The organism is Stenotrophomonas sp. YJH_SMC_25 (assembly GCF_059369595.1).
This window is the reverse complement of record NZ_JCAFSV010000001.1, coordinates 1-53,761: the sequence shown is the minus strand read 5'-3', so window position 1 is coordinate 53,761 and position 53,761 is coordinate 1. Positions and strand designations below refer to the sequence as shown.

Genomic DNA, 53,761 nt, shown 5'->3' with positions numbered 1-53,761 from the left:
GAGGCGTCGCCGATCACGCTCTCGCTGTCGGTGTTCCAGCGCACGCCCTGTTCACTGTCGGCATAGAGCCCGGCGCGATAGCGTACGCTGCCGGCGGCATTCAACGGCCCGGTACCCTCGATCGATCCGGCACGGAAGTCCTTGTCGCCGAGCTGGACCTCGATGCGGCGTTCGTCGCTGGCTTTCGGCTTGCGGGTCACGTAGTTGATGACACCGCCCGCATCACCCCCGCCATACAGTGCGCCTGCCGGCCCCTTCAGCACTTCCACGCGCTCGATGTTGAACAGCTGCGGCACCGAAAATCCTGCGTACGGGTCGCCGCGCAGGCCGTCATACAGCACGTTCTCCTGGCGGAAGCCGCGCAGGGTCACCCCGGCATAGCTGAAATAGCTGATGCCGCTGATGCTGCGATAGAGGTCGGTCACCTGGCGCGCGGCCTGGTCGTCGATCAGTTCACGCGGGATGACCTGGATCGACTGTGGGACCAGCTCCAGGGGGGTATCGGTGCGGGTGCCGACCGCAGCATCGTCTACCCGATACAGTGTCTGTGCGCGTCCGCGGACTTCGACCTTGTCCAGATCCTTGGGTGCGGCAGCGGAGGACTCAGCTGCATGCGCAAGGGTCGCCACGTGCAGGGTCAGCGCCAGGCACAGGGTGCGTTGCAGGGGCATGGGCAGGGGCATTGGGGAGGGTCACGTGTCTGCAAATGAGAAAGATTAGCATTTGCGATACTTCGACGCCTATTCCCCGGATGCGCTATGGACGCGCGCCGGGGTCCGTATACGGGGTGCCCGCCAAGGCCACCAGTACCCCGGCGGCACCGCGCACGATCAGCTGCCGCATGGCCTCACGCGGGTCCTCGCCCTGCAGCTGGCTTGCCAGTCCTTTCTCATAGGCCGCCACCATCGACGCCAGCAGCATGGCCGCGCCCAGTCGCGCTTCGGCGTCATGTTCGGGCCGGCCGACAGCGTGGGCCATCAATCGCGCCAGATCGTCAGTCAACTGCGCCTGCAGCCGTCGCGCGTGCGCGACCAGTACCGGGCTCTCCGCCACGGTGCCCCAGAACGCGACAGCGCCGGCATTGATGCGCAGCAGCGGATGGCCAGCCTCCAGCAGCTCACGAACGAGCGACTGGAAGGCCGCGAGCGGGGTCAGGCCGCTGCGCGCCATCATGCCCTCGCGCAGCAGCGTGCGCGCCTCCTCATCCCGGTCGAACACCAGGTCTTCCTTGCTGGCGAAGTAGTTGAAGACCGTCTTGCGTGAGACGCCCGCGGCTTCGGCGATCTCGGACATGGAGACGGCCTCGAAGCCGCGCCGGATGATCAGCTCGGTGGCGACGTCCGAAATCGTTTGTCGGGTCACGGCCTTGCGTTGTTCGCGGCGGCCAGGAGGCGGGGTCATGGGCGGTTCACTTGTGGAAACGTACACCGAGTGTAACATTTGACCCGCCAGAGCGCCGACCTGGCGCTCACAAGGAATCTCGATGCTGTACGACGTCGTCATTGCCGGTGCTGGCCCGGTTGGCCTGTTCCTGTCCTGCGAACTGGCCCTGGCCGGGTGTTCGGTGCTGGTGCTGGAGCAGGCCGGGTCCGCCGGTTCGCCGTTGAAGCGCCTGCCATTCGGGCTGCGCGGCCTCAACGCCCCCACGCTGGAGGCACTGGATCGGCGCGGCCTGTTGGACGCGGTCGCCGCGACGCAGGTGCTCAAGCCCGACAAGGGTGCGCCGCCGCCCGGCACCGCCCATTGGCTGGCGCAGCCGCGTGCGCTGGGTGGGCACTTCGCGGGTATTCCATTTGCACTGGACGATGTGGACCAGGCGCGCTGGAGCTGGCGCCTGCCGACACCGGTGGGCACCCAGATGGCGGTGGAGTTGCAGGCCCTGGAAGCGGTGTTTGCCGAACGTGCGGCTGCGCTGGGCGTGCGCATCGAACGCGGGCGTGCGGTACAGGCGGTGGATGCGCACGAGGCGCAGGTTGCCGTGCACACCGGCTCCGGCAGGGTCCACGGCCGCTGGCTGGTCGGTTGTGATGGGGCCCGCAGCACGGTACGCAAACAATCGGGCTTCCTCTTCGCTGGAACCGGGCCAGAGTTCACCGGTTACACGCTGCTGGTCGAACTGGCAGATGGGTGTGTACTCACACCAGGCCGACAGTTCACCGATCACGGGATGTGCAATTTCAACCCGCCAGGCATGCTGGCGCTGGCCGATTTCGATGGTGGCGCCGGCCATCGCACGCCACTGGACCGGCTCACCGCGCAAGCGTTGCTGCGGCGGGTGTCTGGCCGCGAGGCAACGATCACTGCATTGCACCTGGCCACGACATGGACCGATGCTGCGCGCCAGGCGACGGCCTATCGCAGCGGACGTGTGCTGTTGGCAGGTGATGCCGCGCACATGCATTCGCCGTTGGGCGGCCAGGGACTGAACCTCGGCATCGGCGATGCGATGAACCTCGGTTGGAAGCTGGCCGCCGTGGCGCTGGGCAAGGCCGATGAGGCGCTGCTGGACAGCTATCAGGCTGAGCGCCATCCGGTGGGTGCCAAGGTGCTGGACTGGTCGCGCGCGCAGGTTGCGCTGATGCGACCCGGGCCCGGTTCGCGCGCACTGGCAGCGATCATGGCCGACCTGGCCGGCACCCGCGATGGGGCCACGTATCTGGCCGAGCGGATCTGGGGTGTTTCGCAGCAGCTGGATCTTGACGGAGACCACCCGCTGGTCGGCAGGGACGCGCCGGATTTCCGGTTGGTCGATGGCCGCCGCCTGGGCGAACTGCTGAGAGCGGGGCAGGGGGCGCTGCTTGTTTTCGACCCGGCGTCTTCGCCGCCGCAGCATGGCCAACGCTGGCAGCCTTCCATCGCCTGCGCCGCAGATACTGGGGATGCGACATCGGGCCTGGGGGCGGTGCTGGTGCGCCCGGATGGCATCGTTGCCTGGGTCTGTGGCACACGGGGGGATATGTCCGGCCTTGATTCAGCGCTTGCTTCCTGGACCGGTCCGATCCGGTGATCTGCCCGCTAATGCGCAGTCACCATCGTCTGCGAGCGACAGCTGGCCTCGGTCATCACCAAGGCCAGCTGCTTCAGTGAGTAGGGCTTGCGCAGCAGCGTGAAACCGTGGCCTGGATCGCGGGCCAGCAGTTCGCTGTAGCCACTGGTGAGAATGATCGGAAGATCGGGCAGGCGGCTGCGGATGGTGCGGGCCAGATCCAGCCCATTGGTCCCGGGCATGACCACGTCGCTGAACACCACGTGGAAACGCGCAGCGTCGCGCTCGAGCTCCGCCAGTGCTTCGTCGGCATTGCGCGCGAGTACGACGTTGTACTCAAGCTCGCGCAGCGCACCGACTGCAAATTCGGCCACATCCACATTGTCTTCCACCACCAGCACGCACAATCCGTGACCATGCAGCAATCCCGGTTGCGCGGTCGGCAGCTCGATGGAGGCGTTAGCCTGCGCCAGCGGCAGATACAGCGTGAAGCGCGTACCGACACCGGCCTGGCTCTGTACGTCCACTTCGCCCTCGGACTGCTTGACGAAGCCGAACACCTGGCTGAGGCCAAGCCCGGTGCCCGCGCCCACTCCCTTGGTGGTGAAGAATGGCTCGAAGATCCGGTCCACCACGGACGGATCGATACCGGCACCGGTGTCGCTGACGCTGATCGCAGCGAAGTTGCCTTTCATCGGCGCCGCGAACCGCACGGAAGGCACCGATGTCAGCTGTTCCACATCGATCGTCACCTTGCCGTGGCCGTCGATGGCGTCGCGCGCGTTCACCGCGATGTTGATCAGTGCGGTGTCGAGCTGGGTCCGGTCCAGCAGCACCGGCAACGGGGCGTCGGGCAGGTTCACCGACACGGAGATGCGTGCACCCAGCACTGTGGTGATGATGTCTGAAAGCGCGCGTACGCTCTCGCAGAGGTCGAATACCTGCGGCGACAGGCTCTGCCTGCGCGAGAACGCCAGAAGCTGGGCGGTCAGGCGAGTGGCGCGGTCAGCGGCGGTTTCGATCGCCTGTACATAGCGCAGGCGCGCATCTTCGGCCGGCCAGGTATGCAGCAGCATGTCTACGGAGCCGGTGATGACCTGAAGCAGATTGTTGAAGTCGTGGGCAACGCCGCCGGTCAGCTGGCCGATGGCCTCCAGCTTCTGCGACTGCCGCAGCTGTTCGCGGGCGCGTACCAGTTCAAGATGGGCCTCGCGTGCCTGCTCGGTGATGGCCGCTACCTGGCGGGTGTGCCGGTCGCGTTCGATCACCCGTTCGGTCTGCTCGCTGACCATGCAGATGATGCCGGCCACGCCTCCGCAACCGGCACGCAGCGGCGAGTAGGAGAACGTCCAGAATGTCTCGCGCAACGTGCCATCACGGTCCATCATCAACGGCATGTTCTTGAAACTGCGGCTTGTACCGCCGAAGGCGTCGTTGACAGCATCGACGACGTCGGCCCAGACGTCCGCCCAGACGTCTTCCAATCGGCTGCCCATGGCGCCGTGCAGCTTGCCGCCCAGCAGCGGCAGGTAGGCATCGTTGAAGAAGAACGCCTTGTTGTCGCGGCCCCATGCGATCCACAGCGGCTCCGGAGAATCGAGGATCATCGCCAGCAGAGCGCGAAGTTCGGGAGGAGCGTTGGTCGCGTCGGCGGAACGGGCCCAGTCGCTGTCCTGCAGCAGTCGGTAGGCGAGTTGATCGGGTGCCGAGACAGGAAGGGGGAAGGGATGCATGGCCGTGCGCGAAGAAAGGTGCCGCAGCTTAGCCGAGGTGATGTCATTGCGCCCTGCACAGCTCCTTTGCCCTGGCTGTCATCGGCCCTGCGCGGCGCACGAGGTGGCTCACGGGGCGGCCTCTGACTGCACCATCATCCCTGCGCCAACGGCCTGCGTCGTGGCACCGTCGTATTGCAGCCTCAGACACCCAGAAGCGAATTCACCTGCCAATCGGCAACCCGCGCATGGCTCACCGCCTGATGACTGCCGCATCCGTCGCAGCGGAACAAGGCGCCGCCCGGCAGCTGGACCAGATTGTCTTCGCTGGCCGAGCGGGTTTCAGAGCAATGCCGGCAGATGACAGTGAGCGCCGTAATGCGCTCCACCCCGCCAGACAGGTCGAACACAGCTTCAAAGGCATGGATGACAGGGTGACCAGTGGCCGGCATCGGGAAAGTCGTCGTGATGGGGAGGCCTTATCCTGCCCCCCCGATCGTGACGGGCTGGTCATCCGCATGCATTGGAACGATCAAGATGCCCGGCGGCTCAGAGATCCTTCTTCTTGCCGCTCAGGTCGATCGGCCTGTCACTGCCCTTGCGCTCGCTCGACCACACTTCCATGCTCTTGTTGCAGCGGCTCTCGCGGGCAGCCACTTCGGGCGGCAGGTCCTTCAGATGCGGCGACTCCTGGCAGGCCTGGTGCATGTTGCTGTCGTCATACGTGGCACAGGCGCTGAGCGTGGCCAGGGCAATGGCGGTGAGGGAAGCGCGAAGCAGGGGCTGCAGGATCATGGGGAGGTCTCGGGTGGTGCCGGGCTGGCCATGGAATTCAAATCCGTGACCCCGGGCACGAGCAATCCGTCCAACCGCACTTGTTATTCTGTAACAGATGCGCGATAGTCCGGCGCCTGCTGCTGTCAGGCGACGCAGATCATCAGGATCATGCTCAGCGCCAGCATCAGCACGAATACGCGCCGGCTCAGCGCAAGGCAGGCCAGGCAGGCGGCCAGTGCCCAGGCAGCCAGCAGCGCGCAGGCCAGCAGCCACAGCCCGATCACGATCAAGGATCCGGTCGCCAGCGCCGACAACGCGATGGCCTTGTACAGAGCCACGCCCAACACGCTGCCGAGCACGCCCGCCTGCAGGGCGATGGCATCGTGATGTGCGGGGGCAGGCGCGTGGAGCATGGTGGCTGGATGGTTCCAAGCGTGAGCGGCGCGCGTACTGTGCCCGAATACACATCCACGCCATGTGTACTTCGCCGACGGCGCGATCAGTGACGGCGGCGCGACAGCAATAGCCCAATGCCCACCGCGGGCGCGATCCCAAGCATCGGTGCTTTGTACAACGGCCAGCCATGCAGTACGCCCGTGATCACCAGTGCCGCCGTCGCCAGCAACAGGCCCGCACCCCAAACGCGTGCGGGCCAGGCACCGAAGAAATGGCGACGTTGCGGAGCCGCGGCAGCGTTGGCGGGCCGATCTGCGAGCGCCTCTGCCAGTGCGTCCCGGAAGGTTGGGAAATCATGCATCGATGCCCGTGTGCGCTGCAGCAGCACGCTCGGTCCATCGATCAGGATCAGATCGACATGATCGTCCAGGTTGTAGGACCGGATCTGCTTGAACGGGAGAGGAGGACGGTGCTGGAATACCAGACGATCCTGTTCCAGTACCACCCGGTCCCGTTGTGGGGAATAGACAACGAAGCCGAGGATCAGCGGCGACAGCGTGAAAATCGCTGCCGCGCCCAGTGCCGGAAGCGGCCCAAGTTCGGGCGCGACGGCGACCAGGAGTATTGCCAGTGGTCCGGCTCCGGCGGCAACGATGGCGTACTGGTGATAGCGCCTGAAGATGCGTACTTCGCTGCCGATTTTCCGCGGGCGGGCGGGGAGACGGGAGCGGGCGGTGGGTGACTTCATGGACTGCGTTCGATCACGGCTTTCCGGCAAGAAAGCGTGGCGTCGCGTTGCAATGAAGTCCATACAACTATTCCGAATCCGCCCTCGCTGGACTTCCATGTGCGTCTTCGCGCGCCTTCGCCCATGCATCTGCTCAGTCGAACTCGCCCTCGGCCGATTCCAACCGCTGCCGGTACGCCGCCCGATGCTGGTACAGGCGCTGGCACTCGGCGGACCGGTGGATCCGGCTGGCCGGTTCGTTGGCCACGGCGTCGCACATCCTTGCGATGTGGTTGTTGGACGCCAGTTCGGTCACGAAGAACACGGCGGTGATGCCGGTACCCAGCAGCACGACATAGAGCAGGCGGCTGAGCCAGCGCGTGCGCTTGCGCTCGAAGTGCTGCTGGAGGGTCAGGTCGAAGCGGATGATGCTGAGCACGATCCAGATGATCGCGACCAGGAAGCAGATGGTAGGCAGCAGGCCTCGCCAGAGTCCTGCTTCGTACACCGACTCGCTGTAGTGAACTGCTGCCCCGGCACCTGCGATGGCGATCGCCAGCGCCCAGTTACGGCCCAGCGAGAGCAGGTCATCGAGCAGCTTCTCCCGGTTCCTGGTCGATCCAGCTGCCACGTGGGTTCCGTCTCCATGCTGCGACCGGCGGCGGAACTGCCGCCGATCCTGCAGATGGTGGAGCATCGCTGCGGCGATGAGAAGACCGCGCGGCTCAGTGTGCGAGGGCGCGGGCGCCGATCCAGCGCCGGTAGCGGCGGGTCCGACACTTTGCGGCCGCCTGTGCCAGCAGCAGGGCCCATACCGGTGAAACGGTGGGTGCGGTGGGGCGGCGCCGGCTCAACCGGCCCAGCTGATACTTCACTGCGGCCATGTGCGCACTGGCCGCCAGCGGCTTGCTGCGCCAGTTGATGTTGCGCAGTGTCGGCACCGGATCGCGGCCCTGCTGCCAGTGCTGCGGCAGATCCGGCTCGATCGCCAGCGCGGTGGCGATGCCGACCATGGCCACGCCGCTGGCCAGCACCTGCTCTGCCACTTCGCGGCGGCGGATGCCGCCGGTGACCATCAGCGGCATCGTTGCCACCTTGGCGATCTCGCGCGCTAATTCGAGGAAGTACGCTTCGCGGGCCACGCTGCGTTCGTCGCGTGCGGCGCCGGTCATGGCCGGTGCTTCATAGCTGCCGCCGGACAGTTCGACCAGATCCACGCCGAGGGGCGCCAGCATCTCGACCACTTCGCGCGCGTCCTCGGGCGAGAAGCCGCCGCGCTGGAAATCGGCGGAGTTGAGCTTCACCGCCACCACGAACGTGGGCGCCACCGTCGCGCGCACACCCTGCACGATCTCCAGCAGCAGGCGCGCACGGTTCTGCAGGCTGCCACCCCAGCGGTCATCGCGGCGGTTCGACAGCGGCGACAGGAACTGGCTGAGCAGGTAGCCGTGCGCGGCATGGATCTCCACGCCGCTGAAACCGGCGCGCTCGGCCAGCTCGGCACTGCGGATGAAGCGAGCGATCACGTCTTCAATATCCGCCTCGGTCATCGCCCGCGGCGGCGCGAACTGTTTGGACAGTGCGCCCATGTCCAAGGGGACCGCCGAAGGCGCCAATGCCGGCTGGCCGAGCGCGGCCGGCATCTGCCGCCCGGGGTGGTTGATCTGCATCCACATCTGCACCCCGCGCGAGCGCGCGGCGTCGGCCCAGGCGATGAAACGCTCCAGGTGGCGATCGTCCTCCAGCACCACGCCGCCGGGGCCGGTCATGGCGCGGCCATCGACCATCACGTTGCCGGTGATGATCAGTCCGGCGCCGCCGTCGGCCCAGCGCTGGTACAACTGCAGCAGCGCTTCGGAGGGGGCGTGGTCGGCGTCGGCCATGTTCTCCTCCATCGCCGCCTTGGCGATGCGGTTGCGGATGAGGGCGCCGGAAGGCAGCGCCAGGGGCGAGAACAGCGACATGGGACAGCTCCAGGACAGGGGAATGGCGCTACGCTAACCTTCAAGTTTTATTGAAGGTCAATGGGTTCCGATGTCGAGGATTCAGGCAGATGAAGATCGGTGAGCTGGCCCGCCGCACGGGCCTGGCGGCGTCACGCATCCGCTTCTATGAGGAGGCAGGGTTGCTGGTCGTCCAGCGGCAGGCCAACGGCTACCGCGACTACCCGGAGCAGGCGGTGCTGCTGCTGGAGCTGATTACCGGTGCGCAGCGCGCCGGCTTCAGCCTGGAGGAGATACGCGCCTTGCTGCCACCGGACATGGGCCAGTGGCAGCACGACGCGTTGATCTCGATGCTGCAGCAGAAGGTGGCCGACATCGAGGCGCTGCAGTTGCGGCTGGCAGAGAGCCGGGCGCACCTGCTGGCCCTGATCGAGGACATCCAGGCGCGGCCGGAGGGCATCGACTGCGCGGCCAACTCGCGGCGGGTGCTGGAGCGCGTCAAGCGCGGTGAGCTGGCGCGCCCGACACTTGCGGCCGGCGATACGGCGTTGCTGCGGCCGGATCGCCGCCGCCGCGCGGGCAGCAGCTGACGATCCGGCGCGAAGGTCAGTGACTGCCCACGCCGGCTGTCTTGCGCTTCCTGTCCAGCATCACCGCCACGCACCACAGCAGCAGGCCGCCGATGGCGGTGGCGGCACCGACATAGCCGGTGCTGGCCGGGCTGAAGCCGGCACTGATCGCCATGCCGCCCAGCCACGGCCCCAGCGCATTGGCGGTATTGAAGGCGGCATGGTTGGAGGCGGCGGCCAGGGTCTGTGCTTCGCCGGCCACGTCCATCAGGCGCGTCTGCAGCACCGCCGCCAGCGCGCCCATGGTGCCGACGGTGATGATCATCGGACCGATCGTCCACACCGACTGCGCGGCCAGCGGATACAGCAGCAGCATCACGATCGACCACAGCAGCACCACGGCGGCGGCCTTGAAGTGGAACTTGTCCACCAGCCAGCCACCGGCGATGTTGCCGATGATCGCGCCGATGCCGAACACGCCCACCGCCAGCGGCATCCACGATTCGGCCACGCCGGTGACCTGCACCAGGGTCGGTGCCAGGTAGGTGAACACGCAGAACATACCAGCGAAGCCAACGGCGCCGATCGCCAGCGCCAGCCACACCTGGGTGGTGTTGAAGGCGCGCAGTTCGCGCATCGGCGAGGTACGGACCTCGTCCGGGTCCGGCAACAGGAAGCGCGCGATCATCGCCACGGTGGCGATGGCCAGCACGCTGACCAGGGCAAAGGCGGTGCGCCAGCTCAGCTGCTGGCCCAGCCAGGTGGTCAGCGGATTGCCGACCAGGATCGCGATCGACAGGCCCAGCAACACGCGCGACATCGCCTGGCCGCGCTGGCCGGCCGGGCTGATCGCGGCGGCAACCAGCATCGCCACGCCGAAGTAGGCGCCATGCGGCAGGCCGGCGACGAAACGCGCAATGAGCATCGTGCCGTAGTTCGGCGCCAGTGCGCTGGCCAGGTTGCCGACGGCATAGAAGCCCATCAGTGCCAGCAGCAGCTTGCGGCGAGGGAAGCTGGCGCCGACGAAGGCGAGGATCGGGGCGCCGACGACCACGCCGATGGCGTAGGCGCTGATCAGGTGGCCGACCTGGGTTTCGGAAATCGACAGGCCGCGGCTGATCTCCAGCATCAGGCCCATGCTGGCGAATTCACTGGTGCCGATGGCGAAGCCGCCCAGCGACAGGGCAAGGATGATCAGGGTGCGCTGACGGGGCGTCAGCCGCGCAGCCAGGGAAGAGTTGGGGCTCATGCGGGGCGCGATGGGGGCGGGGAGCCGGTCATTGTACTGCTGCACCGCAACAAGGGCAGCAGCACTCAGGGTAAATCAGCGTTTGATCGGTGACACGTTCGCCCACCGGCCACCGCGCGGCGCGATCAGATGCCCAGCGCTGCCCGGGCGTGCGCATACTTGCCGCGCAGGCGCCCGGCCGTCGCCGCGTCGAGCATCGCCAGGCGCTGCGGATCGGCGTTGTCATCCAGATCGGCCTGCTTCACCTTCAGTGCCAGCGGGTGGGCGGCAATGCGCGCGTAGTAGCTGTCCGCGTCGGGGGCCGCGTCGCGGTTGAGCAGGTGCACCGCCTCGCGCAGCGGGGCGGGAAAGACCTCGATCCGTGCGGCAAACGCCGGGCAGTCTTCGGCTACGTCATGCAGCCAGGCCACCACTTCGGCGTCATCGTCGCCGCGCACCGCGGCCGCCACCCGCGCCACATGGCAGATGTAAGGCTGGCCGGCCTTGTCCGTCTGGCCCGTGTGGGCCTCAGTGGCCAGCGTGCGTGCAAGTGCTACCCAGTCCATTGCAGTCTCCTTGGATATCCGCAGACAGTTTCGCGCAGAAACCGTAGCGCTTGTGCATACGCCGATGACACTGCGATGGGCATCATGGCGGGGCAGGGGACGCAGTGTTGCCCCGACAAGGAGGAATGCGATGCAGGAATTCAGGCATGTGCTGGAAACCCGTGGCCGCTATCAGCTGGTAGCAGTGTCCTACGAGCCGGTGTACGCTCCGGGCGATGTGGTCGGCCATGCGGTCGTCGCCGACGATGGGGATCGTCTGACCGACCTGGTGTCACTGGCCGAAGCGCGCCAACTGCTGTTGCAGCGGGTGCGTGAAGAGGGCGAAGAGCCCGGGCTGGAGAACGAAAACAACCTGCGGAAGAAGGCGTCGCGCTGGCGCCGCCGCTAGGCCGTCGCGCCCTCGTGCGCATCATGGAGGATTCGGGTGTTGCCCAGTAAGAAGTATCTGCTCATCGCCATCGTCACGCTGGCGACCCTGCTGCTTGGTTTCGTGTTTTCTGGCTACCTGACCCTGTTGTTCCTGGGGTTGGACACCAAGCTGTTCACCTGGAACACGTACTACCAGTACTACCACGCCATCGGCCAGCCGCAGGTTGCGCCGTTCGTGGGCAAGATCAAGTGGGCCGGCTACGTGGGCTTCGGCCTGCCGCTGCTGGTCCTGCTGGTGACCGGTCTGGTGCTGCTGCTGAAGAAGGACAAGCGCTCGCTGCATGGCGACGCGCGTTTCGCCACCGGCGCCGACCTGTCCAGGCATGGCATGTTCAAGAAGACCGGCCAGAGCATCGTGGTCGGCAGCCATGGCGGCAAACTGGTGCGGCTGGATGGCCAGCAGTTCGTGATTCTTGCGGCACCCACCCGTTCAGGCAAGGGCGTGGGCGTGGTCATCCCTAACCTGCTGGAATACGGCGAATCGCTGGTGGTGCTGGACATCAAGCAGGAGAACTTCGACCTGACCAGCGGCTGGCGCGCCAGCCAGGGCCAGGAGATCTACCTGTTCAATCCCTTCGCCGAGGATCGGCGCACGCACCGCTGGAACCCGCTCAGCTATGTCTCCGATGATCCGGCATTCCGGGTGTCGGACCTGATGAGCATCGCCGCGATGCTGTATCCGGACGGCGCCGAGGACCAGAAGTTCTGGGTCAGCCAGGCGCGCAACGCGTTCATGGCCTTCACCCTGTATCTGTTCGAAAACTGGGACGACGAGCGCAGCAGTGGCTTCCCGGGCGGCTCGGGCACGCCGACGCTGGGTTCTGTCTACCGGTTGTCATCCGGCGATGGCACCGATCTGAAGAAGTACCTCAAGGCCTTGTCGGAGCGTGCGTTCCTCAGTGGCAACGCGCGTTCGGCGTTCGCCAACATGCTGTCCCAGGCCGACGAGACCTTCGCCTCGATCCTGGGCACCTTCAAGGAACCGCTCAATCCCTGGATCAACCCGGTGCTGGACAAGGCCACCAGCAGCAACGACTTCCTGCTGACCGACGTGCGCAAGAAGAAGATGACCATCTACATCGGCATCCAGCCGAACAAGCTGGCCGAGAGCCGGCTGATCATCAACCTGTTCTTCAGCCAGCTGATCAACCTCAACACCAAGGAACTGCCCAAGTCCAACCCGGACCTGAAGTACCAGTGCCTGCTGCTGATGGACGAATTCACCTCGATCGGCAAGGTCGAGATCATCGCCTCGGCGGTGTCCTACATGGCCGGTTACAACATCCGCCTGCTGCCGATCATCCAGAGCATGTCCCAGCTCGATGCCACCTACGGCCGGGAAGTCTCGCGCACGATCATCACCAACCACGCGCTGCAGATCCTGTACGCGCCGCGCGAGCAGCAGGACGCCAACGACTATTCGGACATGCTGGGCTACACCACCATCCGCAAGAAGAACGTCACGCACGCCCGCGAGAAGACCCACAGCTTCACCGAGGAGCGGCGGGCACTGATGCTGCCGCAGGAGCTGAAGGCGATGGGACCGGACAAGGAAGTGTTCCTGTACGAGGGCATACCGCATCCGGTGAAATGCGACAAGATCCGCTACTACAAGGATCGCTACTTCACCTCGCGGCTGCTGCCGAAAGTCGACGTTCCCATGCTTAACGTCTAATTCACGTCGTTAAATTTGTGACGTAGATTCATATTCACTGACGTGAAAACGTGAGTTGAGTCAAGAATTCGGCATTTGTTCATAGATTTTCAGACTTGTCTGACATGGAATTGACGCGTGGTTGTGCGACCCTGTGCATGCCGTTCAGAAATGTGTGATGGATGGCAGATGTTGTAGAGCAGGGTGGCCAGGAGTTTGTGCCATGAAACATGGATGGTTTCGACGTTGGTGAGGTATGCGGGTGTGTCGCCGGGAGTGTCTGGCGGCCCCGCGACTTGGTTGGCAGCCGTTGGCTGCAGGGGAGCCGGAGTGGGTGTGCTGCCAGTCAGTGCGTCGCTCCGATTCCGGCGTGCGCGACGCAGCGCCGGACGACCAGGGGACCAATGCTCGGGACTGCTTTTTCGTACGTCAAAGTGAAGCCCGTATGAATCAGGCGTTTATCGCGAAAATGTCCATCGCCGCAGTGGCGGCGTTGATGGTGGCCGGTTGCGCCACCAAGTCCGCTCCCGATTTCGGAGGCCGCTGGAAGCCGGTGAACCGCTTTGCTGCGGCAACCACCGAGATCCCGCTGTACTCCAGCTACGTCTACCAGGCCTCGCCGATGGATGGCACGCTCAAAGCCATGCTCGAGCGCTGGGCCAAGGATTCCGGACGCACGCTGGATTACCGCCTGAGCTCGGACTTCACCCTGTACGGCGCGGTTTCCAACATCGACACCACCAACGCTCAGCAGGCCGTGATCGATCTGACGGCGGCCTATGCAGCGCAGGGCATCTCCGTCTCCATCGTTGGCAACCAGATCGTTGTGCAGAGCGCTGGTTCGACGCCGACCGCGTCGGCACAGGGCGCTGATTCCAACAGCGGCACCTGAGTCCACCTCGAAATCATCGAACGTGCCGCTCCCCGCGCCTGTCGCAGGGGTGCCACGCCCATTGATGTTTCAGCAGTACGGAAGAATCCATGTTCCGCAAGAAGGATCCCGGCAATAGTCCCAAGGTCGAGCAGTCGGTCGCCAAGGCGGTCAGCTACGAGATCACCGTGGCCGACATGGCGCGTCGCAGTGAGCGCCGCGCCTGGTGGGTCGCCACCGGCTCATTGCTGATGTCGCTGGCACTGGCTGGCGGCTACTACTACATGCTGCCGCTGAAGGAGAAGGTGCCGTTCCTGGTGATGGCTGATGCCTACACGGGTACCGCCACGGTGGCGCGCCTGAGGGGCACGTTCCAGGGCGAGACGATCACCTCCAGTGAAGCCATCAACCGCAGCAATGTGGCCCAGTACGTACTGGCGCGCGAATCCTATGACTCGGCGGTGATGGGCCTGCGCGATTGGGAACTGGTGTTTGTGATGTCCAGTAGCCCGGTAGCGCAATCGATGCGGCAGCGCTACGCCGGCAACAACCCGCAGAATCCGTTCGTGATGTATGGCCGCGAGCGCGCAATCCGGGTCAAGATCCTCAGCATCACCCCGCTGGGCGCCGAGTCGAATGGCAGTTTCCGCGGTGCATCGGTGCGTATCCAGCGCAGTTTGCTGGACAAGCGCTCGGGTGCGTCCAGTTATCTGGACAACCAACTGGTGACGATGCGCTTCGAGTACAAGCAGAACCTCGCGCTGTCCGAGCAGGATCGCATCCTTAATCCACTGGCCTTCCAGGTCACCGAGTACCGCGTCGACAACGACTACGCACGCGGCGTGCCGGTGCCAGATGATGGTGCGATGCAGGCGCAGCAAGCCGCGCAGCAGGCGCAGGGTGTCTACGATCCGAACAACCCCGCCGCAGCCACGATGATCGATCCGACCACGGGTCAGCCGACTGCGGCTCCGGCCAATGGCCAGATGCCGGGCCAACCAATGCCGGGTCAGCCGGTGCAGGGGCAGGTAGCACCGGGGCAAACCATGCCCGGACAGCCGGCAATGAGGCCGGCGCAGAACAATTCCACCGGAACTGCTGATGGAGCAAGCAACCGATGAGTAGTCGAAATATCAGGGGAAGCGCGCTGGCGCTGCTGTCGATGTTGTCGCTGTTGTTTTCAGCAGCAGCGATGGCGCAGGCGGTGGACCATTACGAGTACGAGAAGGACCGCATCTATCCGGTTCGCACCGGCCTGGGTCTGACCACCCAGATCGAGTTGAGCCCGAACGAGAAGATCCTCGACTACAGCACCGGTTTCAGCAGCGGCTGGGAACTGACCCGTCGCGAGAACGTGTTCTATCTCAAGCCGAAGAACGTCGACGTCGACACCAACATGATGGTGCGTACCGAGACCCATTCCTACATCTTTGAGCTGAAGGTAGTGGCCACTGACTGGCGCCAGCTGGAACAGGCGCGTCGTGCAGGCGTGCAGTACAAGATCGCCTTCACCTACCCGAACGACACCGTGTTCGGTGTCGCCCAGGAAGCGGTGGAAGAAGAGGCGCAGCCGCTGTTGAGCTCGGAGTTGGCCAAGGACCGCCAATACAACTTCAACTACTCCTATTCGACCAGCAAGGCGAAAAAGATGGGGTGGTTGATCCCGGTCAACGCCTACGACGATGGCCGCTTCACCTATCTGAAACTGCCGAACTCGCCGGAATACAAGACCGGCATCTTCCCGGCTGTGTTCGGCCGGGAAACGGAATACGGTGAAGACTTCGTGGTCAACACCACGGTTGAAGGCAATACGCTGATCGTGCACGGGACCTACCCGTACCTGGTCATCCGCCACGGCGACTTCGTCGTCGGCCTGCGAAGGAACGTGAAGAAATGAGCCAGCAGAACACTCCCGGAAACGACCCGAACAGCGGACGCGACGAGAGCCAGAGCCCGTACGGTGGACAGGGTGCCTCGGACGCGCAGTCGAATCCGTACTTCGGCACGTCCCAGGCCGAGCCTGCGCCGGACTTGGATGCGGCCGCGCCACAGCTGCGCTCGGCAGAAGAGCAGCGGTTGAACCGCAAGGCGCTTCTGTTCCTCGGCGGCATCGTGGTGCTGCTGGTGGCCATGGGTCTCCTGCTGTTCCGAAAGGGCCAGGATGACAAGGAGGCTGCTTCCACTGCGCCGGAAGTGGCGCGATCCAGCACTCCCGAGCTTCCGAACGTTTCCACGCCCGAGCCGGCACCGCCGGTTTCCCAACCTGCGCCGATTCCGATGCTGCCACCACCGGAGCCAATGCCCGCCCGGTCGTCGCTGTCGATGGACCATGACGCGGGTCCGCGCGGGCCAACGTTGGCCGAACGTCGCATGGGCGGCAACGCGGGGATGGTCGGCAATGGAGATGGCCAGTCCGGCACGCCTGGACAGCCGCCGCTGGATGACTACACCAAGGCCATGTTGGCCCAGATGGCCAGCGGTGAGAAAGCGCCTGAGCCGACGCGTACGCGCCGCGGCCCCGATGTCGATGATGTATCCAGTGCCAGTTTCATCCGCAGTCCAGATGCACTGCTGGTACGCGGCACGTATCTGCGCTGCGTGCTGGAAACGCGCATTATCACTGACATCGCGGGCTACACCTCGTGCCTGGTGACCGAGCCTGTGTACTCGATCAATGGCCGCAATCTGCTGTTGCCGAAGGGTTCCAAGATCTACGGTGCTTACGGTGGCGGTCCGACTGGAAAGCGCGTGGAAGTGATCTGGGACCGCATCACCACGCCGAATGGCATCGACGTTGCCATGTCCAGCCCAGGTACCGATGGTCTCGGTGGCGCGGGTCACCCGGGTCAGTACAGTGCGCACTGGGGCAGCCGTATCGCATCGGCACTGATGATCAGCCTGATTGCTGACGCGTTCAAGTACGCCGCCGCCGAACATGGTCCGGAATCGACCACCGTCTCCAGCAACGGTTTCGCCGTGCGCTCGCCCTATGAAAGCGCGACCGCCCGCACCATGGAGCGCCTGGCCAATGAGGCAATGAGCGAACGCAGGCCGCCGACCGTCACCATCAACCAAGGCACGATCGTGAACGTCTACGTCGCCAAGGACGTCGATTTCACCAACGTGCTGCCCTCCCGCCGGTAAACCACGAACGATCATGGACGCCGAAGTGTCACCCCTCGCCCTCGTCTCCAGCGATTTCCTGCGCTATCAGTACGAAGTGCTGGGTATTGCCGAGTACATGACCTCGCCGGAGGTGACGGAGATCTGCATCAACCGTCCTGGCGAGCTGTACCTGGAAACCCGGGCCGGGTGGCAGCGTGTGGATGTGCCGGGCTTGACCTTCGAGCGGGCCCGGCAGTTCTGCACCGCTGTGGTGAACGAGAGCAACACCGGCCAGCGCATCACCGATGCCGATCCGGTCGTGTCGCTCACGTTCCCCACCGGCCAGCGCGCGCAGTTCGTGATTCCGCCGGCATGTGACGCCGGCAAGGTTTCGATCACCATCCGTCTGCCGTCCAAGCACACCAAGTCGCTCAGCCAGTATCACGAAGATGGATTCTTCAATCAGATCCTGGAAAGCGATGGCAGCATCAGCGAGCAGGATCGCGAGCTGCTGGAGCTGCGCCATTCGCGCGAGTACGCCGAGTTCTTCCGGCGTGCGGTGATGTACCGCAAGAACATCGTGGTGTCCGGCGCGACCGGTAGCGGCAAGACCACCTTCATGAAGGCGCTGGTCAATCATATTCCGGACAACGAGCGTCTGGTCACGATTGAGGACGCGCGCGAGCTGTTTCTGACCCAACCCAATGTGGTGCACCTCCTGTACTCCAAGGGCGGCCAGAGCACCAGCAATGTCAGCGCAAAGAGTTGCATGGAAGCCTGCCTGCGCATGAAGCCCGAGCGCATCATCCTCGCGGAGCTGCGTGGTGATGAGGCGTTCTACTTCATCCGCAACTGCGCATCGGGCCATCCGGGCTCGATCACCAGTTGCCATGCCGGTAGCCCGGAGCAGACCTGGGACCAGCTGGCATTGATGGTGAAGGCCTCCGCCGAAGGTTCGGGCCTGGAGTTCAATGTGATCAAGCGACTGTTGATGATGACCATCGACATCGTTGTGCATATCAAGGCGCACGCCGGTTCGCGCTACATCACCGGTATCGATTTCAATCCCGGGCGAGCCCAGGGGCAGGAGGGCTGAGGGATGCTGCCAGGACTTGAAATGATGGCGTGCCCGGAGATGGCGGTGTCGATGGACGTGATGCAGCACGTCATCAATGTTGAATCGTCGCGCAACCCTTATGCCATCGGCGTGGTGGGTGGCGCGCTGGCGCGACAGCCCAAGGCGCTGGACGAGGCGCTGGCTACCGTGCGCATGCTGGAGGAGAAGGGCTACAACTTCTCCATCGGGTTGGCTCAAGTCAACCGCTACAACCTTGGTAAGTACGGGCTGGACTCGTATGAGAAGGCGTTCCAGCAGTGCCCGAACCTGCAGGCTGGCTCGCGCATCCTGGCCGAGTGCTACAGGCGCTCCGGTGGTGACTGGGGCAAGTCGTTCAGCTGCTACTACTCCGGCAACTTCGAGACCGGCTTCCGCCATGGCTATGTGCAGAAGGTCTACGACTCGATCCGTCGCGGCCAGCAGGTCGCCAGCAACGGCGTTGCGCCGATCGATGTGGTCAGCCGCGGCGAGCGCCGCAGCGTGAAGGTCGAGCACCATCCTCAGCTCGCCTCTCCGGCGCAGGCGCGGATCGTCGCCCAGGCCAGTAACCCGGTGTACGTACCGTCTGAAGATCCGGCGCGAGCCTACGTCGTATACCCCTCCACCGGCGCGATGGCGCGTAGCAGCTTGCTGAACATCGCTGACCAGGCACTTTCCAAGGTAGTGCTGGGTTCGGTGGACCGGATGATGCAGCCGCAGGCGCAGCCGGTCCAAGGCGGCACATATCCACAGCAGCAGAGCGCAGGCATTCCGCAGCAGCTGCCGCGGCAGGGAGCCCCGCAGGGGATGGCCATGCCGCAGCAGTTGCCGGGTGCTGCGGGCGCCAGCAGCGAGGGCCCTGTGATGCTTCGGCCCTGGAACGAACGCAACCAGCCGGTGGCCGGTAGCGGCAATGCCTACAACGTGCCGGTGCAGGCTCCACCGGTGCAGCAGATTCCCGCAGGGGATGCGGCCTTCGTGTTCTGACGAAGTCGTGGTTCGGCCCGGCAACCGCCAGGCCATTCAGTTGTGTTAGTCCATCAACAAGGAAATCAATCCATGAAGCGATCCAATCTCGACCTCGTCCAGGCCCAGCGCACGCTGAAGACCCTGCTGATGGCCACTCTCTTCGTTGGTGCAGTGTTTGCTCCGCAGGCATTCGCCACAGGCTCGACCGACTTTGGTGGCACCGACGACAAGGTCTGCGGCTTCTTCAACAACATCAAGGGCCTGTTGAATATCGCCTCGATTGCAGTTGTCACCATCGCGGTGATCTTCGCTGGCTACCAGATTGCGTTTGCGCACAAGCGCATCGCCGACGTCGCGCCGATTCTGATTGGTGGTGTGCTGATCGGCGCCGCCGGCCAGATCGCCCGTATGCTGCTCGGTGACGGCAGCGACGGCAAGTGCGGCGGCAGCGGCACCACCTACTACCTGATCAACAACGCCATCCAGTACTACAGTGCATAAGAACGTCCTGTTCCGCGGCTGCACCCGCCCGGCGATGTTTCTGGGCGTGCCCTACCTGCCATTCTTCCTGGTGGCGGGTGGGTTGTTGCTGCTGAGCATGTATACGAACTTCTGGTTCCTGCTCACCATTCCCGTGGCGGTTTTCATCATGCGGCAGATGGCCAAGCGTGACGAAATGATCTTCCGGCTGATGGGCCTGCGCCTGATGTTCAAGCTGCGGGTACGCAACGTGCGCGAGCATGATGGTATGTGGGTGTTCAACCCGAATCACTACCGTGACAAGCCGGCCCGAATGGATTGAGGTCCGGTGGCGGCCTGGCGGGCCTTTGCGCCCGCCGGGTCCTTTGAAACTTCTTGGCAATACCTCTTTGGAAGCAGTCGTATGTTCAGCCCTGACACCTCCATCAGTGAGTTCATCCCGTTGTCGTCACATGTTGCTCCGAACGTGGTCAAGACCACGGGCGGCGACTATCTGCTGACCTGGCATCTGGAAGGGCTGCCGTTCGTCGGCCGCGAGGAATGGGAGCTCGAGCATCGTCACAACACCTTCAATCGCCTGCTGCAGACGCTACGTGCGCCCGACTTCGTCAACGTTGCCTTCTGGGTGCACGACATCCGTCGTCGCCGCACGCTGAAAGGAAAGAGCCACTACAAGCAGCGCTTCAACCAGGATGTGTCCGACCAGTACATGGGCATGCTGTCCTCGCAGCGCATCATGCAGAATGAGCTGTACCTGACGATGATCTATCGTCCGGTGGTGGCGGGCAAACGCTTCGTGGAGAAGTCTGCGAACGTGGACAAGCTGCGCGCCGAGCAGGAGCAGGCTGTCGAGAAGCTGATGGAGCTGGCCGGCAACGTCGAGGCGGTTATCCGCGACTACGCGCCGTACCGGCTCGGCATGTACGAAGCCAAGAACGGCGTGGTGTTTTCCGAAACGCTGGAGCTGTTCGGCTACCTGATCAACCGCATCGATGAGCCGGTGCCGGTACTGTCGGCGCCAGTGAAAGACTATCTTCCGGTCAGCCGGCACATGTTCTCGGCCAAGACCGGCGATTTCGTGATCAATACGCCCAATGGCGTCAATCATTTCGGCGCGATCCTGAATATCAAGGAATATGCCGAGGGGACCTATCCGGGCATCCTCAATGGTCTGAAGTACCTGGACTACGAGTACGTCATCACCCATTCGTTCAGCCCGATGGGGCGCCAGGACGCCTTGAAGGTGCTGGATCGGACCAAGGGCATGATGATCTCCTCGGGCGACAAGGCGGTCAGCCAGATCGTTGAACTCGATCAGGCGATGGATCAGCTGTCATCCGGCAATTTCGTGCTGGGTGAGTACCACTTCATCATGGCGGTCTACGGCGATAGCCAGGCGAAGCTTTCGCAGAACGTGGCCTCGACCCGCGCCGAACTGTCCAATGCTGGATTCGTGTCGACAAAGGAAGACCTCGCGGTCACCTCGTCCTTCTACTCGCAGCTGCCGGGCAACTGGCGCTACCGTACGCGTTTGGCCAATGTCAGCTCGCTGAATTTCCTGGGCCTGTCACCGCTGCACAACTTCGCCACCGGCAAGCAGCACAACAACCCGTGGGGCGACTGCGTGACCACGCTGCAGACCACCAACGGCCAGCCGTACTATTTCAATTTCCACGCTACCCATCCATCCGAGAATTCACTGGGTGAGAAGGCGATCGCCAACACCATGGTGATCGGCAAGTCCGGTACCGGTAAGACCGCGCTGATCAACTTCCTGCTCAGTCAGGTGCAGAAGTACGAGCCGTCACCGACCATCTTCTTCTTCGACAAGGACCGTGGTGCGGAGATCTTCGTGCGTGCCTGCGGTGGCAATTATCTGGCCCTGGAGAACGGTGCGCCGACCGGCTTCAACCCGTTCCAGTGCGAGAACAACGAAGCGAACGTGCAGTTCCTGGCCGACCTGATCAAGGTGCTGGCCGGCAAGCGCGAGTACAGCGCCCGCGAGGAAGAGGACATCTACCGTGCGGTGGAGAGCATGCTCGATACGCCGATGCATCTGCGCAGCATGACCAACTTCCAGAAGAGCCTGCCCAACATGGGCGACGACGGCCTCTATGCGCGCATGCGCCGTTGGACTTCGGGCAATTCGCTGGGTTGGGTCTTCGACAATCCGATCGATACGGTGGATCTGAGTAAGGCCAACATCATCGGCTTCGACTACACCGACATCATCGACAATCCCGAAGTGCGCGTGCCGGTCATCAATTACCTGCTGCACCGCCTGGAATCGCTGATCGACGGTCGACCGCTGATCTATGTAATGGACGAATTCTGGAAGATCCTGGACGGCGAGGGTGGCCTGAAGGAGTTCGCGAAGAACAAGCAGAAGACCATCCGTAAGCAGAACGGCCTGGGCATCTTCGCCACGCAGAGCCCGGAAGACGCGCTGAAGAGTGATATCTCCGCTGCCCTGATCGAGCAGACCGCCACGCTCATCCTGCTGCCGAACCCGAACGCCAGCAAGAGCGACTACATGGACGGCCTGAAGTTGACCGAGGCGGAGTTCAAGGTGGTCACGGCACTGGACGAGCGCTCGCGCTGCTTCCTGGTCAAGCAGGGTCATGCTTCCAGTGTCTGCCAGCTCAACCTGCGTGGCATGGACGACATTCTTTCAGTGATTTCGGCCTCGACCGACAATATCGACATCATGCATCGGGTGTTGCAGACGGCCGCCGTTCGCGCGCGCGTAACAGTGGACGAGCTCAGCCCGGAGCAGTGGCTGGAAGAGTTCTATAGGAATCGGAAAGGCTCGGGGAAAACCGCAGTCAGCCGCGATGAGGTCGCCTGAACAAGGCGCCTTCGCGGAGTGAAGGAGAAGACAATGGAGATGATCATGAAGAACGCGTCGATGAATGCCATCACCGGAAAGCGTGGCCTCCTGCGATCGCGCCTTGCGGCGTTGACGCTGGGGGTGGCGTTGTCGCTGGGCGGTGTGTCCTCTGTAAATGCAATCCCTGTGTATGACGGTGCCAATTGGCTCCAGGCCATGCTGGATCGCATTTCCAATGGCATCGAATTCGGTGAGAACGCCAAGCGCTGGAGTGAAATGCTCAACCAGGTGCGCGAAGCAATCATCGATGTTCAGAGCATTTTCAAGTCGTTCGGTCTTCCGCCAGGCGCCATCCTGACGCGTGTGCCGGATGATTACATGGTGACCGAGGCCTGTGGCAATGGCGGAAGTGGCGATCCCGTGGACATGCTGTTCTCGTACTTTGTCTTCAACCCAAAGGGTGACGTCAAGCAGCAGCAGCGTCAGATCTGCGTCAATATCCGGATGATGCAGAATCGCAAGTACAACGATTCAGTTGACTTCATTCAGCAGACAATCCCGCAGATGGACGATCTGATCACGAAGATCAACGCGAACCGCAAGCGCGACAACCGCGCGGGTACTGTGACCGGCGTTGACAGTGATTCGTTGCGGACGGCCAACGAGCTGGCGGTGCAGTCGCAGTCCTGGCAGGCGCGGATGAAGGCTTACGACGCGTACATCGAGGTCATGGAAGCCAACCAGAAGATCGTTGCCCAGGCGGCATTGAAGGGTGATCCAACGGCGATTCGCCTGGCAAGTGATCTGGTAAAGACTGTTTCGCTCAAGGCCGCGTTGAGCATCAAATAACCGCGTCAACCGGGCACATTGACGCTGCATCGCATTGCGGCGACTAGAGCGGTAGCGGAACTACCAAGGGATTGTGGAAATGTCGATCAGCTCGATTTTCAATTTCAATTTTTCAGGCGGGTTGCAGGATCTTCTGGGTTACGCGGTGCGTATCCAGTCGATCGGCGATTTCGTGTTCTTCCGCCTGATCCTGGACTTCCTGCACGATCGTATCGGGAAGTTTGGCATCGAACTGATGGGCAACATGATGAAGTGGGTTGGCGCCATGGCCCTCATTCTCATGACCCTGTGGGTGCTGATTCAGGGCTATCGAATTGTCACCGGCCGAAGCCGTGACTCGATGATGGTGCTTGTTACCAACATGGCTCGCGCTGCGCTGATTGTCAGTGTCGCTACCAGCATGGCGATGTTCGGTACCAATCTGCAGAAGTTCCTGACCAGTGACGTCAAAGGTGTCATCACCCATGTCGTGACTGGCAAGGATGAAAAGCCTGAGGACCAGATCGACAAGAGCTTGGCCTGGATGCAGGTGGCATTGTCGAGCATTGATGCCATCAAGGTGTTGGACGATCCGGGGTTGCAGGCCGACAAGACCCGCGCACAGTGGTTCATCGGATTGGGCGCCGGCGGTCCTGCAGTCACGGCAGGCTCGATGCTGCTGCTGTACGAAGTCGCGATGGCGCTGTTCATCGGGCTAGGGCCCTTGTTCATACTGTGCCTGCTGTTTGAACAGACCAAGCAGCTGTTCCAGAAGTGGCTGTTCTACGGCATAGGCACCATGTTCTCGATGGCGGTGCTTGCGGCCATGGTGTCGATTGCATTGGACATGGTGATCCGGGTATCGGCATCGTTCTGGACGACTGCGCTGGTAAATCGTTACCTGCTTGATGGCGCCTCCAGCGACGGCATGACCAGCCAGGCGATGCAGCAGGGCGGCATGGGACTGATCCTGACGACGCTGATCCTGACTGCGCCCCCAATGGCCGCGATGTTCTTCCAGGGCACGCTGGGGGGCTTCATGGCATATTCGCAGATAGGTGGTAGCCCTGCGGCGGCGCCTGGTCCGAATGGACAGCCGCCGGGCAGCTATACACCTGCGCAGACAATAAATACGGCAACGCATCAGCACGCTCCCGTTGCTCAGGCGGCTGGTGGTCGGAAAATAGATGACGGCGGATCGAGCAGTGGAGTTGGCCCGGGGACATATGGAAAGTTCTCAGGCTAGCAACTTCCCTCCAAGGGCATTGCCCGGTAGTTTCTTGGGAGTTTTTTTGCATGAGTCGAGTTCTTCTTCTGGCGGTTGTATTCTTCTTGGCCCCGCTTACAGCTCTGGCGGAAGGGCGGTGCCCGCCAGGGCAATACCCTGTGGGTAGTGAGCAAGGAGTGCTGGGTTGTGCTCCAATCCCTGGAGGGGCTGCGGGGACGGGTGAAACATCTGCTCCTGTGCCAACTGGGAAGTGGGAAACTCGTTGGGGTGCGGTTGCTGAAGATCGGGAGGCTGAGCCGGGTAGTCCGATGTCTACTGGGGCTGTAATAGGCCAGAAGTCGAAGCGGGCCGCAGAGGCGATGGCGCTTGAGCGATGTGAACGAAGTGGTGGGAAAAAGTGCTACGTTCGAATGGCCTACTACAATCAGTGTGCTGCAATAGCGGACGTTGTTCTTAGTGGGAGTATGGTCGCCGGAAAGTCAACTGCAGTAAGTGCAGAGACTTTGGAGAAGGCCAAGAGCTTGGCTTTGACTCAGTGTTCCACCCTCAATACGGGGGCGACTTGCGAGATTGCCTATTCCGCCTGCAGCATGTCTGAGTTCAAGTCATTCCGCTGATGTGAGGTCTAGCGGCAATAGAGCTCTGCCGCTCGTTGCAATTTTCCGTGATTTCTCGCGGGCTCGATACCGCTCCGGTTCGAGCTGGCATTGATGTTCTCTGGTGGGTTTTGCCACCGTCTACTCCGTGCCTGCTGTTCGAGCAGACCAAGCAGTTGTTCCAACGTTGGCTGTTCTACGGCATTGGCACGATGTTCTCCATGGCCGTACTTGCAGCGATGGTTTCCATCGCACTGGACATGGTGGTACGTGTGGCGGCCACTTTCTGGACCACAGCGCTGGTGCAGGAATTCATCCTCAAGGAAAGCATGTCCGACGGCATGACCAGCCAGGCAATGCAGCAGTGAGGCATGGGCCTGATCCTCACCGCGTTGATCCTGACTACACCCCCAATGGCAGCGATGTTCTTCCAGGGTACCCTGGGCACCTTCATGGCATATTCGCAGATAGGCGATGGTGCAAGTGCCTCGCCGAGTGCCGATGGTCGTCCGCCGGGCATGTCGGCTCCGCCGCCGGCGGCTCCGGAGTCGTCTTCTGGCTCAAACTCCCATGGTCAGCAGTCGGCGATGGGGAAGATGTTTGATGGACCGGAGGCCCGGGTTCAGCGGTTCCCGGTCAGCGTGGTGCGGCAAATCCGAGTCATGGAAACTAGAGATTCAGTTGATGAACGTAAGCGCCTCTCTAAAGCATCTGTGCTTGTCCCTGATCCTACTGGGCTCTGTGCACGTCAGTTCGGCGTTCGCTGAAGGGCGCTGCCCTCCGGGTCAGTACCCGATTGGCGACCAAGGCGTTGGTGGCTGCGCACCCATACCCGGCGCGGCTCAGAGCGCCCCGCAGGAGAATCCCGGGTACTGGGTCAAGACATGGGGTGCTGTCGCCAGCTCGCCTGGAGGAGATGCAGGTTCGGCCACTGGGCATCAGGCCAAGGCTTCGGCAGAGCGCCAAGCGGTCGAGCGATGCCGGCAGGGCGGAGCTACCGACTGCACAGTCGTTTTTACCTACTACAACCAGTGCTATGCGGTTGTCCGGGCTGCACGACCGGACAATGGCATGAGATTCAACACCGGCGCGACGAAAGAACAGGCGCAGGAGCGGGCAATCAAGGACTGCAAGGATTTGGGAAGTCAGGCTTGCTCCGTTTTCCATTCTGACTGTACCAAGCCGTTCTTCCAGCAAGACTGATCGGTTGTGACATCACACGGAGATTCAAGGCAATGGCCGACTTCAAATCTCTGCGTGGTGATTCAGCTTTCGTGATTTCTGCTCTGCTGTTCGCTGCATTACTTGTTGCCAGCAACGCCAGTGCCGAGGGCCGATGCCCGTCCGGCCAGTACCCCATCGGCGATCAAGGGGTTGGTGGGTGCGCCCCGATTCCTGGGGCAGGGGTAACTGCCCGCGAACCCGGGCCCGCGGGTCAGTGGCATAAGACGTGGGGGGCAATTGCGTCGTCCGACGCGACCGCAGATGCCGGTGTTGCGACGGGCCGGCCGAGCAAGGAGAACGCGGAGCAGTTTGCTCTGGCAGACTACGGTAGGCGCGGTGCTTCCGATTGCCGAGTCATCTACACGTATAGAAACCAGTGCGTTGCATGGTAGGTTCCCAATAGCCAGGGCGGGGCTTCCCGCGCCGGTTTTGCCAGCGCCAAGGACTCCGCCGAAGCGCGGAAGTTTGCCCAGCAGTCGTGCGTCGACACCGATGGAAAGGCGTGTCAGGTTGCATACGAGGACTGTACGAAGCCGGTCTATGAGTCATTCTGACCCGTTGATCGGATTGTCGGACTGGTATTCAGCGCAACTCGCGATGGCGGCGGAAAGCTTCATGTGTTTGGGCGCAGCTCCGTTTGTTCTCTTGGCTCCAGCATCGACAGTGGGCAACGATCGTCCGCTCAGGTCATCCCACCCCTCACAATGGGCAGCAAAGGAATGGGTCTCCCCATGAAACGAAACCACCTCGCTTTTCTCCCGTGCCTGCTGATTGCAGGCCTGCTGCCGTTCACCGCGCTTGCCGAAGGCAATTGCCCGCAGGGCATGTATCCCATCGGTGGCCAGGGTGTACAGGGTTGTGCGCCCATTCCGGTGAGCAGCTCAGGCTCCCCGTACAACAATCGCCCCAACTGGGCGCAGACCGTGCGTGGCGTGGCGATGGATGCCCGCGGCGACACCTTCATCAGCAACTCGATGCGCTCGCGGGGCAAGGCCAAGCGTGCATCCATGAAGGAGTGCAAGGAGTTCGGGAAAGGCGAATGTACGTTGGCGACCCTGTTCCAGGCGCAATGCGTGGCGGTCGCCCACGCGGGCCTGGGCACTGAAACCACCAGCGTCGCCACCGCCATGTCCGAACAGGGAGCGGTCATTGTCGCGATGCAGCAATGCAACGCGAAGGCGGCATGGAAGCAGCTGCCGCAGGGACAATGCGGGATCGCCAGAACGGCCTGCACGGCGGATCTGTTCATTAGGTAAGGCGCCATTCACGCTAAGCCCCGTTTTCTGTGATCAATTCCGCTTTTCGATTTCCTCGCACTTCGACGCGGCAGAACGCCTCGCGGTAAGCTCCCCACGCGTCATGAAAATGACGCGCCAGTGCCGCCGAATGCAGGGGTTCTTCCGTCCAATGAGGACGCTGTCAGCCCCTGCGTCGGGTGACGCTCGCCATCATCGCGGTCTTGCCGTACGCAAGGCTATGATTCCTGTCCGCGCAGGCGCGGATAAGCCGGAACGCGTTCCGGCTGGGCAGGGAGGCGGGTATCGGCATGACCACATTGAAGGAGTGGGAGGGGATGGAAGACAGGGTTGGCGCACACATGGACGATGCCCTGGCATTTGTTCCGTCCGGTGCGAACCTGCTGGAAGCCGTAAGGGGCGAACTCAACGGCGATGGCATCGAGTATCAGCTGCTGGTCATCGACCAGCCGACGCCGGAAGGGCTGGTGCCCGGCCAGCACGGGCCAAACCGGGTGCTGCTGTTGCTGCGCGGTGATGGGCGCGGGCGCTGGCAGCTGGCCGCGCGCAACGACAAGCTGGTGCCGTGTTCCACCCGAGGTGGCCTGGCCGGCGACCCTTTTGCGTATGCAATGGTCGAGAAGGGCACCTTCAGCGTGATCACCAACGGCGGTAGCCGCGAGCGCTGGAGCAGCACCTACCGGTTCCGCTATGCGCCCGCGGACAAGGCCTGCTGGGTTGACGGGGTGAGACGCAAGGTCGTGGATATCGAGACCGAAGCGACCAACATCCGGGATTACTCGGCGGCGGAGCTGGGCAGGGTGAGGTTCGAGGACTTCGACCCATCCAGTGTTGCCGAGGTGTCGCTTCCATGAGCCAAGCTCCAACCGGCGGAAGGGAATCCGCGCTGATGAAGATTCAGGAGTTGCACTGTGTCGACCGATAGAGAGTCGCAGCTGTTGCGACAGGCGACCAAAGCCGGCATCGACTCCCCGCTTGAACTGGCCAATTTCATGGCCCAGGCAGGGCACGAGTCGCGCGGCTTGAGCCGGCTCAACGAGAGCTTCAACTTCACCCGGGGAATCTCGCAGATCCCGGTGGAGGCTGCGTGGCGCAATGGCAACGCCGCGTTGGAGAGCGCCCGCCAGGAAGCGCTGCGTGGTCGCCCGGAAAACCTGGCTGAGTTGATGTACGGCGGGCGCATGGGCAACGACGCGCCTGGTGACGCGCTGAAGTACCACGGCCGCGGCTATCTGCCATTGGTCGGCAAGGAGAATTACGAGCGTGCCGGCAAGGCGCTGGATCTGGACCTGGTGAATCAACCGGAGCTGGCAGCGCAGCCCGAGCACGCAGGCCGTATTGCCGTATGGCAGTGGCAGACACGGGTGCCGGAGGGGGCGCGCCATGATGTGCGAGAAGCAACTTATGCGCTCAACGGCGCGCTCAATGGCATCGAGGCGCGCCGGCAACGATTTGAGGTCTGGCAGCAGAAGTTGACGCCGGACGTGATGGCGCGACTGGATCGCGGCGAAGTCGGTGCGCCGGCGCAGACCGTTGCACGCGACATGTCGCATGCCGGTGAGCCCGGCAACGCATTGTTCGAGGATGCGCGCCAGCACCTGCGGCAGATGGGGCCGCAAAGTGGACTGCGCAGTGCACAGGAGCTCGACAATACCGCTGGCGCATTGGCGCTGGGGGCGCAGAAGGCCGGCCTGTCGCGCATCGATCATCTGCTGGCGGGCAACGACGGCCGTACGCTGTTTGCAGTGCAGGGCGCGCTGGGTGATCCGGCCATGCTGCGTGCGTCTGTTGACCGGGAGCAGGCCTCCCAGCAGTCACTGGCGCAGAGCAGCCAGCAGTTGGCGGCCAGCGTTGCGCAGCAGGATCCGACGGCCGCGCTCGCCCGCGAGCAGGAGCAGCGTTCTCGATCCCTGTAGCACTTGGTGCCGGCGGGCAGGGTGCCCGCCGTTGTTTTGCGTACGACGCGTGGCGCCCTGTGGCGCCGACATGGAAACCCACCCGTAAGGACACCACATGCGAATCGTTCCCTTGAATGCCCTGCAGGCCGCTGCCCGCTGCAATGCATCCGCGCGCCGCCTGCCGCCGCTCTGGCTGCTGTCACTTGGACTTGCCGCAGCCTCGGCACAGGCTCAGGAGACAGCGCCGCCGGTCGCGGAAACGCACGCCACGGCACAGGCGATCGCTGATGCGCCTGCAGGGACGGCACCGCCTGCCACCGTCGAGCGAACCGTTCCGGCGGTAGCACCCGCACCGCCCGCATTGGCCATCGTTCCATTGCCGCCAGAGCGGGCGACCGAGCGGGCGCTCGGTGCGCGCTGCCCGGTGGATCTGGCCGGGCGACTGGCGACCCAGGGCGACCTGCTGACCGGCGCCTGCCAGGGCACCATGCCGGCGCATCTGGCCGCTCTGCTGGTCGCGCTGCCCGAGCAGGACATCCACCTGCCGCGCAACTGGCGCGAGCGAGAGGTACAGCAGAAGGCCTGGTTCAAGGCGGTGCCTGGGTACGGCCAGCGACCGGACTTCATCGTGCGGATGGGCGACGTCTGGGTGCGCTCGCTGGAAGGGCGCGACGCCGACAGCACGTTCTACCTGGTGTCCGCGCCGTTCACCTGCAGTGACCAGGTCGCCAACCGCGATGAGTTCAGCGCGGAGCCGGTACGTGTGCCAGCGGGTAGCTGCCGCGAGGCCTATGTGGGCCAGCGTGTGTACCAGGTGCGTGGCGATGCGCCGCCGAGGGATGTTACCGCCGAGGCGATGCCGGTCATGCCACAGGTGACCGAGGCGGATCGCGCACGCCAGCTGGCGCGTGGGGGCAGGATCACGCTGGATCACAGCAAGCTGCAGTTCGGGCCGGCCATGCGTTGGTTCGTGCAGTATCCGGAGACGGTGCCGAAGGGTGGGGCGCGTGCGTTCAGTGACTGGAACCGCGAGCATCTTGCCTTCGTGGTCTGGACCGGCGATCGCTTCGAGTTGCGCGACAAGGTCCCGCGCAGCCAGTGGCCGTGTGATCCGGTCGCGCCGGGCGATCGCGCCTGCGGCGGCTTCCCGGATTCCGGGCCGGATCTGTTCGTGACCGCCAGTGCATCTGCGCCGGTCGCGGCCACCAGCCCCTGAGTCACGGTGCTGAGGCGGGAGCCGGAATGACCGGCTCCCGCGCTGTCCATCAGGCCTGCAGGCTGCGGGTCTGATGCTGCTGCTGTTCCAGCTGTTGGTCGCGCTCCAGCGCAAGGCGCTGGCCTGCAGCCTGCTGGTCGATGCGCTGGCTGCTCTGTTCCAGCGGCGTGTTCATCGCCACTGCCGTATCCACCGACACGCGAAGGTGGGCGGGGTCACCGCCCTGGCCCTGCACGGCGAAGCTGCGCGAGGCATCGGCGTTCATCACCACTTCGTCGATGCGCTTGCCGCCTGCAGCGTGCATCTCCGCCGCCAGGCTGCCCGCCAGCTGCGTACTCATCACGTCCGGCACGCGGCCAACGCGCACGTCATGTGCGTGCACGCCGCGGATCGCGTCGTTGAACAGCGGGTTACCCAGGTGGTTGGCATCGTCCATGCGCAGCATGCTGGTGTGATGGCCATTCTTCTCCGCTTCGCGGCGTGCCGGTTCACCGGGCTGCAGCGGGCCGCGGATGTGGTCGTACAGATCGATGGCGCCGCCCGGGATGCCGCGTGCAGCGCGGGTGACGCCGCGACGCAGTGACTCGACGTCGTCGCGATACTCCTCGATCATCTTGGCGTTGTCTTTCGCCAGCTTCTGCGTTTCCGGGTGCTTCAGCACCGAGCCTTCGTTGAGGAAGTTGCCCAGCTTGTGCGCACCGAACGAGCTGGTGGCCGCGATGATCGGGCGGTCCGGAATCAGATCACGCAGGGCGTGATTGCTGAAGCCGTTTGCCGCGAGCGTCTTGATCTCGTCGGGCTTGGCATAGATGCGTACCTGGCCGAAATGCGGTGACGCGGCGCTGACCGGATCGGAGGCCATGACGTGGTTGATCATGGTGTTGCCGCCTTCCGGAATGCGATAGCTTAGGCTGACCGCGCCGTAGGCATTGAAGGTTTCGCCCTTGACGTTGAAGTGGTGCGAGGTGATCTGGGCAAGAGCGCCGCCGAGGGAGTGACCGGTGACGGTGACCTGGGGCGCGGGCACACCGTTCAAGCGGGATTGAAGCGCGGCGCCTTCGAGCGTCCTCTGTGTCAAAGCAATCGCGTCAGGCGCCTGCACGTTGGTGCGCGCAACCACCATGCCGCCGTCGGTCAGAATCGCATCGCGAGCGATCTGCTCGGTGCCACGATGCGCAATGACGATCTCTTTGGTGTCTACGCGCTGATAGACGGTGCCCTGATAGCCGTTGAGACGATTGTTGACATGCTCAAGTATCTTGTACTCATGGCCGTTTAACGTGACTTTTTCTTCTTGGCCGGGTTCACGTCGGCCGACGGCCCGATCCTTGTAGGCGTCATTGGATAACGCGGCGTAGTCCTGAGAGGTGATGGTCACGGCGCGAACTCACTTGCGGAGAGGGTGATCGTAAACAGCTTGTCCTGCAGATCAGCGGCGTAGTTGCTGCGATCGGGCTCGCCACTGGCTGGGAAGTTGGGAACGCGATCTGCCTTCGGATAGACCAGATCCGGATAGTAGAGCGTATGGGCGCCACCTTCGGTCAGCGGCTTGGCGTCGACGAAGGTGAGGAAGCGGGTCTCTTCTTCGGCACCCGTCGCCTTCAGCATTGCCCCGGCACCGGTGAACTCCCACTTGCAGACGCCACGACCGTAGTAGTCCTCATCCAGCATGCGGTCCACATATAGCGTGCCGCGGTACTCGCCCTCAGCGACCTTGCGCAGCTCCACCGGTTCCTGGCTGGTGATGCGCGCGGCGGTACCGGTGGCCGGCTCGATGTGGCCGCACTGATCCTCGTTGGTGACGTCGTACTGCGCTACGCCCTTGACCAGTGCGAAGTCGCCGGGTGCATCCTTCAGGCGCAATACCAGTTCATAGGCCTTGCGCGGGGTGGGGTTGAGCTTGGCGAGGCCGCGCCCGCCCTGGGCGACATCGGCTTCAGCAGCGGCACGTTCCTGGTTCATGGCGGTCTCCGGGTTGCAGGCGGTCAATAGAAGCAGAGCAAGGCACGGAATCATCTTGTGGCGCAATGTCGGCCTCCTTGGGGGTAGGGGTTGTTGAACTGGCAGCTCATGGCACGAGCTTCTGCACAGTGGTGGTGGTTGAGAACAGCGCGTCGCGCAGATCTTCGCTGTACCCCGACGGATCTTCCTCGCCACTGGTGCCAAAGTTGGCGACAGTGTCGGCGCGCGGATAGATAAGGTTTGGGTAATAAAGCGTAAGAGGTGAGTCGCTCTCCATGCGCTCCTTGTCGACGAACGTAAGGAATCGCGTATCCGCCTCGCCGGTCGTAGCGCGCAACATCGCACCGACACCCGTCAACGTCCAATGGCAGACGCCACGCCCGTAGTAATCCTCGTCCTGCATGCGGTCGAGGTAGAACGTACCGCGGTATTCGTTCTCGTCGACCTTGTGTAGTTCCACCAACTCCTGGCTGGTGATACGGCTGGCGGTACCGGTCGCCCACAGGACCCGGCCGCAGTCCCTGTGGTTGCTGACGTCGTACTGGGCAACGCCCTCGACCACCGCGAAGGGACCGGGGGCATCCTTCAGGGTCAGTACCAGCTCGTAGCCCTGCTGCGGTGACGGGTTGAGCTTGGCCAGGCCGCGTCCACCTGCGGCAACGTCACGCTCTGCGTCCGCGTAAGGCGAGCAGGCCGTCAGCGCCATCAAGAGGCCCATCGGTACCAGGTGGCGTCCATCGCGTGTCGGCGTGGCTACATCCATGGCGGCATCCTGCATCGTGCGTCCGTGTCCATATATCCTTCCCTGGTGACAGGTTTATCGATTATGGAGTGTTCTGGAAACCTGGCGCCAGCTACGGCAAGGTGTCGGTGACGGAATTTTGACGCATTCAGCGTTCGGCAGCGTCGCCGAATCGATTGCGGCACAGGCGATTCGGGGTTGACCAGGCGATCGCGCTTCGCGTTCGACATTTCGCCGCCAATTTGTGACAACGGTCGCCTATTCACGCGACTCTCACGCAAGCGAGCATTACGCCATGAACTACACCATCCGTGCCGAAGCCATTGATGATCACGCCACCCTCCATGCGCTCACCGAGGCCGCATTCCGGAACGCTGCGCACAGCAGCCATACCGAGCAGTTCATCGTCGACGCCCTGCGCGCGCGCGGGGAGCTGAGCGTTTCGCTGGTGGCCGAGATGGACGGGAAGGTGATCGGCCATGTGGCGGTGTCGCCGGTGACGATCAGCGATGGCAGCACGGGCTGGTTTGGCCTGGGGCCGATTTCGGTATTGCCCGCCTGGCAGGGGCAGGGCATCGGTGCGGCCCTGATGCATGCCGCACTTGAAGCACTGCGTCAGCAGGGCGCACATGGCTGTGTATTGCTGGGCGAGCCCGCCTATTACGGTCGCTTCGGCTTCTGTGCCGAGCCGGGCCTGGTGCTGCCGGGTGTGCCGCCGGAGTACTTCCAGGCACTTTGCCTGCAGCCTCCGTTGGCACAGGGCGAAGTGCAGTACTCACCGGCCTTCGAGGCGACGGCTTGATCCGGGCCTGGCACGTTTCTGCTCAGGGCGCGCGCCAGACGGTCGGTTCGGGTTGCGGCTTCGGAATGCGGTAACCGCCGATGTGTTCAAGCAGTTCATTGGTACGGCGCTGCTCGACCAGTACTTCACGCAGCAGGTTGCGCACGGCGAAGATGGCGAACGGCACCAGGATCCAGACCAGGCTGATGCCCAGCGCAAACAGGGTCAACAGGGCTTTTGCACCATCCATGCGGCATTCCTTGGTCGAAAGCAGCCACGCTAGCACGTGGCTGCTGCCGACGGATGTCAGCCGTTGTGCCGAAGGTGGATCAGCGGATACGGACGGCCTTGCGAATCCAGCGGTGAACGTCCGGTTTCGACGAAGCCCATGCGCAGGTAGAAGCCGACGGCCTGTGCGTTCTGTTCGTTGACGTCAGTACTCAGCTGCGGATGCTGGGTCAGAGCATGCTTCAGCAGTTGCCGGCCGATGCCGGTGCCACGTACGTCCGGATCGATGAACAGCGCTTCCATGTGCGTGCCATCGATCAGCATGAAGCCCAGCGGCCGATCCTGCGCATCGACAGCAACGGTCATCGGCGCCTGCGGCAGGAAACCGGCGACTTCGGCATCGATGGCCTGGCGGTCTTCGGCACTGAGGAAGTCGTGGGTGGCGTCGACGGCGCGGCGCCAGAGGTCGACAAGAGCGGCGCCGTCGTCGGCGCGAGAGGGGCGGAGGGTGGTCATGGGTTCGCCAAGGTGCTTGCAAAGAGTGCGTAGTATGGCGCGTCCCGATCCAGCGCGCAGATGTGGATTCATCCGGCGTTGCGATGGCGGATGAAGGGGCTGTAGGTAGTGGCCTCCGCGCGCAGCACAACGCCGTCCTCGAAATCGCTGCTGTCGTTGAAGGGCACGGTGGTCCACTGCGGCCATTGCGCCAGGCGTTCGCGGTAGTGGTGGGTTGCTGCAGCCAGTGCCTCGTCGTGGGCCTGCACACGCTCCGGTGCCAGCCCGGAACGCACGCCGTGCACGACGTGCGGTTCCATCACGTCGAAGCCGACGTAGCGCAGGCTGTACATCAAGGGCCACAGCAGCAACCGGGTATCTCCCTCGCGGCCGTCCATTGCGCAGGCCCGTGCCGATGAGCCGGTGGTGACGCTCAGCAACGCACGCTTGCCGCGCATCGCTCCGTGCTCGTGACGCAGGCGGCTGTTGTACATCGGCCCGTACACCAGTACGCGGTCCAGCCAGCCCTTCAGGATGGCCGGCGCCGCGAACCACCACAGCGGGAACTGCAGGATCAGCAGGTCTGCGGCCCGCAGCAGTTGCAGGTGACGTTGCACATCGACGGGCAGCTGGCCCTGCTCGGCGCTGTGCCGCTGTTCGCGTTGGGCGTCGAAGTGGCCGGGATGCAGGCGATGCGGATGGTGGTCAGCCGCTTCCAGCGGATCGAAGCCCTCCGCATACAGGTCGACCACGTCCACCTGCAGCGCGTCATGCCGCAGCTGCTCGGCGGCCTGAGCGGCCAGATGTGCATTGAAGGAGCGGGGCTCGGGGTGGGCAAGCAGGATCAGGGCGCGCATGGGGCGAGGTGTTCGAGGAGTGTGCGACCATCCTCGCGGTGCCGGCATGCGCCGGCAATTACGCACCTTGAGGTAACCATGGCCTTTCCCGGGGATGTCTATGCCGCCGACTGTTCGGCACGCGATGCGCTTGCACTGATTTCAGGCAAGTGGGTGATGCTGCTGCTGCCGGCCTTGGCCCAGGGCCCGGTTCGCAACGTCGCGTTGCTGCGGAAGATCGAAGGCATCTCGCAGAAGGTGCTGACCCAGACCCTGCGCCAGCTGGAGCGCAATGGGCTGGTCGAGCGGTGTGACCGGGGCAGCAAGCCACTGCATGTGGAGTACCGCCTGACCGAGGTCGCGCGCGGCCTGGTCGAGACGCTGTCCGCCCTGGATCGCTGGGCCGAGCACAACTTCCCGGCGCTCGATGCGGCCCGCGAGCGCTTCGACGCGCGCTAGCGGCGCCTGCACGGTCCCGAGCGTACAATGCGCCCCCGGCGGCCATCCTGGCCCAGTTGAAAAGCGAGAACCGCCATGACCGATGTCCTGGGTGTACCGGTGCACGACGCCGATGAACACTGGATGCGCCATGCACTGGCCCTGGCCGAGCGCGCGCAGCGTGAGTTCGACGAGATTCCGGTCGGGGCGGTGCTGGTGGGCGCCGACGGCCAGCTGCTGGGCGAGGGCTGGAACCTCAACATCGCCTCGCACGACCCCAGTGCGCATGCCGAGATCGTGGCCATGCGGGCCGGTGGAAAGCTGCTCGCCAACCATCGCCTGCTTGGCAGCACGCTGTACGTGACCTTGGAGCCGTGCGCGATGTGCGCGATGGCGATCGTGCATGCGCGCGTTTCGCGCCTGGTCTACGGCGCCAGCGACCCCAAGACCGGTGCGTGCGGCAGCGTGTTCGACCTGCTCGGCGATGCCCGCCACAACCACCGGGTCGAGATCCACGGCGGGGTGCTGGCCAAGGAAGCCAGTACGCGCCTGACCAATTATTTCCGCGCCAAGCGTGGCAAGCCGCCGCTGCTGCTGGAAGACCACGTCGGCGAGGGCTGAGGGGCGAACGGGTATGATGGGCGCCTCTTTCCTTCACCGGTAGGCCGCGCGCCTGCCCAGCAACGAGGCGACACAATGGCGGACACCGGCGCGGCCAACGAACGACTGATCTGGATCGACCTGGAAATGACCGGGTTGGACACCGACAACGATTCGATCATCGAGATCGCCACCGTGGTCACCGACGCCCAGCTGAACGTACTGGCCGAAGGTCCGGAATTCGCCATCCATCATCCGCTGGAAACGCTGGAGGCGATGGACGAGTGGAACCGCAACCAGCATCGTCGTTCGGGCCTGTGGCAGCGCGTGGTGGACAGCACCACCACCCTCGGCCAGGCCGAGGCGCAGACGGTAAACTTCCTGGCGCAGTGGATCCCGGCCGGCCTTTCGCCGATGTGCGGCAACTCGATCTGCCAGGATCGCCGCTTCCTGCACCGCCAGATGCCGCGCCTGGAGAAGTACTTCCATTACCGCAACCTGGACGTGTCCACAGTGAAGGAACTGGCCAAGCGCTGGGCGCCGAGCGTGGCCGCCGGCGTCGGCAAGAACAGCAACCACACCGCGCTGAGCGACGTTCACGACTCGATCGCCGAGCTGCGCCATTACCGCCAGTTCATGGGCGCGCTGTCGGGTCTGCCCACGGCCTGAACAACAACGCCGGGCATGGCCCGGCGCGACCGGGTGACACGCGAACTGGTAGTGCCGGCCGCTGGCCGGCAAGGCGTCGGGGCCGAACCCCTTTCCCGCGGCAAGGGCTCTGACCCCTCTGTCGTGCCTCGCGACGAACCGTTCAACTCCCTGGCGCTAAGATCGGCGCCATGAACGAGCCCATCCTGCTCCCCCGCGACATTGCCCACGACGCCCGCGACTGGTCCGACCTGCAGCGGGCGGTGGCCCTGCTGGAAGCGCCGACCCTCACCGCGCGCATGGCCAATCTGGTCGGCACGCCGCTGGAGTTCGCGGTGAAGGCGCTGCCCAAGGCGGTCTCCGGTCGCATACACGGTGCGGTGCAGGCGGCACTGTCCAAGTCCGCACAGGCGGCGCTGTGGAGCATGGACAACTCGCCCGGCAAGGGAGCGTCGACCCGTTGGCACAAGCTGGCGGCAGCCACCTCGGGCGCGGTCGGCGGTGCCTTTGGTTTCGCGGCCTTGTTCATCGAACTTCCGGTGTCGACCACCATCATGATGCGCGCCGTGGCCGACGTGGCCCGCAGCGAGGGCTTCGACCTGTCCGAGTTCAGCACCCGGCAGGCGTGCCTGGAGGTGTTCGCGCTCGGTGGCAACTCGCCGCGCGACGACGCCAGCGAGACCGGCTACTACCTGGCCCGAGGCTTCACCACCGACGTGATGCGGCATCTTTCGGCCGAACTGGCTGGGCGTGTGGTGACCGGCCGCGACCTGACTCTGGGCGTGGCACCGAAAGAAGCTGGAAAGCTGCTGGCGAAGATGGTGGAAAAGGTGGCGGCGCGCTTCGGCGTGGTGGTCACTGAGAAATTCGCCGCACAGGCGGTGCCGATCGTCGGTGCTGCTGCGGGTGCAACACTGAATACCATGTTCACCGACTACTACCAGGACATGGCGCGCGGCCACTTCATCGTGCGCCGGCTGGAGCGCAAGTACGGTGAGGATGTGGTGCGCGCCTGCTATGACCGCGTGGCGCATGGTGCGGTAAGGATCGAGCCAAGGCTGGAGTAGAGCCACGCCATGCGTGGATGAGCCCTCGTGGCGGGTGATCCTTGCCTCGAGGGAACAATTGTTTTGCCAGTGCATACCTGTTGCCTGGCAGCCGGCATCCCCATCCTTTGCGGCACTCCCCCCGCAAGAGATTGCCGCCATGATGTTCACCCCCCACCGCCTGGGCGCGTTGACGCTGCCCAACCGCATCGTGATGCCGCCGATGACCCGCTCGCGCGCCGCCGATGGCAACGTCGCCACCGCGGAAATGGCCGCCTACTATGCGCAACGCGCCAGCGCGGGCCTGATCGTCAGCGAAGGTACCCAGATCAGCCAGCAGGGCCAGGGCTATGCCTGGACCCCGGGCATCCACAGCGTCGAGCAGGTGCAGGGCTGGCGGCAGGTGACCGATGCGGTGCACGCCGCCGGTGGCCGCATCTACGCCCAGCTGTGGCACGTCGGCCGTGTTTCGCATGTGGCCCTGCAGCCCGATGGCGCGGCGCCGGTGTCTTCCTCGGCATTGCTCGCCGAAGGCGTGAAAGTGTTCGTCGACCCGACTGGGGCGGGTCCCGAAGCCGGTGTGGGCGAGATGATCCAGCACTCGATGCCGCGCGCGCTGCGCGAGGACGAGATTCCGGGCATCGTCGCCGATTACGCGCAGGCTGCGCGCAATGCGCTGGCCGCGAGATTTGATGGTGTGGAACTGCACGGCGCCAACGGCTACCTGATCAACCAGTTCATCGATTCGCAGGCCAACCAGCGCACCGATGCCTACGGCGGCTCACTGCAGAATCGCCTGCGCTTCCTGCGCGAGGTGGTGCAGGCGGTGGTCGAGGTTGCCGGTGGCGAGCGTGTGGGCGTGCGCCTGGCGCCGCTGACTACGCTGCAGGGGGCGGTGGACGATACGCCGCAGGCGACCTATCTGGCTGCCGCACACCTGCTCGGTGAGATGGGGGTGGGCTACCTGCACATTGCCGAGGCCGACTGGGACGATGCACCGCCGATGCCGGTGGCGTTCAAGCAGGCGCTGCGCATGGTCTACCCGGGCACGCTGATCTACGCCGGCAAGTACACCGCCGAGCGCGCCGAGCAGGCACTGGCCGAAGGCTGGGCTGACCTGATCGGCTTCGGCCGGCCGTTCATCGCCAACCCGGATCTGCCCGAGCGCCTGCGTACCGGTGCGGCGCTGAATCCGCCGGATCGCGCCACGTTCTTTGGCGGTGGTGCGGAGGGTTTCACTGATTACCCGGCGCTGGAAGAGAGCGTCGCTGCCTGATTCTGGAGGCTGCCGGCCAGCGGCCGGCACTACCAGTGGGCGAGGGGTAGTGCCGGCCGCTGGCCGGCATTTCAGTCAGGCGGCGAGGGGGGTAGTGCCGGCCGCTGGCCGGCATTTCAGTCAGGCGGCGAGGGGGGTAGTGCCGGCCGCTGGCCGGCATTTCAGTCAGGCGGCGAGGGGTAGTGCCGGCCGCTGGCCGGCATTCCACTGCCGGATCACGGCTTGTCGCGCACCAGCGCATCGGCCTCGACCACACCGCCATCCTTTCCATGCAGGTACAGGTGCATGTCCTGCTGCGGGTACGGAATGTTGATGCCGGCCTTGTCATAGCCCAGCTTCAGCTGCTCCAGCAGCGTGACCTTGGTGCCGAACCAGTCGGCCGACTTCACGTAGCAGCGGATGCCGAGGTTGATGGCGTGTGCGCCCAGTTCGTAGACGACCACGTCCGGTGCGGGGGTCTGCAGCACGCGTGGGTCGGCCTTCATCAGTGCCAGCGCGGTGTCGCGTGCCAGCTGGATGTTGTCTTCGTAGCCGATGCCGATCACCAGTTCGACGCGGCGCGTCGGCTCGGCGGTGAGGTTGATGATCGGCGCGGCGGTGATCAGCGTGTTCGGAATGGTGGTGTGCTGGTTGTCGGCGCCGGTAAGCACGGTCTGGAAGATGCGCACTTCGCGCACCGTGCCGGTCTGGCCGGCCACGGTGACCACATCGCCCACGCGGAACGGACGCAGCGTCACCAGCATCACGCCCGAAGCGATGTTGGACAGCGAGTCCTTCAATGCCAGACCGACCGCCAGGCCAGCGGTGCCGAGCACGGCCAGCAGCGGAGTGATCTTCACGCCGAGTGTGTCGATGGCCAGCAGCGCCACGATCACCAGTGAGGTGGCATAGACCACGTTGCGCAGGAAGCTTCCCAGCATCGGGTCCACACCCATGCGCGCAGTGGCGCGCGGCATTGCATTGGACAAGCGACGTGCCACCCACAGGCCCACCAGCAGCACCACGATCGCGGCCAGCAACGGCACGCCGTAGGTTTCCAGCAGGCGTTCCCAGTCGAGCGAGTGGAACCAGGGCGTTGCGGCGGGGGCGGCGGGTGCTGCTGCGGCGATCATGCGGAAGTCCTTTGCTGAGAAACGGTGTCTGCGTGGGGCAGGTGCACGCCAGAAACACGAAGCCCCGCAGAGGCGGGGCTTGCATGCAGCAGCAGTATCGGCCGACGCCGATGAACACGACGTCAGCCTGTAGCCATCACGGCATCAGCCGTTGGCCTTCAGCTTGGCCAGGCGCAGCCAGGTATCGACCACGGTGTCCGGGTTCAGCGACACCGACTCGATGCCTTCCTGCATCAGCCATTCGGCCAGATCCGGGTGATCGGACGGGCCCTGGCCGCAGATGCCGACGTACTTGCCCTTGGCACGCGCTGCCTTGATCGCCATCGACAGCAGCTTCTTCACTGCCGGGTTCCGCTCGTCGAACAGGTGCGCAACGATCGAAGAGTCGCGGTCCAGGCCCAGGCTCAGCTGGGTCAGGTCGTTGGAGCCGATCGAGAAGCCGTCGAAGATCTCCAGGAACTCATCGGCGAGCAGTGCGTTGGACGGCACTTCGCACATCATGATGATCTTCAGGCCGTTCTCGCCCTGCTTCAGGCCGTTCTGTTCCAGCACCTCGACGACCTTGCGGCCTTCTTCCAGGGTGCGCACGAACGGAATCATGACCCACAGGTTGTCCAGGCCCATTTCGTTGCGCACGCGCAGCACGGCCTTGCACTCCAGCGCGAAGGCGGCCGAGAAGCTCGGGTCGACGTAACGGCTGGCGCCGCGGAAGCCGATCATCGGGTTCTCTTCGTGCGGCTCGTAGTTGCTGCCGCCGATCAGGTTGGCGTACTCGTTGGACTTGAAGTCCGACAGGCGCACGATCACCGGGTTCGGTGCAACCGAGGCGGTGAGGGTGGCGATGCCTTCGGCCAGGCGGTCGACGTAGAAGCTGACCGGATCACCGTAGCCGGCGATCTTCTCATCGATCTTCTTCTTGGTCGCCGCGTCCTGGCGGTCGTATTCCAGCAGTGCGTTCGGGTGGATGCCGATGTGGCTGGCGATGATCATTTCCAGGCGGGCCAGGCCGATGCCGGCGTTCGGCAGCTGGCCGAAGTCGAAGGCACGTTCCGGGTTGGCCACGTTCATCATGATCTTCAGCGGGGCCGGCGGCATGTTGCCCAGATCGGTGGTGGTGCGCTCGAAGCCGAGCTTGCCTTCGTAGATGAAGCCGGTATCGCCTTCAGCGCAGCTGACGGTGACCAGCTGGCCATCTTCAATGACCTTGGTGGCGTTGCCCGAACCGACCACGGCGGGCACGCCCAGCTCGCGCGCGATGATCGCGGCGTGGCAGGTGCGGCCACCACGGTTGGTGACGATGGCCGAAGCGCGCTTCATCACCGGTTCCCAGTCCGGGTCGGTCATGTCGGCGATCAGCACGTCGCCCGGCTGCACGCGGTTCATGTCGTCCAGCGTCTTGACCACGCGGGCCACGCCCGAACCGATCTTGGCGCCCACGGCGCGGCCTTCGGCCAGCACGTTGCCGCCCTTTTCGGTCAGCGCGAAGCGCTCGATCTGGGTGGCGTGGCTGCGCGACTTCACCGTCTCCGGGCGCGCCTGCACGATGAACAGCTTGCCGCTGACACCGTCCTTGGCCCACTCAATGTCCATCGGGCGGCCGTAGTGCTTTTCGATGACCAGCGCCTGCTTGGACAGTTCCTGCACGTCCTCGTCGCTGATCGAGAAGGTGTTGCGCAGTTCGACCGGAGTGTCCTCGATCCTGACGCGCTCACCCGGGACATCCGAATACACCATGCGGATCGCCTTGCTGCCGAGCGAGCGGCGCAGGATCGCCGGCTTGCCGGCCTGCAGGGTGGGCTTGTAGACGTAGTACTCGTCCGGATTGACCGCACCCTGCACGACCATTTCGCCCAGGCCGAACGAAGAGGTGACGAACACCACGTCGCGGAAGCCGGACTCGGTGTCCAGGGTGAACAGCACGCCGGAGGAACCGACGCCCGAACGCACCATCAGCTGCACGCCGGCGGACAGGAACACGTCCTCATGCTTGAAGCCGTGGTGGACGCGGTAGGCGATGGCACGGTCGTTGTACAGCGAGGCGAACACTTCCTTGACCTTGTGCACGACATCGTCGGCACCGGTGACGTTGAGGAAGGTTTCCTGCTGGCCGGCGAAGGAGGCATCCGGCAGATCCTCGGCGGTGGCCGAGGAACGCACGGCCACGGCCACGTCGCCGCCGCCGTTGTCGGCGCTCAGCTTGGCGTAGGCGGTGCGGATGTCCTGGTCCAGCTGCGGCTGCAGCGGCGCATCGATCACCCAGCTGCGGATTTCCTTGCCGGCGGCGGTCAGCGCGTTGACGTCCTCGACGTCCAGCGTGGCCAGCTTGTCGAAGATGCGCTTGGACAGGTCGTTGTGCGCGATGAAGTCCTTGAAGGCTTCAGCGGTGGTGGCATAACCGCCCGGCACCGAAACGCCCAGACCGGCCAGGTTGCCGATCATCTCGCCCAGGGACGAATTCTTGCCGCCTACGCGGGCCAGATCGGCCAGACGCAGTTCGTGCAACCACAGGATGTTCTCGTTCAAGCGCGATGCTCCGTTTGGCCATCGCCCGAGGCGGGCTGAGTGGCCGCGTCCGTAGGAAGAAGCCGATATGATGCCGGGCAGACCACTGTCGGCACAAGCTTGTGCTGGCGGCCTTTTTAAGCTTCGTAGGGGGTAAAAGCGCGCATGTCGACCATCCGCCCGGTGTTCTACGTTTCCGATGGAACCGGTATCACCGCTGAAACCATTGGACATAGCCTGCTCACCCAGTTCTCCGGGTTCAGCTTCATTACCGACCGCATGTCGTTTGTCGACGACCCCGAAAAAGCGCGTGAAGCCTGTGCCCGGATCCAGGCGGCAGGGGAGCGGTACCAGGTCCGGCCGATCGTGGTGAACTCCTGCGTGGACCAGAGCCTGAGCCTGATCCTGGCCGACAGCGGGGCGCTGATGCTGGATGTGTTCGCGCCGTTCATCGAGCCGCTGGAGCGTGAACTGGCCAGCCCGCGCCTGGCCCGGGTCGGCCAGGCCCACGGCATGGTCGACTTCGACACCTACCACCGCCGCATCAACGCGATGAACTTCGCCCTGACCCACGATGACGGTATCGCGGTGAACTACGACGATGCCGACGTGATCCTGGTGGCGGTGTCGCGCGCCGGCAAGACGCCCACCTGCATCTACCTGGCCCTGCATTACGGCGTGCGTGCGGCCAACTACCCGCTGACCGACGAGGACCTGGAAAGCGATCGCCTGCCGCCACGCCTGCGCAATTACCGGCGCAAGCTGTTCGGCCTGACCATCGACCCGGACCGCCTGCAGCAGATCCGCCAGGAGCGCCGCCCGAACTCGCGCTACGCCAACCTGGAGACCTGCAAGCGCGAGGTGGCCGCGGCCGAGGTGATGTTCCAGATGGAGCGGATCCCGACGCTGAGCACCACCCATACCTCGATCGAGGAGATTTCCAGCAAGGTGCTGGCCACGCTGGGGCTGCAGCGCGAGCTGTATTGATCCGTGCGCCACGACCAACGGTCGTGGCCTACCTCCCGGGGCAATACCCCTCCTGCGCGGGGGCATCGACCCTCCTGCACGGTGGGTATCGACCCTCCTGCACGGTGGGTATCGACCGTTGGTCGATACCGAGCCCTTTGGTCGGGGTGATCCCGCCCCCACGTTGAAGCACCAACGTGTAGGATCGACCCATGGCCCGAGCCTTGCCCCGTACCGAACGCATTCCCCGCCTGAGCCGGTTGAGCTGGCTCATGGGCCTGTACGCGGAGAACTATCGCCATCTGGTGCGCCTGTTCGAACCGGCCGGACTGGTGGCGGGCAGCTACATCTCCTCGATCGGCGACGGCCTGGATGTCCGCCTGGACGTGATCGAGTGCCACCGCTACACGGTGGAGCTGCGGCTGACCTACGACCTGGCCGACCCGGTCACCGGCGAGCCCGATCCGTCGGCCTACGTGCGCCTGTACCGTGACGCGCGCCAGGCCGAAACCACCCATTGCTATGTCGGCCGCCGCTGGCAGGACACCATGGGCCTGTACCCGCCGCCGGCGGAACTGATCAGCCACCGCATGCGGATGAACACCTTCCTCGGCAAGTGGCTGGAATACCTGGCCGAGCGCGGCCATGGCGTCGCCACGCTGCGCCGTGACCCCGATGGCGCCGGTGCGCCTGCCGAGCGCCGCCTGTCGCTGGTGCGCTGATCGGCCATAATCCACGGCTGACCTGCCGCTGGATGCTGCCCATGCCGTACACCCCGATCGTCGCCACCCTGGGCTACGTGCTGTCGCCCGATCGTCGCCAGGTGCTGATGATCCACCGCAACACCCGGCCCGGTGACCACCACCTGGGCAAGTACAACGGGCTGGGCGGCAAGATCGAAGCGGACGAGGACGTGGCCGCCAGCATGCGCCGCGAGATCCAGGAAGAGGCCGGCATCGACTGCACGGAAATGCGCCTGCGCGGCACCATCAGCTGGCCGGGTTTCGGCAAGCACGGCGAGGACTGGCTGGGCTTCGTGTTCGTCATCGACAGTTTCGAAGGCACCCCGCACGGCGGCAACCATGAAGGCACGCTGGAGTGGGTGGACCTGGACAAGCTTGATGCGCTGCCGATGTGGGAGGGCGACCGCAACTTCCTGCCACTGGTGTTCGACGCCGACCCGCGCCCCTTCCACGGCGTGATGCCGTACCAGGACGGCCGCATGGTCAGCTGGTCCTACAGCCGGCTGTAAGCCGGCGAATCGGGAGGGGGGCGATCTTTCGAGTGGGGATCAACCTTCCAGGTGGGTGCCAACCTTGGTTGGCACGCTCTTCCGGTTCATTAATGTCCGGGCAATATTGACGAACGCAAATTACCCGGGCAATATTCGCGCATCACCTCCGATGCCATTGCCATGCCTGCGTCCCGACTCCCTCCCTTCAGTTGCTTCGACGGCCACCGGCTGGTCGCCTCCGGTACCCCGGAAGTGGCTGCGCTGGCGCTGAAGCAGCTGCGTGCCGGCAACGCTGCCGGTCCGCTGCTTGTGTTCGACAACGCTACCGGCCGCACCCGTGATTTCGATACGCGCGGCAGTGACGCAGAACTGCTGGCGCGGGTCGTCGAAGCCTTTCCCGCCGCCGTCGAGGCGGATGCCGACGTTACTGCCGAAGAGGCGCCGGCAACTCCGCGTGGCCGCGGCCGCCCCAAGCTGGGCGTGGTCGCACGCGAAGTGACCCTGCTGCCGCGCCACTGGGCGTGGCTGGCTGAGCAGCCCGGCGGGGCCTCGGTAGTGCTGCGCAAGCTGGTGGAGGCGGCCAGCCGTGCTGGTGCCGACAAGGACCGGCAGCGCCGCCACAGCGAGCGTGCCTATCACTTCCTGCAGACCGTCGCCGGAGACCTGCCGGGTTTCGAGGAAGCGATCCGTGTCCTGTTCGCGCACGACCGGGCGGGCCTGGAAATGGCGTTACGCAGCTGGCCCGAGGATGTGCGCAATCACGCCCTGCGCCTGGCCTTCGATGATTCTTCGGACCACGCAGACGGCTGAGCCACCGCGCCGCTACTGAGCGGCGGCGCCACCTGATCGCGGGCCACGGCCCGCTCCCCTGTGCTTGCTTTGCTGGCGGAAACGCCGGGCAGGGCAGCGCCTTGCCCAGAGAACCCCATGGACACCCCCGCACATCCCATCCCCCCGGTCGCGCCGCCCCTCTGGCGCACCTATCTGACCCTGCTCCTGCCGATGCTGCTGACCAACGCATTGCAGCTGGCTGCAGGCACGCTGGACAACGTCTACCTCGGCCATTTGCTGGGTACGCAGGCGGTGGCCGCCGCCGCTGCGTTCTTCCCTGTCTTCTTCCTGCTGCTGGCCCTGGTAATGGGTCTGGCCACCGGTGCGATGGTGCTGATCGGCCAGGCCTGGGGCGCGGGCCGGCCGCAACAGGCTCGCGCGGTCGCCGGGAGTGCGGTGGCACTGATTCTGCTGTTGTCAGTGCTTGTGATGGCGGTGGGCGGCGGTTTCGCGCCACAGCTGCTGGCGGCACTGGGCACGCCAGCGCCGATCCTCGGCGAATCCATCGTCTATGCCCGTGTTCTGCTGCTGGCGGCACCGGCGTTCTTCCTGCTGTGGCTGGCCACTGCGGTGAGCCGTGCGGTGGGCGATGCCAAAACGCCGCTGCATGCGCTGCTGCTGGCCACGGTGGTCGGCCTGCTGTGCACGCCGCTGCTGATCCTGGGCTGGGCCGGCCTGCCGCAGCTGGGCGCGGCCAGTGCGGCAGTCTCGGCGGCGCTCGCCTCGCTGCTGGCCCTGGCCTGGCTGATGTGGCGGTGGCAGCGCATGGGGCACCCGTTGGCCCCGGGGCATGAGTTGCTGCAAGCCATCCGCTTTGATGGAGCGCTGATCCGTTCGATGCTGCACATCGGCATACCGTCTTCGTTGCAGATGCTCAGCCTGGCCATTGCCGAAATCGTGCTGCTGGGCTGGATCAACCGCTATGGCTACACGGCCACGGCCGCCTACGGTGCGGTCAACCAGTTGATGAGCTGGGTGCAGCTGCCGGCGATGTCGCTGGGCATCACTGCCACCATCCTCGCGGCGCATGCGATGGGCGCGGGGCGTACGGCACGGCTGCCGGCCATCGCCCGCACCGGGGTGATGCTGGGTCTTGCGATGCTGACAGTCGTGGTGCTGCTGGTGATGGCGCTGGCGCCGTGGCTGACTGGTTTGATCCTGGCGGCCGCAGAGCCGCGCGAACTGGCCACGCAGCAGTTGCGCACGGTGGTGTGGGGCGTGCTGGCGATGGGAGGCAGTGCGGTGCTGGTCGGAGTGATGCGCGGCAGCGGCACGGTGCTGTTGCCGGCATTGCTGGGCATGGCTGCCGTGTTGCTGCTGGAGCTGCCGTTGGCGATGTGGCTGCAGTCCCGGCACGGTCTGGCCGGGCTGTGGTGGGCATGGCCGCTGGGGTTGCTGGCCATGCTGGTGATGCAGGTGTTCTGTTTCGCGCATTGGCGCCGCCGCGTGCAGGCCGGGTAGTGCCGGCCGCTGGCCGGCAATCCGCAATGGCCGGAGCAGCCGGCCAGCGGCCGGCTCTACCACTCGGACGGATCGCATCCGGCGCGGATGCGGGTGTTCTGTTTTGTTCGCTGGCGGCCGGGCGCAGGCAGGGTAGTGCCGGCCGCTGGCCGGCAATCCGCAATGGACGGAGCAGCCGGCCAGCGGCCGGCTCTACCACTCGGTCGGATCGAATCCGCCGCGGATGCAGGTGTTCTGTTTTGCTCGCTGGGGCCGGGTGCAGGCTGGGTAGTGCCGGCCGCTGGCCGGCAATCCGCAATGGCCGGAGCAGCCGGCCAGCGGCCGGCTCTACCACTCGGTCGGATCGCATCCGCCGCGGATGCAGGTGTTCTGTTTTGCTCGCTGGCGGCCGGATGCAGGCAGGGTAGTGCCGGCCGCTGGCCGGCAATCCGCAATGGCCGGAGCAGCCGGCAAGCGGCCGGCGCTACCACTCGGTCGGATCGCATCCGGCGCGGATGCAGGTGTTCTGTTTTGCTCGTTGGCGGCCGGGTGCAGGCCGGCTCTACCACTTCAGTGCCGCTGTGCCAGCAGCAGGTGGAAGTGCTTTTCTCGGGTCTGGCCGTCATTGCCGGCCGCGGATTCGCGGTGGCTGCGCCAGGCCGAGACGCGGAAGCCGGACACGCGCAGGGCCAGCTCCACCGCGTCCAGCTCATGCAGCTGGAAGTCGGCGGCGAATGGCAGGCTGCGCATGAAGCTGGCATCGCCGAAGGCCAGGCACAGGCGGCCGCCCCGGCGCAGCACCCGCGCCAGTTCGTCCAGCACCGGGGCCAGGTTCGGCCAGAAGTACAGGGTGTTGACCGCCAGCGCGGCATCCATCGCGGCATCGGCGACCGGCAGTGCATGGGCGTCGCCGTGTCGCATCGCCGCACGTTCGGCCACCCCGGCGTCGGCCAGCCGCTGGTTGCCGGCCTCGACCATGGCCGTGGACAGCTCGATGCCCAGATAGTGGCTGCCGGTGGCCTGCAGCATCAGTGGCGCGAAGGCCGCATTGCCCGGGCCGACCTCCAGGACCCGTTCGCCGGCACCGACGGCCAGCAGCCCGATTGCGGCCAGGTTGAGTGCGCCGTTGCTGTGGTTCATCGAGCCGGCCACCGCCAGCGCGGCCTCGCCGTGGGGCTGCCGCAGCTGTGCGGCCAGGGTGGGAGCATCCAGCATCATCATCGTCCGTTGCAGAGTTTCGGACGTGGCGGCGGCGGGTCCGCCGGTGACCATAGCGCCGACCCTGTGGCTTGGGAAGTAGGGAAACCCCGCTTCCGGGTGATGAGGAAATGTCCAGCGTCGCAGTCGGTGAGATCTGGTTGTCCACAGGGGGTGTGGATTACGCGTGGGCAACTTTGTGGATAAGCCGCGACAGGCGCCACCCCCCTAGGCTGTCAAGATGGGTGGCGAAAAATTCACCGCCGGTGAGGGCAGGTGAGGGAGCGGTGAAGGCGGGTCCTGCCAGTGCTGTCGCCAGCGGCGGCGCTCGCGGTAACCTGTGGGCCTTGATGCCCCGTGAGACCCCATGAAACGTCACTTCTCGATGCTGCGCGAATTCCAGCTGGCCGACTGGTTCACCCTGGCCAATGCTTTCTGCGGCACCGGTGCGGTCTTTGCCGCGATGCGCTTCCTGCAGGACGGCGAGCGTGGCTACCTGCTGTTCGGCATGGCGCTGATCCCGCTGGCCTTCATCTTCGACGCGCTCGACGGGCGCATCGCGCGCTGGCGCAAGTCCAGTTCCACCCTGGGCCGCGAGCTGGACTCGCTGTCCGACGTGATCTCCTTCGGCGTGGCGCCGGCGGCGCTGGCCTATGCCTGCGGCATGCAGGGCGGCTGGGACTGGCTGGTGCTGAGCTACTTCGTCTGCTGCGGTGTCAGCCGCCTGGCACGCTACAACGTCACTGCCGAGGCGCTGGCCGGCGACGAGGGCAAGGTCACGTATTTCGAGGGCACCCCGATCCCGACCAGCCTGGTGCTGGTGATCGTACTGGCGATTGCCGCCGGTACCGATGCCATCGGCCAGGACCTCTGGTTCGGCCAGTGGCAGATCGGCCCGTGGCAGCTGCACCCGATGGTGCTGTTGTTCGCCCTGTCCGGGTCGCTGATGATCAGCAAGACCCTGCGTATCCCCAAGCCATGAGCCAGCCCTGCGGAGGCCTGCGATGACCAGCTCGGCCCACGACGCCGGCAGCAGCGATTTCGAAACGCTGGCGCGGCAGTACTTCGGTGCCTGGGGCGATGCGCTGCGCCACGCGAGCACGCCCGGTGCACCGGCCGGCGGCGACCCCGGCAGCTGGCAACGGCTGTTCGACTGGTGGAGCCAGCTGTTGCCCGAACAGGGGCAGGGCGCGCCGGAAGATGCCGTGCGCCGTTTCCGCGAACAGGCCGGCGGCTGGTACGGCACCATGCAGGAAGTGGCCGCGCGCTTCGCCGGCCGCGATGCCAGCAGCGCCGAGGTGGCCCATGCCTGGCGCGAGGCGGTGCAGGGGCAGGGCGATGGCATGCTGCAGTGGATGCTGCAGGGCGCCCGTGGCAGCACCCACGCCGGCGCCACCGTGCCCGACTTCGCCGCATGGCTGCAGCAGTTCCAGCTGCAGGCGGGCCCGTGGCTGCAGAGCCCGGCGTTCGGCCCCGGCCGCGAGCACCAGGCGCGCTGGCAGGCGCTGCTGCGGGCGCAGGAGGAGTACCAGCAGCATTCGCGCGCCTACGTTGATCAGATCAGGCAGGCGTTGGACGAGGCCTTCGCGTTGTTCGAGCAGCGTCTGGCCGAGCACGAACAGCCCGGCAGCCAGTTGACCAGCGCCCGCGCGATGTTCGACCTGTGGATCGAAGTGGCCGAGGAGGCCTACGCCAAGGTCGCCATGTCCGAACCGTTCCAGCAGGTGTACGCCTCGCTGGGCAACGCGCAGATGCGCCTGCGCGCCGGCCTGCAGCGCGAGGTGGAACAGATGAGTGAGCGTATCGGCCTGCCGACCCGCAGCGAGATGGACGCCGCGCATCGCCGTATTGCCGAACTGGAGCGCAGCCTTCGCCGCCTGCAGGCACAGGTGGCGGTGCTGGCGGGGACCGCCGCGGTCGATCCGGTGTCGCAGCCGGCACCGGCGAAGGTGAAGCCGGCCGCGCGCAAAGCCGCGAAGAAGGCGGCGCCTGCAAAGAAGTCGCCTGCAAAGAAGGTGTCTGCGAAGAAGGTGTCTGCGAAGAAGGTGTCTGCGAAGAAGGCTGCGTCTCGCGCCTCCACTCGGGCGCGTGACCGATGAAAGGACCACTGGGCTTCAACGCCGATGACCTGATGCAGGAGACCCTGGCCATGCAGCGCAAGCTGATGGAAGGGCTGAAGCTGCTGCCGCAGGTGGAAGACGTGGACTATGGCGTGACCGCGCGCGAGGAAGTCTGGCGTGACGGCAAGGTGGTGCTGTACCGCTTCGTCGGCGAACAGGCACCGACCCGGCGCACGCCGCTGCTGATCGTCTACGCGCTGGTCAACCGGCCGTACATGGTCGACCTGCAGGCCGACCGTTCGCTGGTGCAGAAGCTGCTGGCGCTGGGCCAGGACGTGTACGTGCTGGACTGGGGCTACCCGGACAGGTCCGAACGCTTCCAGACCCTGGAGGACTACCTGCTGCGCTATATCGATGGTGCGGTGGACGCGCTGCGCACCCGCAGTGGCGGCCCGGTCGACCTGCTCGGCATCTGCCAGGGCGGGGTGTTCGCGCTGTGCTACGCCGCGCTGCGCCGGCAGAAGCTGGGCAAGCTGATCACCATGGTCACCCCGGTCGACTTCCAGACGGCTGACAACATGCTCTCGCATTGGGCGCGGCAGGTGGACGTGGACCTGCTGGTCGACACGCTGGGCAACATCCCGGCCGACCTGATGAATGCCAGTTACCTGATGCTCAAGCCATTCCGCCTGAACGTGCAGAAGTACGTCGGCCTGCTCGACATCCTCGATGACAAGGCCGCGCTGGAGGATTTCCTGCGCATGGAGAAGTGGATCTTCGATTCACCGGACCTGGCGGGCGAGGCGTTTCGCGATTTCATCAAGCAGTTCTACCAGGGCAATGGGCTGGTAAACGGCACGGTGCGGATCGGCGAGGAAGCGGTGGATCTGTCGCAGGTGACGCTGCCGGTGCTGAACATCTATGCCGAGCAGGACCATCTGGTGCCACCGGATGCCTCGCGCGCGATGCGCGGGCGTTTGGGCACGGACGACTACACCGAGTCCAGTTTCCGTGGTGGGCATATTGGTATCTACGTTTCCGGCCGCGCGCAGCGCGAAGTGCCGGCCACGATCGATGGCTGGTTGAAGGCGCGCGATCTGTAGAGTCGAGCCATGCTCGACTGACTTGGGGATGATGATGTACCGGATTTTGTTGATTCTTGCGGCACTGCTGACAGCACCACTTGCCCACGCCGCACCCAGTACGGATGCACGCCGGGAGATCGCCCAGCTGATCGCCAGCCTGGACGGCTCCCAGTGCCGTTTCCAGCGCAATGGCAGCTGGTACGACGGCAGCGACGCGCGCGCGCACCTGCAGCGCAAGTACGATTACCTGCTGAAAAAGGGCATGGTGGACAGCGCCGAGCAGTTCATCGAGCGCGCTGCCAGCCAGAGCAGCATGAGTGGCAAACCCTACCGCATCCAGTGTCCGGGGCAGCCTGAACAGACCGCAGCCGCCTGGTTCGGCGCACGCCTGCAGGCCCTGCGCCACCGCACGCCGTAGACATGGGGGCGGTGTAGAGTCGAGCCATGTTCGACTGCCTTGTCCATTTCCCGGAGCTGCCGCCATGAACACCACGCCCAAAACGCTGTCGCGTTCATTGAACGACCGCATGATTGCCGGCGTGATGGGCGGCATTGCCCATCGCTTCGGCTGGAATGCGACCCTGCTGCGGGTGATCTACGTGCTGGTTTCGCTGGCCTCCGCCGCCTTCCCTGGCATCCTGGTCTACCTGATCCTGTGGCTCCTGATCCCCAACGAGGCCGATTGAAGACTGGAGCAACGCCCTGGCCGATCTGGCTGCGCGCGCTGCAGGTGCTGGGCGCGGTGTGGACGTCACCCAATTCCCTGCTCGGCGTGATCGGCGGCCTGGCTGGCATGCTTGGCGGCGCGACATTGCGCTGGAGCGGGCGTGACTGCGCGCTGGTGTTCGACCACTGGCCGTGGGGGCCAGGCGGGGCGATCACTCTGGGGAACGTGATCCTGCATACCGGCCATGACCTGGGCATTTCCTGCCGCACCTATGCGCATCAGGCAGGGTGGGGCGTGGAGCCGCTGATCCGGCTGGATGATCACGAACGGGCGCACGTGTACCAGTACATGGTGCTGGGCCCGCTGTACCTGCCGGTGTACCTGCTGTGCGGCGGGGTGAGTGCGCGCAATCCGTTCGAACGGGCGGCCGATCATTTCGCCCGGTTCGGGCGTGGCTGGTGGCCGTAGTTTCCAGCCAACGGCGCAGCCCCTCGTGGGTGGTCGCGGAATGCGTTTCATGCGATTGGGCCAGGCGGGGTGGGTTCGCGGGACACGCCGTAAACCCGTCCCTGGGGGCTCGATGGCGCCATCCATGGCGCCAACGGTCCCGCGAACCCACCCCACCCGGCCCCTGACAGTTTCCGTGCGCGTCCAGCCACGGAGAAGAAATAGAACAGCAGAAGCGGGTCGCGCGCTGCGCTTGCTCGCGAGCGGGGCATGGCTTGGCTTGGCTCTACAGGAAGCAACAAATCAGCCGGCCAAGCTGTTTTTGCTTTTGATCTTCTTTTTTCTTTTCCGTGGGGGAGGCAGGCATCAGGAACCTGTCAGCGGCCGGGAGGGTGGGTGGGGCGGGGTGTCCGCGGCATGGATGCCGCGGCCAAGCCCCCAGGGTGAAGTGACCCCCGGGAGTTGGACGTCAGATCCAACCCCGAGGGATACATGAACAGATACGACGCACGTTTCAAACTGCAGGTCGCCAAAGAGGCCTGCAAGACCTCCACATCGGTCAAAGCCATTGCCCGTCGCCACGG

Annotated in this window: 62 protein-coding genes (1 of these 62 cut by a window edge); 42 read left to right on the top strand and 20 right to left on the bottom strand. The window is 64.7% G+C overall.

The window, feature by feature from the left end:
* Both AC5P7E_RS00310 and AC5P7E_RS00305 read right to left on the bottom strand, forming a co-directional pair.
* A protein-coding gene (locus tag AC5P7E_RS00310; protein ID WP_114619107.1) for a TonB-dependent siderophore receptor crosses the window boundary here: on the bottom strand, window positions 1-683 show its 5' end (the start). The gene continues 1,459 nt to the left of window position 1, outside the view; the window shows 683 of its 2,142 coding nt (coding positions 1-683); it begins with the start codon at window positions 681-683; its stop codon lies off the left edge, out of view.
* A 73-nt stretch (window positions 684-756) separates the two neighbouring features.
* Window positions 757-1,401, bottom strand: coding sequence for a TetR/AcrR family transcriptional regulator (locus AC5P7E_RS00305; RefSeq protein ID WP_062607318.1), 645 nt, complete (start codon window positions 1,399-1,401; stop codon window positions 757-759).
* A gap of 82 nt (window positions 1,402-1,483) precedes the next feature.
* On the opposite strand from AC5P7E_RS00305, the gene AC5P7E_RS00300 reads away from it, so the two are divergent.
* Window positions 1,484-3,007: an FAD-dependent monooxygenase gene (locus tag AC5P7E_RS00300; protein ID WP_114619108.1), complete on the top strand. Its 1,524-nt coding sequence runs from the start codon at window positions 1,484-1,486 to the stop codon at window positions 3,005-3,007.
* 8 nt (window positions 3,008-3,015) lie between these two features.
* Here AC5P7E_RS00300 and AC5P7E_RS00295 read toward each other — a convergent pair whose 3' ends face one another.
* The 7 genes from AC5P7E_RS00295 to AC5P7E_RS00265 form a co-directional block, all read right to left on the bottom strand.
* Window positions 3,016-4,719 carry an ATP-binding protein gene (locus AC5P7E_RS00295; RefSeq protein WP_114619109.1) on the bottom strand — a complete coding sequence of 568 codons (1,704 nt, stop codon included), beginning with the start codon at window positions 4,717-4,719 and terminating at the stop codon, window positions 3,016-3,018.
* A gap of 182 nt (window positions 4,720-4,901) precedes the next feature.
* Window positions 4,902-5,150, bottom strand: a complete 249-nt coding sequence (locus tag AC5P7E_RS00290) for a hypothetical protein (RefSeq protein ID WP_005410137.1) — start codon at window positions 5,148-5,150, stop codon at window positions 4,902-4,904.
* A 97-nt stretch (window positions 5,151-5,247) separates the two neighbouring features.
* The gene (locus AC5P7E_RS00285) at window positions 5,248-5,493 is read right to left on the bottom strand and encodes a hypothetical protein (RefSeq protein ID WP_005413847.1); all 246 of its coding nucleotides are present in this window, start codon (window positions 5,491-5,493) and stop codon (window positions 5,248-5,250) included.
* Between the two features lie 125 nt (window positions 5,494-5,618).
* Entirely contained in the window at window positions 5,619-5,888 is a 270-nt protein-coding gene (locus tag AC5P7E_RS00280; RefSeq protein ID WP_005410135.1) for a hypothetical protein, read from the bottom strand.
* 86 nt (window positions 5,889-5,974) lie between these two features.
* Window positions 5,975-6,619, bottom strand: a complete 645-nt coding sequence (locus AC5P7E_RS00275) for a hypothetical protein (RefSeq protein ID WP_114619110.1) — start codon at window positions 6,617-6,619, stop codon at window positions 5,975-5,977.
* A gap of 133 nt (window positions 6,620-6,752) precedes the next feature.
* Window positions 6,753-7,229 carry a hypothetical protein gene (locus AC5P7E_RS00270; RefSeq protein WP_005413845.1) on the bottom strand — a complete coding sequence of 159 codons (477 nt, stop codon included), beginning with the start codon at window positions 7,227-7,229 and terminating at the stop codon, window positions 6,753-6,755.
* A 94-nt stretch (window positions 7,230-7,323) separates the two neighbouring features.
* A complete protein-coding gene (locus AC5P7E_RS00265) occupies window positions 7,324-8,562 on the bottom strand; it encodes an NADH:flavin oxidoreductase/NADH oxidase family protein (protein WP_114619111.1) in 1,239 nt (412 codons plus the stop codon).
* A gap of 89 nt (window positions 8,563-8,651) precedes the next feature.
* Between AC5P7E_RS00265 and AC5P7E_RS00260 the strand changes: the two genes are divergently transcribed.
* Complete coding sequence (locus AC5P7E_RS00260; RefSeq protein ID WP_005410131.1) at window positions 8,652-9,131, top strand: MerR family transcriptional regulator; 480 nt, start codon at window positions 8,652-8,654, stop codon at window positions 9,129-9,131.
* Window positions 9,132-9,147: 16 nt separating this feature from the next.
* On the opposite strand, the gene AC5P7E_RS00255 is transcribed toward AC5P7E_RS00260, so the two are convergent.
* The gene (locus AC5P7E_RS00255) at window positions 9,148-10,359 is read right to left on the bottom strand and encodes an MFS transporter (RefSeq protein ID WP_005410130.1); all 1,212 of its coding nucleotides are present in this window, start codon (window positions 10,357-10,359) and stop codon (window positions 9,148-9,150) included.
* Window positions 10,360-10,484: 125 nt separating this feature from the next.
* Window positions 10,485-10,904, bottom strand: coding sequence for an HD domain-containing protein (locus tag AC5P7E_RS00250; protein ID WP_043034643.1), 420 nt, complete (start codon window positions 10,902-10,904; stop codon window positions 10,485-10,487).
* 130 nt (window positions 10,905-11,034) lie between these two features.
* Here AC5P7E_RS00250 and AC5P7E_RS00245 point away from each other — a divergent pair, with 130 nt between their 5' ends.
* The 22 genes from AC5P7E_RS00245 to AC5P7E_RS00140 all read left to right on the top strand — a co-directional run bounded on the left by AC5P7E_RS00245 (window position 11,035) and on the right by AC5P7E_RS00140 (window position 30,584).
* A complete protein-coding gene (locus AC5P7E_RS00245; protein WP_005410128.1) occupies window positions 11,035-11,292 on the top strand; it encodes a hypothetical protein in 258 nt (85 codons plus the stop codon).
* A 36-nt stretch (window positions 11,293-11,328) separates the two neighbouring features.
* Window positions 11,329-13,008 carry a type IV secretory system conjugative DNA transfer family protein gene (locus AC5P7E_RS00240; RefSeq protein ID WP_088429394.1) on the top strand — a complete coding sequence of 560 codons (1,680 nt, stop codon included), beginning with the start codon at window positions 11,329-11,331 and terminating at the stop codon, window positions 13,006-13,008.
* Between the two features lie 424 nt (window positions 13,009-13,432).
* Window positions 13,433-13,879 (top strand): hypothetical protein, encoded by a 447-nt coding sequence (locus AC5P7E_RS00235; RefSeq protein WP_012480646.1) that lies wholly within the window; start codon window positions 13,433-13,435, stop codon window positions 13,877-13,879.
* An 89-nt stretch (window positions 13,880-13,968) separates the two neighbouring features.
* Window positions 13,969-14,979: a VirB8 family type IV secretion system protein gene (locus AC5P7E_RS00230; RefSeq protein WP_005410125.1), complete on the top strand. Its 1,011-nt coding sequence runs from the start codon at window positions 13,969-13,971 to the stop codon at window positions 14,977-14,979.
* On the top strand, window positions 14,976-15,755 hold the full coding sequence (locus AC5P7E_RS00225) for a TrbG/VirB9 family P-type conjugative transfer protein (RefSeq protein WP_005410124.1): 780 nt from the start codon (window positions 14,976-14,978) through the stop codon (window positions 15,753-15,755). Before AC5P7E_RS00230 ends, AC5P7E_RS00225 begins: the two co-directional genes overlap by 4 nt.
* Entirely contained in the window at window positions 15,752-17,002 is a 1,251-nt protein-coding gene (locus AC5P7E_RS00220; RefSeq protein ID WP_114619112.1) for a TrbI/VirB10 family protein, read from the top strand. Before AC5P7E_RS00225 ends, AC5P7E_RS00220 begins: the two co-directional genes overlap by 4 nt.
* Window positions 17,003-17,015: 13 nt before the next feature.
* On the top strand, window positions 17,016-18,059 hold the full coding sequence (virB11, locus tag AC5P7E_RS00215) for a P-type DNA transfer ATPase VirB11 (RefSeq protein WP_005410122.1): 1,044 nt from the start codon (window positions 17,016-17,018) through the stop codon (window positions 18,057-18,059).
* Window positions 18,060-18,062: 3 nt separating this feature from the next.
* Window positions 18,063-19,046 (top strand): lytic transglycosylase domain-containing protein, encoded by a 984-nt coding sequence (locus AC5P7E_RS00210; RefSeq protein WP_005410121.1) that lies wholly within the window; start codon window positions 18,063-18,065, stop codon window positions 19,044-19,046.
* Window positions 19,047-19,118: 72 nt separating this feature from the next.
* Window positions 19,119-19,529, top strand: a complete 411-nt coding sequence (locus AC5P7E_RS00205; RefSeq protein ID WP_005410120.1) for a TrbC/VirB2 family protein — start codon at window positions 19,119-19,121, stop codon at window positions 19,527-19,529.
* The gene (locus tag AC5P7E_RS00200) at window positions 19,522-19,830 is read left to right on the top strand and encodes a VirB3 family type IV secretion system protein (protein ID WP_005410119.1); all 309 of its coding nucleotides are present in this window, start codon (window positions 19,522-19,524) and stop codon (window positions 19,828-19,830) included. The genes AC5P7E_RS00205 and AC5P7E_RS00200 overlap by 8 nt, the downstream gene beginning before the upstream one ends.
* Window positions 19,831-19,911: 81 nt before the next feature.
* Complete coding sequence (locus AC5P7E_RS00195; RefSeq protein WP_114619113.1) at window positions 19,912-22,356, top strand: VirB4 family type IV secretion/conjugal transfer ATPase; 2,445 nt, start codon at window positions 19,912-19,914, stop codon at window positions 22,354-22,356.
* Window positions 22,357-22,401: 45 nt separating this feature from the next.
* Window positions 22,402-23,187: a hypothetical protein gene (locus AC5P7E_RS00190; RefSeq protein WP_231347432.1), complete on the top strand. Its 786-nt coding sequence runs from the start codon at window positions 22,402-22,404 to the stop codon at window positions 23,185-23,187.
* Between the two features lie 79 nt (window positions 23,188-23,266).
* Window positions 23,267-24,412 carry a TrbL/VirB6 family protein gene (locus AC5P7E_RS00185; protein ID WP_114619114.1) on the top strand — a complete coding sequence of 382 codons (1,146 nt, stop codon included), beginning with the start codon at window positions 23,267-23,269 and terminating at the stop codon, window positions 24,410-24,412.
* 50 nt (window positions 24,413-24,462) lie between these two features.
* Complete coding sequence (locus AC5P7E_RS00180) at window positions 24,463-25,011, top strand: DUF4189 domain-containing protein (protein ID WP_114619115.1); 549 nt, start codon at window positions 24,463-24,465, stop codon at window positions 25,009-25,011.
* Between the two features lie 35 nt (window positions 25,012-25,046).
* Window positions 25,047-25,358, top strand: a complete 312-nt coding sequence (locus tag AC5P7E_RS00175) for a type IV secretion system protein (protein ID WP_321573237.1) — start codon at window positions 25,047-25,049, stop codon at window positions 25,356-25,358.
* A 3-nt stretch (window positions 25,359-25,361) separates the two neighbouring features.
* Window positions 25,362-25,757, top strand: a complete 396-nt coding sequence (locus AC5P7E_RS00170) for a hypothetical protein (RefSeq protein ID WP_321573238.1) — start codon at window positions 25,362-25,364, stop codon at window positions 25,755-25,757.
* Window positions 25,675-26,193, top strand: coding sequence for a DUF4189 domain-containing protein (locus AC5P7E_RS00165; RefSeq protein WP_043034651.1), 519 nt, complete (start codon window positions 25,675-25,677; stop codon window positions 26,191-26,193). The genes AC5P7E_RS00170 and AC5P7E_RS00165 overlap by 83 nt, the downstream gene beginning before the upstream one ends.
* A gap of 32 nt (window positions 26,194-26,225) precedes the next feature.
* Window positions 26,226-26,606 (top strand): DUF4189 domain-containing protein, encoded by a 381-nt coding sequence (locus AC5P7E_RS00160; protein WP_077684470.1) that lies wholly within the window; start codon window positions 26,226-26,228, stop codon window positions 26,604-26,606.
* A 327-nt stretch (window positions 26,607-26,933) separates the two neighbouring features.
* On the top strand, window positions 26,934-27,470 hold the full coding sequence (locus AC5P7E_RS00155; protein WP_231347433.1) for a DUF4189 domain-containing protein: 537 nt from the start codon (window positions 26,934-26,936) through the stop codon (window positions 27,468-27,470).
* 317 nt (window positions 27,471-27,787) lie between these two features.
* Window positions 27,788-28,324: a hypothetical protein gene (locus AC5P7E_RS00150; RefSeq protein ID WP_005410114.1), complete on the top strand. Its 537-nt coding sequence runs from the start codon at window positions 27,788-27,790 to the stop codon at window positions 28,322-28,324.
* Window positions 28,325-28,381: 57 nt separating this feature from the next.
* A complete protein-coding gene (locus tag AC5P7E_RS00145) occupies window positions 28,382-29,386 on the top strand; it encodes an XVIPCD domain-containing protein (RefSeq protein WP_012480631.1) in 1,005 nt (334 codons plus the stop codon).
* Between the two features lie 97 nt (window positions 29,387-29,483).
* Window positions 29,484-30,584, top strand: a complete 1,101-nt coding sequence (locus AC5P7E_RS00140) for a hypothetical protein (protein ID WP_049396619.1) — start codon at window positions 29,484-29,486, stop codon at window positions 30,582-30,584.
* Window positions 30,585-30,633: 49 nt separating this feature from the next.
* Here the strand turns inward: AC5P7E_RS00140 and AC5P7E_RS00135 are convergent, their stop codons facing one another.
* From AC5P7E_RS00135 to AC5P7E_RS00125, 3 genes are read right to left on the bottom strand one after another with little or no spacing between them, the layout of a single operon-like run.
* A complete protein-coding gene (locus tag AC5P7E_RS00135) occupies window positions 30,634-31,962 on the bottom strand; it encodes an XVIPCD domain-containing protein (RefSeq protein WP_005410111.1) in 1,329 nt (442 codons plus the stop codon).
* Entirely contained in the window at window positions 31,959-32,612 is a 654-nt protein-coding gene (locus tag AC5P7E_RS00130; RefSeq protein WP_114619118.1) for a hypothetical protein, read from the bottom strand. Before AC5P7E_RS00130 ends, AC5P7E_RS00135 begins: the two co-directional genes overlap by 4 nt.
* 40 nt (window positions 32,613-32,652) lie before the next feature.
* Window positions 32,653-33,309, bottom strand: a complete 657-nt coding sequence (locus tag AC5P7E_RS00125) for a hypothetical protein (protein WP_005410109.1) — start codon at window positions 33,307-33,309, stop codon at window positions 32,653-32,655.
* A gap of 274 nt (window positions 33,310-33,583) precedes the next feature.
* Here AC5P7E_RS00125 and AC5P7E_RS00120 point away from each other — a divergent pair, with 274 nt between their 5' ends.
* Window positions 33,584-34,090: a GNAT family N-acetyltransferase gene (locus tag AC5P7E_RS00120; protein WP_024958431.1), complete on the top strand. Its 507-nt coding sequence runs from the start codon at window positions 33,584-33,586 to the stop codon at window positions 34,088-34,090.
* A gap of 22 nt (window positions 34,091-34,112) precedes the next feature.
* Here the strand turns inward: AC5P7E_RS00120 and AC5P7E_RS00115 are convergent, their stop codons facing one another.
* From AC5P7E_RS00115 to AC5P7E_RS00105, 3 genes are all read right to left on the bottom strand, one after another.
* Complete coding sequence (locus AC5P7E_RS00115; protein ID WP_005410107.1) at window positions 34,113-34,319, bottom strand: hypothetical protein; 207 nt, start codon at window positions 34,317-34,319, stop codon at window positions 34,113-34,115.
* A gap of 56 nt (window positions 34,320-34,375) precedes the next feature.
* Window positions 34,376-34,813, bottom strand: a complete 438-nt coding sequence (locus AC5P7E_RS00110; protein ID WP_099473701.1) for an acetyltransferase — start codon at window positions 34,811-34,813, stop codon at window positions 34,376-34,378.
* A gap of 68 nt (window positions 34,814-34,881) precedes the next feature.
* Window positions 34,882-35,649, bottom strand: coding sequence for an NAD(P)H-dependent oxidoreductase (locus AC5P7E_RS00105; RefSeq protein WP_114619119.1), 768 nt, complete (start codon window positions 35,647-35,649; stop codon window positions 34,882-34,884).
* A gap of 78 nt (window positions 35,650-35,727) precedes the next feature.
* Between AC5P7E_RS00105 and AC5P7E_RS00100 the strand changes: the two genes are divergently transcribed.
* The 5 genes from AC5P7E_RS00100 (at window position 35,728) to AC5P7E_RS00080 (ending at window position 39,636) form a co-directional block, all read left to right on the top strand.
* On the top strand, window positions 35,728-36,087 hold the full coding sequence (locus AC5P7E_RS00100) for a winged helix-turn-helix transcriptional regulator (RefSeq protein ID WP_495222813.1): 360 nt from the start codon (window positions 35,728-35,730) through the stop codon (window positions 36,085-36,087).
* Between the two features lie 75 nt (window positions 36,088-36,162).
* Window positions 36,163-36,687: a tRNA adenosine(34) deaminase TadA gene (gene tadA, locus AC5P7E_RS00095; RefSeq protein ID WP_005410103.1), complete on the top strand. Its 525-nt coding sequence runs from the start codon at window positions 36,163-36,165 to the stop codon at window positions 36,685-36,687.
* 75 nt (window positions 36,688-36,762) lie between these two features.
* On the top strand, window positions 36,763-37,335 hold the full coding sequence (gene orn / locus AC5P7E_RS00090; RefSeq protein ID WP_005413827.1) for an oligoribonuclease: 573 nt from the start codon (window positions 36,763-36,765) through the stop codon (window positions 37,333-37,335).
* A gap of 170 nt (window positions 37,336-37,505) precedes the next feature.
* Window positions 37,506-38,381, top strand: a complete 876-nt coding sequence (locus AC5P7E_RS00085) for an EcsC family protein (RefSeq protein WP_005413826.1) — start codon at window positions 37,506-37,508, stop codon at window positions 38,379-38,381.
* A gap of 139 nt (window positions 38,382-38,520) precedes the next feature.
* Window positions 38,521-39,636 carry an alkene reductase gene (locus AC5P7E_RS00080; protein ID WP_197633379.1) on the top strand — a complete coding sequence of 372 codons (1,116 nt, stop codon included), beginning with the start codon at window positions 38,521-38,523 and terminating at the stop codon, window positions 39,634-39,636.
* A 215-nt stretch (window positions 39,637-39,851) separates the two neighbouring features.
* Here the strand turns inward: AC5P7E_RS00080 and AC5P7E_RS00075 are convergent, their stop codons facing one another.
* Together AC5P7E_RS00075 and ppsA are read right to left on the bottom strand one after the other, a co-directional pair.
* A complete protein-coding gene (locus AC5P7E_RS00075) occupies window positions 39,852-40,748 on the bottom strand; it encodes a mechanosensitive ion channel family protein (RefSeq protein ID WP_049395303.1) in 897 nt (298 codons plus the stop codon).
* 144 nt (window positions 40,749-40,892) lie between these two features.
* Window positions 40,893-43,271, bottom strand: coding sequence for a phosphoenolpyruvate synthase (ppsA, locus tag AC5P7E_RS00070; protein WP_044570462.1), 2,379 nt, complete (start codon window positions 43,269-43,271; stop codon window positions 40,893-40,895).
* A gap of 144 nt (window positions 43,272-43,415) precedes the next feature.
* Between ppsA and ppsR the strand changes: the two genes are divergently transcribed.
* From ppsR to AC5P7E_RS00045, 5 genes are all read left to right on the top strand, one after another.
* Complete coding sequence (ppsR, locus tag AC5P7E_RS00065; protein WP_005410097.1) at window positions 43,416-44,237, top strand: posphoenolpyruvate synthetase regulatory kinase/phosphorylase PpsR; 822 nt, start codon at window positions 43,416-43,418, stop codon at window positions 44,235-44,237.
* Window positions 44,238-44,428: 191 nt separating this feature from the next.
* Window positions 44,429-44,938 (top strand): DUF1249 domain-containing protein, encoded by a 510-nt coding sequence (locus AC5P7E_RS00060; RefSeq protein WP_033833151.1) that lies wholly within the window; start codon window positions 44,429-44,431, stop codon window positions 44,936-44,938.
* A gap of 41 nt (window positions 44,939-44,979) precedes the next feature.
* The gene (locus tag AC5P7E_RS00055; protein ID WP_024958438.1) at window positions 44,980-45,468 is read left to right on the top strand and encodes an NUDIX hydrolase; all 489 of its coding nucleotides are present in this window, start codon (window positions 44,980-44,982) and stop codon (window positions 45,466-45,468) included.
* Between the two features lie 162 nt (window positions 45,469-45,630).
* On the top strand, window positions 45,631-46,260 hold the full coding sequence (locus tag AC5P7E_RS00050) for a DUF2239 family protein (RefSeq protein ID WP_033833148.1): 630 nt from the start codon (window positions 45,631-45,633) through the stop codon (window positions 46,258-46,260).
* Window positions 46,261-46,377: 117 nt separating this feature from the next.
* On the top strand, window positions 46,378-47,742 hold the full coding sequence (locus AC5P7E_RS00045) for an MATE family efflux transporter (RefSeq protein WP_114619122.1): 1,365 nt from the start codon (window positions 46,378-46,380) through the stop codon (window positions 47,740-47,742).
* Window positions 47,743-48,291: 549 nt separating this feature from the next.
* Here the strand turns inward: AC5P7E_RS00045 and AC5P7E_RS00040 are convergent.
* Window positions 48,292-48,942, bottom strand: a complete 651-nt coding sequence (locus tag AC5P7E_RS00040) for a class I SAM-dependent methyltransferase (RefSeq protein WP_197596255.1) — start codon at window positions 48,940-48,942, stop codon at window positions 48,292-48,294.
* 343 nt (window positions 48,943-49,285) lie between these two features.
* Here AC5P7E_RS00040 and AC5P7E_RS00035 point away from each other — a divergent pair, with 343 nt between their 5' ends.
* The 7 genes from AC5P7E_RS00035 to AC5P7E_RS00005 all read left to right on the top strand — a co-directional run.
* Entirely contained in the window at window positions 49,286-49,900 is a 615-nt protein-coding gene (locus AC5P7E_RS00035; protein ID WP_005410091.1) for a CDP-alcohol phosphatidyltransferase family protein, read from the top strand.
* A gap of 22 nt (window positions 49,901-49,922) precedes the next feature.
* Window positions 49,923-51,017: a class III poly(R)-hydroxyalkanoic acid synthase subunit PhaE gene (gene phaE / locus AC5P7E_RS00030; RefSeq protein WP_197596256.1), complete on the top strand. Its 1,095-nt coding sequence runs from the start codon at window positions 49,923-49,925 to the stop codon at window positions 51,015-51,017.
* Window positions 51,014-52,081 carry a class III poly(R)-hydroxyalkanoic acid synthase subunit PhaC gene (gene phaC, locus AC5P7E_RS00025; RefSeq protein ID WP_033833144.1) on the top strand — a complete coding sequence of 356 codons (1,068 nt, stop codon included), beginning with the start codon at window positions 51,014-51,016 and terminating at the stop codon, window positions 52,079-52,081. Before phaE ends, phaC begins: the two co-directional genes overlap by 4 nt.
* 31 nt (window positions 52,082-52,112) lie before the next feature.
* Window positions 52,113-52,481 carry a YfeK family protein gene (locus AC5P7E_RS00020; RefSeq protein WP_005413813.1) on the top strand — a complete coding sequence of 123 codons (369 nt, stop codon included), beginning with the start codon at window positions 52,113-52,115 and terminating at the stop codon, window positions 52,479-52,481.
* A 64-nt stretch (window positions 52,482-52,545) separates the two neighbouring features.
* A complete protein-coding gene (locus AC5P7E_RS00015) occupies window positions 52,546-52,749 on the top strand; it encodes a PspC domain-containing protein (RefSeq protein ID WP_005410087.1) in 204 nt (67 codons plus the stop codon).
* A complete protein-coding gene (locus AC5P7E_RS00010; RefSeq protein ID WP_033833143.1) occupies window positions 52,746-53,198 on the top strand; it encodes a hypothetical protein in 453 nt (150 codons plus the stop codon). The genes AC5P7E_RS00015 and AC5P7E_RS00010 overlap by 4 nt, the downstream gene beginning before the upstream one ends.
* Window positions 53,199-53,669: 471 nt before the next feature.
* The coding region (locus tag AC5P7E_RS00005) for a transposase (RefSeq protein ID WP_305099592.1) at window positions 53,670-53,761 on the top strand (92 nt) is incomplete at its 3' end.

What these genes read in the sequence shown, in the direction of transcription:
- AC5P7E_RS00305 (WP_062607318.1), bottom strand. Translation starts at nt 1,401, where the DNA reads ATGACCCCGCCTCCTGGCCGCCGCGAACAACGCAAGGCCGTGACCCGA.
- AC5P7E_RS00300 (WP_114619108.1), top strand. Translation starts at nt 1,484, where the DNA reads ATGCTGTACGACGTCGTCATTGCCGGTGCTGGCCCGGTTGGCCTGTTC.
- AC5P7E_RS00295 (WP_114619109.1), bottom strand. Translation starts at nt 4,719, where the DNA reads ATGCATCCCTTCCCCCTTCCTGTCTCGGCACCCGATCAACTCGCCTAC.
- AC5P7E_RS00290 (WP_005410137.1), bottom strand. Translation starts at nt 5,150, where the DNA reads ATGCCGGCCACTGGTCACCCTGTCATCCATGCCTTTGAAGCTGTGTTC.
- AC5P7E_RS00285 (WP_005413847.1), bottom strand. Translation starts at nt 5,493, where the DNA reads ATGATCCTGCAGCCCCTGCTTCGCGCTTCCCTCACCGCCATTGCCCTG.
- AC5P7E_RS00280 (WP_005410135.1), bottom strand. Translation starts at nt 5,888, where the DNA reads ATGCTCCACGCGCCTGCCCCCGCACATCACGATGCCATCGCCCTGCAG.
- AC5P7E_RS00275 (WP_114619110.1), bottom strand. Translation starts at nt 6,619, where the DNA reads ATGAAGTCACCCACCGCCCGCTCCCGTCTCCCCGCCCGCCCGCGGAAA.
- AC5P7E_RS00265 (WP_114619111.1), bottom strand. Translation starts at nt 8,562, where the DNA reads ATGTCGCTGTTCTCGCCCCTGGCGCTGCCTTCCGGCGCCCTCATCCGC.
- AC5P7E_RS00260 (WP_005410131.1), top strand. Translation starts at nt 8,652, where the DNA reads ATGAAGATCGGTGAGCTGGCCCGCCGCACGGGCCTGGCGGCGTCACGC.
- AC5P7E_RS00255 (WP_005410130.1), bottom strand. Translation starts at nt 10,359, where the DNA reads ATGAGCCCCAACTCTTCCCTGGCTGCGCGGCTGACGCCCCGTCAGCGC.
- AC5P7E_RS00250 (WP_043034643.1), bottom strand. Translation starts at nt 10,904, where the DNA reads ATGGACTGGGTAGCACTTGCACGCACGCTGGCCACTGAGGCCCACACG.
- AC5P7E_RS00245 (WP_005410128.1), top strand. Translation starts at nt 11,035, where the DNA reads ATGCAGGAATTCAGGCATGTGCTGGAAACCCGTGGCCGCTATCAGCTG.
- AC5P7E_RS00235 (WP_012480646.1), top strand. Translation starts at nt 13,433, where the DNA reads ATGAATCAGGCGTTTATCGCGAAAATGTCCATCGCCGCAGTGGCGGCG.
- AC5P7E_RS00230 (WP_005410125.1), top strand. Translation starts at nt 13,969, where the DNA reads ATGTTCCGCAAGAAGGATCCCGGCAATAGTCCCAAGGTCGAGCAGTCG.
- AC5P7E_RS00225 (WP_005410124.1), top strand. Translation starts at nt 14,976, where the DNA reads ATGAGTAGTCGAAATATCAGGGGAAGCGCGCTGGCGCTGCTGTCGATG.
- AC5P7E_RS00220 (WP_114619112.1), top strand. Translation starts at nt 15,752, where the DNA reads ATGAGCCAGCAGAACACTCCCGGAAACGACCCGAACAGCGGACGCGAC.
- virB11 (WP_005410122.1), top strand. Translation starts at nt 17,016, where the DNA reads ATGGACGCCGAAGTGTCACCCCTCGCCCTCGTCTCCAGCGATTTCCTG.
- AC5P7E_RS00210 (WP_005410121.1), top strand. Translation starts at nt 18,063, where the DNA reads ATGCTGCCAGGACTTGAAATGATGGCGTGCCCGGAGATGGCGGTGTCG.
- AC5P7E_RS00205 (WP_005410120.1), top strand. Translation starts at nt 19,119, where the DNA reads ATGAAGCGATCCAATCTCGACCTCGTCCAGGCCCAGCGCACGCTGAAG.
- AC5P7E_RS00195 (WP_114619113.1), top strand. Translation starts at nt 19,912, where the DNA reads ATGTTCAGCCCTGACACCTCCATCAGTGAGTTCATCCCGTTGTCGTCA.
- AC5P7E_RS00190 (WP_231347432.1), top strand. Translation starts at nt 22,402, where the DNA reads ATGAAGAACGCGTCGATGAATGCCATCACCGGAAAGCGTGGCCTCCTG.
- AC5P7E_RS00185 (WP_114619114.1), top strand. Translation starts at nt 23,267, where the DNA reads ATGTCGATCAGCTCGATTTTCAATTTCAATTTTTCAGGCGGGTTGCAG.
- AC5P7E_RS00180 (WP_114619115.1), top strand. Translation starts at nt 24,463, where the DNA reads ATGAGTCGAGTTCTTCTTCTGGCGGTTGTATTCTTCTTGGCCCCGCTT.
- AC5P7E_RS00170 (WP_321573238.1), top strand. Translation starts at nt 25,362, where the DNA reads ATGGGCCTGATCCTCACCGCGTTGATCCTGACTACACCCCCAATGGCA.
- AC5P7E_RS00165 (WP_043034651.1), top strand. Translation starts at nt 25,675, where the DNA reads ATGAACGTAAGCGCCTCTCTAAAGCATCTGTGCTTGTCCCTGATCCTA.
- AC5P7E_RS00160 (WP_077684470.1), top strand. Translation starts at nt 26,226, where the DNA reads ATGGCCGACTTCAAATCTCTGCGTGGTGATTCAGCTTTCGTGATTTCT.
- AC5P7E_RS00155 (WP_231347433.1), top strand. Translation starts at nt 26,934, where the DNA reads ATGGGTCTCCCCATGAAACGAAACCACCTCGCTTTTCTCCCGTGCCTG.
- AC5P7E_RS00150 (WP_005410114.1), top strand. Translation starts at nt 27,788, where the DNA reads ATGGAAGACAGGGTTGGCGCACACATGGACGATGCCCTGGCATTTGTT.
- AC5P7E_RS00140 (WP_049396619.1), top strand. Translation starts at nt 29,484, where the DNA reads ATGCGAATCGTTCCCTTGAATGCCCTGCAGGCCGCTGCCCGCTGCAAT.
- AC5P7E_RS00125 (WP_005410109.1), bottom strand. Translation starts at nt 33,309, where the DNA reads ATGGATGTAGCCACGCCGACACGCGATGGACGCCACCTGGTACCGATG.
- AC5P7E_RS00120 (WP_024958431.1), top strand. Translation starts at nt 33,584, where the DNA reads ATGAACTACACCATCCGTGCCGAAGCCATTGATGATCACGCCACCCTC.
- AC5P7E_RS00115 (WP_005410107.1), bottom strand. Translation starts at nt 34,319, where the DNA reads ATGGATGGTGCAAAAGCCCTGTTGACCCTGTTTGCGCTGGGCATCAGC.
- AC5P7E_RS00110 (WP_099473701.1), bottom strand. Translation starts at nt 34,813, where the DNA reads ATGACCACCCTCCGCCCCTCTCGCGCCGACGACGGCGCCGCTCTTGTC.
- AC5P7E_RS00105 (WP_114619119.1), bottom strand. Translation starts at nt 35,649, where the DNA reads ATGCGCGCCCTGATCCTGCTTGCCCACCCCGAGCCCCGCTCCTTCAAT.
- AC5P7E_RS00100 (WP_495222813.1), top strand. Translation starts at nt 35,728, where the DNA reads ATGGCCTTTCCCGGGGATGTCTATGCCGCCGACTGTTCGGCACGCGAT.
- tadA (WP_005410103.1), top strand. Translation starts at nt 36,163, where the DNA reads ATGACCGATGTCCTGGGTGTACCGGTGCACGACGCCGATGAACACTGG.
- orn (WP_005413827.1), top strand. Translation starts at nt 36,763, where the DNA reads ATGGCGGACACCGGCGCGGCCAACGAACGACTGATCTGGATCGACCTG.
- AC5P7E_RS00085 (WP_005413826.1), top strand. Translation starts at nt 37,506, where the DNA reads ATGAACGAGCCCATCCTGCTCCCCCGCGACATTGCCCACGACGCCCGC.
- AC5P7E_RS00080 (WP_197633379.1), top strand. Translation starts at nt 38,521, where the DNA reads ATGATGTTCACCCCCCACCGCCTGGGCGCGTTGACGCTGCCCAACCGC.
- AC5P7E_RS00075 (WP_049395303.1), bottom strand. Translation starts at nt 40,748, where the DNA reads ATGATCGCCGCAGCAGCACCCGCCGCCCCCGCCGCAACGCCCTGGTTC.
- ppsR (WP_005410097.1), top strand. Translation starts at nt 43,416, where the DNA reads ATGTCGACCATCCGCCCGGTGTTCTACGTTTCCGATGGAACCGGTATC.
- AC5P7E_RS00060 (WP_033833151.1), top strand. Translation starts at nt 44,429, where the DNA reads ATGGCCCGAGCCTTGCCCCGTACCGAACGCATTCCCCGCCTGAGCCGG.
- AC5P7E_RS00055 (WP_024958438.1), top strand. Translation starts at nt 44,980, where the DNA reads ATGCCGTACACCCCGATCGTCGCCACCCTGGGCTACGTGCTGTCGCCC.
- AC5P7E_RS00050 (WP_033833148.1), top strand. Translation starts at nt 45,631, where the DNA reads ATGCCTGCGTCCCGACTCCCTCCCTTCAGTTGCTTCGACGGCCACCGG.
- AC5P7E_RS00045 (WP_114619122.1), top strand. Translation starts at nt 46,378, where the DNA reads ATGGACACCCCCGCACATCCCATCCCCCCGGTCGCGCCGCCCCTCTGG.
- AC5P7E_RS00040 (WP_197596255.1), bottom strand. Translation starts at nt 48,942, where the DNA reads ATGATGATGCTGGATGCTCCCACCCTGGCCGCACAGCTGCGGCAGCCC.
- AC5P7E_RS00035 (WP_005410091.1), top strand. Translation starts at nt 49,286, where the DNA reads ATGAAACGTCACTTCTCGATGCTGCGCGAATTCCAGCTGGCCGACTGG.
- phaE (WP_197596256.1), top strand. Translation starts at nt 49,923, where the DNA reads ATGACCAGCTCGGCCCACGACGCCGGCAGCAGCGATTTCGAAACGCTG.
- phaC (WP_033833144.1), top strand. Translation starts at nt 51,014, where the DNA reads ATGAAAGGACCACTGGGCTTCAACGCCGATGACCTGATGCAGGAGACC.
- AC5P7E_RS00020 (WP_005413813.1), top strand. Translation starts at nt 52,113, where the DNA reads ATGATGTACCGGATTTTGTTGATTCTTGCGGCACTGCTGACAGCACCA.
- AC5P7E_RS00015 (WP_005410087.1), top strand. Translation starts at nt 52,546, where the DNA reads ATGAACACCACGCCCAAAACGCTGTCGCGTTCATTGAACGACCGCATG.